The following is a 56,533-nucleotide window of genomic DNA, read 5'->3' as shown; positions in this document are numbered from 1 at the left end:
TGGTCATGCGGTGGCCTTCCTCGCCTCTCGGGGCTGCCAGGGCGCCCGGCCCTGGGCCTCGTCCAGGACCGCGCCGAGCAGGGTCCGGGTGTACGGATCCCTGGGGGCGCCGAGTACCTGGTCGGTGGTGCCCGTCTCCACGATCCGTCCCTCGCTCATCACGGCGACGCGGTCGCAGAGGTCCGCCACGACCCCGAGGTTGTGGGTCACCAGGAGCACGCCGAGGCCGCGTTCCTGCTGGAGTCTGCGCAGCAGGGCGAGTATCTCGGCCTGGACCCGGACGTCCAGCGCGGTGGTGGGCTCGTCGGCGATGAGGAGTTCCGGGTCGCAGGACATCGCTCCGGCGATCAGGACGCGCTGGGCCATACCACCGGAGATCTCGTGCGGGTACAGCCTCATCGTCCGTCCAGGATCGGGGATCTCCACCAGGCGCAGCAGGTCGAGAGCCCGGCCTGCGGCCTCCTTGCGCGAGATGCCCAGGACATGGCGCATGGGTTCCATGAGCTGGCTGCCGATGGTGAAGGCGGGGTCGAGATTGCTCATGGGTTCCTGCGGGACGTAGGCCACGGTGCCTCCCCTCAGCGCGCGACGGGCGCGCTCGGGCAGTCCCACGACCTCCTGTCCCTTGATCATGACGCTGCCCGAGGCGACCCGGCCGCCCTCGGGCAGGATCCCGAGCACCGAGAAGGCGGTCTGGGTCTTGCCGGAGCCCGACTCCCCCACGAGGCCGAGGATTTCACCGGAGCGCACATCGAGGCCGATGCCGTGCACGACCTCCTTGGCGGTGCCGTCAGGGCGGGCGTAGGCGACGGTGAGACCCCGCACCGAAAGCAGCGCCTGCGGGTCCTGCGGGGCGTCGTCGAGGTCCTGCGTGGGACGGGGCTCGACGGTGCGGGCACTCGCGCGCCGCCCGGACCGCTCGCCGCCGCGGTCCTCCAGTACGTCGCGCAGTGCTCCGGCGAGCAGCACGAGAGCGCCGTTCGTCAGGCCGAGAGCGAGTCCTGGCCACAGGATGAGCCGCGGTGCGCGCTGGATGTTCTGGAACGCCTCGTTGAGCATGGCACCCCAGGTCGCCGACGAGCCGCTGGCGACGCCGAGGAACTCCAGGCCGGCCTGGAGTCCGATGGCGATTCCCGCGACGAGGGCGATCTGGATGATCAGGGGACCCCTGACGACGATCAGGATGTGCCGGGCGACGATCCGGGTGTCGGACAGCCCGGACACCTTGGCCGCGTCGACGTACAGCTCCTTGCGTACGTTGGCGACGATGCCGCGGACCAGCCGGAAGAAGCCGGGGGCCACGAGCACCCCGAGCACGATCATCAGCACCCATACGTTGGGGCCGAGGATGGCGCGGGAGGCGAGGAGCACCACCATCGCGGGCAGCGCCATGACGAGGTTGACGGCCCAGTTGGCGACGGAGTCGAACCTGCCGCCGTAGTAACCGGCGTACAGACCGCTGGGCACGCCCAGGGCGAGCGCGATCGCCAGGGCGACCACCGCCCCGCCCAGGGTGTTGCGTCCGCCGTACAGGATGCGCGAGAGGATGTCCCGCCCCGCGGAGTCCATGCCCATGGGATGCGCACTGCCGGGTGCCGCGAACGCGTCGCCGAGCGAGGAGATGTCCGGGGCCTGTGGTGCGAGCAGGGGCGCGAGGACGACGCCTGCGACGAGCAGGAGCAGCACCCCCGCGGAGATCGTGCCGAGCGGGTTGCGCAGGAGCGCGCGCAGACTGCCGCCGGCCGGGAGTTTCCCGCTCATGCGGCCCTCGCCTTCGGGTTGAGCCAGCCGATCATGGTGTCGACCAGCAGGTTGATCAGGACGACACCGATCACGGTGAGCATGACGAGCGCCATGATCACGGGTATGTCGCCGCGGGTGGTGTAGGTGACGGTCATGCTTCCGATCCCGGGGAGGCCGAAGATCTGCTCCACGAGCACCGCGCCACCGAGCAGGCCCACGAACTGCATGCCGAGGACGGAGAGCGCCGGGGCGGAGGCGTTGCGCAGGACGTGCCGGAACACGATCCGGGAGGTGGGCAGTCCGCGGGCGCGCAGGGTGCGGACGTAGTCCTGGCGCAGTACGTCCACGACCGCGCCCCTGACCTGCTGCGAGACCCCGGCGACCGAGGCGACCGCGAGAGAGAGGACCGGCAGGGTGATGGTGGAGAGCCAGCCGCTGGGCGACTCGCCGAACGGGGTGTAGCCGATCGCCGGGAACCAGTTCAGGTTGACGGCGAAGACCAGCACGATGACCAGGGTGACGAGGAAGCCGGGCAGGGCGTACCCGACCACCCCGAGGATCTGTACGAAGCGGTCGGCCGCCCCGCGCCGGACACCCGCCCAGACGCCGAGCAGGAACGACACGACGGTGGTGACGAGGGTGACCCCCAGTGTGAGGCTCGCGGTGACCGGCAGCCGGCTCGCGACCGTGGTCCCGACGTCCTCGCTGGTGAACCAGGAGGTGCCGAGGTCGCCGCGTACGGCGTGGGCCAGCCAGTCGGCGTACTGCGCGAGGACAGGCCGGTCGAGGCCGAGCGAGGCGTTCTTCGCGTCGACGGCCGCCTGGTCGGCCCCCTGGCCGAGGAGTTGTCTGCCGACGTCCGCGTCGGAGAGGGACAGCAGCACATAGGAGAGGAGGGAGATGACGACCAGGAGCACAGCCCCCGCCGCGATCCTGCGGGCGATGAAGTTCAGCACGGCACTCGGTATCTGTCGGGCACCCGGCGGGCGGTCATGACGTGGGGGCGTAGTTGTAGATGGAGGGAACGGCCATGCCGGACTGCGGGGTGATCTTCACTGTGCCGTCCGAGACGTGCAGGTAGGTCATCCGGTAGAAGGGCACGAACCAGCCTTCATCGACGAGGTGGTCGTTGAGGTCCTTGGCCGCCTGCTCCGCCTCGGAGTCCGAGCCGGTCCTGATCCGCGGGATCAGTTTGCGCACGGTGGCGTCGGTGGTGCCGAACATGTTGAACGCGCCGGGGGTCACCAGCTCGTTGACGACGACCCAGTCGGACGAGGACTGCCCCAGGTTCATGACCATGCCGGAGTAGGCACGGTCGGTGAACACCTTCTGCACGGCCGAGCTGCTGTCGAGGTCGTCCCAGACCAGCTTGACGCCGATGGCCTTGAGGTCGGTGGTGAGGGACGCGGCCAGGGCGTCGTTGACGATCGCGGCCATCCGCGGCAGTTTCAGGGTGAAGCCCTTGGCGTAGCCGGCCGCCTTCAGCAAGCTCCTGGCCCGGTCGGGGTCGTGGGCGTAGTGGGTGTCGAGCGCCGGGTCGTAGCCCTTGGTGTCGGGGCCGAAGACCTGGTCCGTGACCGTTCCCCTCTTCTGCCGGATGGTGGTGAGCATCGCCTCGCGGTCGATCGCGAGGTTGAGGGCCTGGCGTACCCGGGCGTCCTTGAGCGCGGGGGTGAGCACACCGCCGCGGTCGAACAACAGCAGCCCCTGGAAGTCGAATTCCTGCTCCGTCGTCTTCACCCGGGGGTCGGACTCGACACTGATCTGCTGGTCGGCGTTCTGCAGGAGGGCCGCGCCGACCTGCCCTGTCCTGATGCCATTGACGATCGCCGTCTCGTTGTCGAAGAAGCTGATCGTGAGGTCCTCGTAGGGCAGTTCCTCGCCCCAGTAGTCCTTGTTGCGTTCGTAGACCCACTTGGTCCCGATGGTCGTCCTCGCCTTGACGAGACGGTAGGGGCCCGTGCCGTCCGGGGTGGTCTTGAGGCTGTCGGCCTTCGTGAACCTGGCGGGGTTCGCCATCAGTCCGGCAGCGTCGCTCAGGTAGAACAGCATGGCGGGGTCGGCCTGCTCGAGCCTGAGGGTCACATGGGCGGAGTCCACGACCTCGACCGCCTTCAGGCCGTTCAGCCATTTCGCGTCCGCGCCGCCGCCCTCCTTGAAGTGCTCCAGGTTCGCCTTGACGGCCGCCGCGTCGAAGGCGGTGCCGTCGGCGAACTCGACGTCGTCGCGCAGGGTGAGCGCGAGCTCGGTGGAGTCCTCGTTGTACGTCCACCCGGTGGCGAGCATCGGGCTGAACTCACCGTCCGGCTCACGCTTGAGGAGTGTGTCGTAGGTCGCCTGGAAGAACGGCAGCGCGCTGCCGACGGCCTGTGCCGGGTCGAGGCTCTGCGGGAAGGTCAGCGTGGCGATGTCCAGTTGCGAGCCGCCGGCGCTCTTGGTGCCCTGGCCCGCGCACCCCGCGAGGGCCAGGGAGATCGCCAGGGCGGCGGCAAGTGCCCCGCTCCGAGTGGTTCTGCTCATGAGTTTCGCTCCGTCCGGAGGACCGGGGTGGGACGTCCCGGGTGAGAGTGGCGGTGAGCCTACACACGGAATTAACCAGTTGGTAGGTTTTTACGTTGCGGGTTCTGCCGCCTGGTAAATTCCGGGGCAGTGTGACGAACCCGCAGGTCAAGGCGGACGACGGCAGGAGGCCGCCGAGTTGAGTGACCGATCCGACGACGCCCCGCCACGCCTGTCCAAGGGCGAGCGCACCCGCGCCCGCATCCTCGGCTCGGCGACGGACCTCTTCTCCCGCGCCGGCTTCAACGCGGTCTCGCTGCGCGACATCGCCGCGCACGCCGGGATCACCCACGCCGGGCTGCTCCACCACTTCCCCGGCAAGGAGGCGGTCCTCCTCGAAGTGCTGGCGCAGCGGGATCGCACGGACGCGCAGACCGTCTTCCCCGACATCGTCCGGCCGGGGACACCGGCCGAGGCGTCCGAGCGGCTGCGCGGCCTGATCGACCTGGTGGTGCGCAACAGCCGGACGCATGGCATGGTCGCGCTCTACACGAAGCTGTCCGCCGAGGCGACCGAACCCGGCCATCCCGCGCACCACTACTTCAAGGAGCGTTACCGCGTCGTCAGGGCGGAGCTGACCGGGCTCGTCCGGGCCCTGCAGGCCGAGGCCGATTCGCCCGTCGTCGTGGACCCCGGCGTCGTGGCGGTGCAGTTGCTCGCACTGATGGACGGCCTGCAGACCCAGTGGCTGCTGGAGCCCGAGGCCGTGCCGATGGAGGCACTGGTCCGCGCCTTCCTGACCCGGCTCGGACTCGCGCCCGATGGCGACGCGGGACGGGGCCCCGTCAGCGCGTGAGCGTCGCGAGTGCGGCATCGGCCGTGTTTCTGTGACCGGCCGCGTTGGGGTGGAACCCCGCCGCCTGCGCGGTGTCCTCGGGCTCGATCCAGCGCACGCCCTCCGGCTTGCACGCGTCGTGGCCCACGGAGGGGGCGTACGCGTCGACGTACACGTCCCCCCGCTCCCCCGCCTGCCGCGCGAGCATCGAGTTGAGCTGCTTCTCCTTGTCCCTGATCCAGGGGAAGTCACCGGTCGCGAGCGGCACGGTCGGGCGGCAGGCCGTGCCGTCGTCGGGGAGGATCGCGGGATATCCCACCACCAGCACCCTGGCCCGCGGTGATCTGCCGTGGATCTCCGCCAGTACCGCCGCGATCCGCGGGCCGGTGGAGGCGATGCGCGAGCCGACCTCGTCGGTGCCGAGCAGCGTGAAGCTGTCCTTGCAGGGTGCGCCGTCCGGGACCAGCCCGCCGAGGACGGCACAGCGCGTGAGGATGCCGGTCAGATCGAGGTCGTTGCCGCCGACACCGAGGGTGACCAGGGTGGTGTCGGGTCGCAGCGCGTCGAGCTGCGGGGGCGCCGCCCCCTGCGGCTGCGTCATATGGCCGGTGTCGGCCCCCGCACAGGTGACGTCGGCGTACGAGGCCGCGCCGAGCTCCGCCGCGAGCAGGGACGGGTAGTTCCTGGCCGAACGGCCGCAGGCCCCGTCGGCCGGGTCGGGCACGCCGGGCCCGGAGCTGAAGGAGTCGCCGAGCGCGACGTATCTGACGGCCTCGTCGCCGCGCGCGTCCGGACGCTCCCGGGGGCCGGCGTGGGCGGCGCCGGCGGAGGCGGCCAGCGCTGCCATGACGGCTGCGGCGGCGAGCGGGACGCGCACGGCCCGGCGGGTGCGGCCGGAGCGTCCGGCCCGCGGAGAGGGCTGGCTGGCAGGGGACATGACCGTTCCTCGATTCATGCAGGGAAAGGAGGCGCGGCCTCAGGACGCGGTGCACTGCATCGTCCCGGAGCGGCGCGGCTCGAGCGCGAAAACCGTACGTTGAACGGTTTCTACCCGTCAAGGGGTATCGCACAGGGGTCTCGCGAGGCGGGTCACCACCCCTGCGCCGTACGGCTGCCACATACGCGTGGCCCCTTGACGTCTAAAACCGATCAATTTACGGTTTTCAGAAAAACCTCACCCACCCCGACCCGTTAGGTGCCGTATGACCCAGCAGACCCCGCCTCCGCCGGCCGCGGAACCGGCAGCTCCGCGGCTCTCCCTCACCGAGAAAGCCTCGCTGACCAGTGGCGCAGGTGACTTCGTCACGGCCTCCGCGCCCGAGGCGGGCATCCCCGCGGTCACCATGTCCGACGGCCCGCACGGACTGCGGCTGCCCAAGGAGAGCGGTGACGGGGGCCAGGTGGATCTGCACAGCGCGGCCCCGGCCACCTGCTATCCGCCCGCCGTGGCGCTCGGCAGCAGCTGGGACCCCGAGCTCGCCCGGCGCGTGGGAAGTGCGCTCGCCGACGAGGCGGCCTCGCACGGGATCCGGGTGCTGCTCGGCCCCGGCATCAACATCAAGCGGTCCCCGCTGTGCGGGCGGAATTTCGAGTACTTCTCCGAGGACCCGCTGCTCACGGCCGAGCTGGGCGGCGCCATGGTCCGGGGGCTCCAGGGGTCGGGCGTCGGCGCGGCGCTCAAGCACTACGCGGCGAACAACCAGGAGACCGACCGCATGCGCGTCAGCGCCGACATCGACGAGCGCCCGTTGCGCGAGATCTATCTGCGGGCCTTCGAACGCATCGTCCGCCGCGACCGCCCCTGGTCCGTCATGTGCTCGTACAACGCGGTCAACGGCACCCTCGCCTCCGAGAACGCCAGGCTGCTCACGGGCATCCTGCGCACCGAATGGGGCTTCGACGGCATCGTGATGTCCGACTGGGGCGCCGTACGCGATCGGGTCGCCGCACTCCGCGCCGGACTCGACCTCCAGATGCCGGGCACGCAGGGGCGCACCGACGCCGAGGTCGTCGCCGCGGTGACGGCGGGGGAGCTCGACGAGTCGGTGCTCGACACCTCCGTCGAGCGGCTGGCCCGCTTCGCCCGCCGCACGGACGAGGGCGGCGCGCGGCCCGGCCCCCGGATGACGGCCGACGAGCACCACCGTCTCGCCGGGGAGGCCGCCGACCGGTGCGTCGTACTCCTGAAGAACCAGCAGGACATCCTGCCGCTCGACCCGTCGAGCGGCAGCGTCGCCGTCATCGGCGAGCTCGCCCGCACCCCGCGCTACCAGGGCGCGGGCAGCTCCCAGGTCACCCCGACCCGACTCGACACCCCCCTGGAGCAACTGCGCGAACTGACTGACGGCGCCCGGGTGGACTTCGCCCCCGGCTACCCGGCCCCCGAGGGCACGGCGGCGGAGACGGCCGAGGCGCTGGGCGACGATGCCGTACGGCTGGCGGCTGCGAGCGACACCGTGGTCGTCTTCCTCGGCCTGTCGGCCGCCGACGAGTCCGAAGGCTTCGACCGCACCCACATCGACCTGCCGGACGACCAACTGCGGCTGTTGGAACGCCTGGTGGCTGCCAACCCGCGCGTCGCCGTCGTACTGTCCAACGGCGGTGTGGTACGCACCGCCCCCTGGCACGACACCGTGCCCGCCCTGGTCGAGGGCTGGCTGCTCGGCCAGGCGGGCGGCGGCGCGCTGGCCCGGGTCCTCCTCGGCGCCGTCAACCCGTCGGGCAAGCTGGCCGAGACCGTGCCGCTGCGCCTCGATGACTCACCGAGCCATCTCTCCTTCCCCGGCGAGGAAGGACATGTCCGTTACGGCGAGGGGGTCTTCGTCGGGTACCGGGGCTACGACGCCGTCGCCCGCGAGGTCGCGTTCCCCTTCGGCCACGGCCTGTCCTACACGTCCTTCGCCTACTCCGGCCTGCGTGCCGTACAGGACGGTGACGCCCTCTCGGTGACCGTCACCGTCACCAACACGGGTCGTCACGCCGGACGGGAGGTCGTCCAGATCTACAGCACCGGACCGGCCGGCTCAGCGGTCGCCCGCCCCCCGAGGGAGCTGCGCGGCTTCGCGTCCGTGACCCTCGCCCCCGGCGAGAGCCGCGAGGTGACCGTGGAGACGGCGCGCGCCGAACTCGCCTACTACAGCGCACGCGAGAGCACCTGGCGGGTCGAGGGCGGTGACTACGGAATCGAGGCCGGCTCGTCCTCCCGTGACATCCGGCAGTCGGCCGTGATCAGCGTCGCGGGCGACCTCTCGGGCGTCCCGCTGAGCGGCCGCAGCACGATCGCGGAGTGGCTGAGCCACCCGGTCGGCGGCCCGCTGCTGATGGAGAGGTTCACGGCCGCTCGGGCGGGGGCGGGGGCGGCGGCCGGTGCCATGGAGAATCCGACGATGGCGCGGTTCCTCTCCGGGACGCCGCTGGATGTGATCGCCGAGTTCCCGCAGAGCCCCGTGGGCCCCGAAGGGGTGGCGGAACTGACGGCGCTGGCCGCCGGGGGCGTACCTCCCGCGGACGCGTGAGCTGACGGGCCGGCCTTGGGCGGTGCGGCGCAGCTGCACGTGGGGTGCGGGTTCCGGCGGCGACCGCCGGAACCCGCACCCCCCTTCTCAGGCCTCCGCGTCGAGGGCGAGCAGCCGCATGACGTCGTCGATCGGCTGCTCCATGTCCGTCGTACGGTCGATGAGCCACTGGAGCTGGATGCCGTCGGCCACCGCGAGCAGCAGCACCGCGAGCCGCTCGGCGGGGATCTCCGTGGTCATCCGCCCCTCGTCCATCCGCGCCTGGACGAAGCCGGCGACGCGCTCCCGCAGCACCGGATAGCGCTGCGCGAAGTGCGCGTGCGCCGGGTGCTCCGGGTCGCCGGCCGCCGCCGCCATCGAGACGAACAGCTCTACGAGCCCGGGGGTGTTCACGCCCTCGCGGATGATCTCGCGATAGCTCTCGGGGCTGCTGCGCTCGTCCTGCCGTGCCTGGGCGGTCTCGTCACGCATCCTCAGGACCTGGGTGAGCAGATCCTCCTTGGAGCTGAAGTAGTGCATCAGACCGGGCAGGCTGAGACTGCACCTGGCGGCCACCTTGCGCAGTGACGTGCCGCGGTACCCCTCGGTGGCGAAGATCTCCAGCGCCGCCTGAAGGATCTCGGTACGCTTCGCCTCGCCCTTTTCGTACGGGCCACGTTTCGCCATGCTCAGCAGCCTAACCGGCGCTGCCGACACCGGCGGATCCGGCCGCGGGGTGTCCACCGGGCCCGCCGCCCCCTTCGGGTATGCGGCCTGACCTGGCGAGCGAGCCCAGCCATACGGCGGACGGCTTGGGCGTACGGGCGAAGGTCCGCGCGTCGACCGCGATCAGCCCGAACGTCGGCCGGTAGGAGCCCCACTCGTAGTTGTCCAGTGCGCTCCAGTGCAGATAGCCACGGACGTCGATCCCGTCCCGCATCGCCGAGGCGAGGCCCGCCAGCGCCGCCGTGGTGTAGGCGATGCGCTGCTCGTCGTCGGACGTGGCGATGCCGTTCTCCGTGACCAGGACCGGGACGTGCGGGCCGACGACGTCAGCGGTGTGCCGTACGGCCTCCCCCAGCGCATCGGGGTAGATCTCCCAGCCGGTCAGCGTGGTGGGGACGCCCTGCGGGACGGGCACCGGTCCTTCGTCACCGATCCGGTGGCGGGTGTAGGCCTGGACGCCGATCCAGTCGTCCTCGCGGGCGGCCTCCAGATAGATGTCCTCACGGGGCCTGGCGTACGCCTCCGTGGCCACGTCCGCGCCGGGTTCGGCCTGGTAGACCTGGTTGGCGACCGTCCATCCCACCTGGAGTGCGGGGTCGGCGGCCTTCAGGACCGCGGTGGCGGCCCGGTGGGCACGGATCAGCGCCTGCGCGACGGTGGCGTCGGGCTCCACGGAACCGGGGTCGAGTGCGACACCTGTACGCTCGTCGCTCGTCGGCCGCCCGGCGCCGTCGCCCGCCGCGGGGCCGGCCCCCCGGATCAGGGCGTGCATCAGCGCGATCATGTTCGGTTCGTTGATGGTGGCCACATGACGGACGCCCGGCAGCAGGATCTCCGTGGCGACGCGCGCGTACGCGGCGAACAGCTCCGCCGAGTCGGGTGAGGCCCAGCCGCCGAGCTCGCTGAACCAACGCGGCGAGGTGAAGTGATGCAGCGTCACCACCGGCGCGAGACCACGCTCAAGGGCTCCGCCCACCATGGCGCGGTAGTGCGCGACGGCAGCACGTGACACCCGCCCGCGCTCGGGTTCGATCCGGGCCCACTCGATGCTGAACCGGTAGGCGTTGAAGCCGAGTTCACTGAGCAGGTCCATGTCCTCGGGCCAGCGGTGGAAGCTGTCGGCCGCGTCCGCGCTGCGCTCGGCCACGAACGTCCCCGGCCGGTTCTCGATGGCCCACCAGTCGCTGGAGACGTTGTTCCCCTCGACCTGGTGGGCGGAGGTGGAGGCGCCCAGCAGGAAGCCTTCCGGGAGTGTGAGACCTGGCCCGGTCGGGGGCGTCATAGGGGAGCTCCTTCCGCATCGGAACGGGGCCGGCGGAGGCCGATGCCACCACTCCATGAAAAGCGTTCATTGATCGGTTTTCGTGTTAGCGTACAGGCGCACCTGGCCCGCAGGAAGGGGCAACCGCCCCAGCGCCCCACCGAAGGCGCCCGGTTCACACATCAGCAGGGAGCAGCCCATGGAGGAGCAGTTGAACGCCGTCATCCCCCAGACGGGGCACCGGGACACGGCCGCTCCAGGTCCGGGCCCGCACACCTCGGGACTCTGGCGGATCCACACCGCTGACGACCGGCTGACCGCGGTGGCCCGGACCGTCGAGACCCTGCTCGAACCCCATGCGGGCACCGGCTCGGACGCCTCGGGTTCGCCCGCGACCCTCACGCTCGGCCTCGACGAGACGCTCCGGCCGCACGGCGGGACCGTGGGCGTCGCGCCCTGCGGCGCCGCGGGACCGGTCGACGAGTCCTACCGCCTCGACGTCACCGGGTCCGGCATCGACTGCCGGGCGGCCACCCCCGCCGGGGTGTTCCGGGCGGCGACCACGGCGCTCCAGTTGATCGCCACCTCCTCCGGCCCCATCCCCCGCCAGGAGCTGCACGACGCCCCCCGGTACGCCTGGCGCGGCCTCCTGGTCGACCCGGCCCGCCACCATCTCGCGCCCGGCGAGGTGCGCCGCCTCATCGATCTGGCTGCGCTCTACAAGCTCAACGTGCTGCACCTGCACCTGACGGACAACGAGGGCTGGCGCATCGAGGTCCCCGGCATCCCCGGGCTCACCGCCGCAGGGCCCGACGACGCCCCGCGCGGCTTCTACACCACCGAGGAGTACCGCGCCCTCCAGCGGTACGCCGCCGAACGCTTCGTGACGGTCGTCCCCGAGATCGACCTGCCGGGGCACTGCGCCACCCTGCGCGAGGCGCTGCCCGGACTCCCGGACGCGCCGGCGCCCGAGGGTCTGAAGGGCCGCTTCCCGTTCGTCCCGCCACTCGACCTCGCGGACCCCGACACCCGGGCGGCCGTGGCCTCGGTCATCGCCGATGTGTGCCGGGTGACCGAGGGACCGTTCGTCCACATCGGCGGCGACGAGGCCGTCGGGACGACCCCGGCCGCCTTCGCGCACGCTATCCGCGAACTGCGCTCACTCGTACGGGAGTCGGGGAAGCGTCCGCTGGGCTGGCAGGAGTCCTCCCGCGCCGGGGCCGGCGAGGACGACATCGCCCAGTTCTGGGTGGACGTGCCGATGATGGACCTGCCGGACACCCCGGAGGAGCTCGCGGACCGCCCCGAACTGCTCGCGGCCGGCCACACCCCCGAGCTGATCGCTGCGCTCAAGAACTTCTTCGCCCCCAGCGACGACGACCTCGCCCGCATCCTCGAAGGCGGCGCCCGCGTACTCCTGTCCCCGCAGTCCCACCTCTACCTGGACCGGGCGTACACCCCCGAGGTCGTCCCGCCCGCCCAGGCCGCGGACGCCGGGCGCCTCGGGTTCCCCTCCTACCGGCCACTCGGCGTGCGGCACACCGCCGCCTGGGACCCGGCCTCCCACGCGGTCCCCGACGACCGCGTCGCCGGCGTCGAGGCGACGGTCTTCGCCGAGTCGGTCGAGGGACTCGACGACGTGACGTTCCTGCTCCTGCCCCGCCTGCCGTCCGTCGCGGAGGCCGCGTGGACCGGCCGCCCGCCGCACTGGGACGGCCACCGCCACCGCCTCGCCCTCCACGCGCGCCTCTGGCAGCAGCGCGGACTCAGCCATTTCGCCTCGACGGAGATCCCCTGGGACAGCCGTGATGCCAGGGAATGAGAGTTCTGTCAGCTAAAGGTATCGTTTATGGCGTTTGGTCGTTGTATCGACCTCTTCGGCAGTAGCGATCCGCCCCTGTGAGGACGGTGAATTCCCGCACGTCTCACCGCGTAAGCGATTCAAGCGGAAGGATCGACCATGGGCACGGTCACGACGATCGACGGCACGGACATCTACTACAAGGACTGGGGCCCGCGCGACGCCCAGCCGATCGTGTTCCACCACGGCTGGCCGCTCAGCGCGGACGACTGGGACAGCCAGATGCTCTTCTTCCTCGCCCAGGGCTACCGAGTGATCGCCCACGACCGACGGGGGCACGGGCGCTCCTCCCAGAGCACCGACGGGCACGACATGGACACCTACGCCTCCGACGTACGGACGCTGGCCGAAGCGCTGGGCCTGCGCGGCGCGGTCCACATCGGGCACTCCACCGGCGGCGGCGAAGTCGCCCGCTACGTCGCCCGGTCCGAGCCCGGGCGGGTGGCGAAGGCCGTGCTCGTCAGTGCGGTGCCACCGGTCATGCTGAAGTCCGCGTCGAATCCGGGCGGCCTGCCGATCGAGGTCTTCGACGGGTTCCGCGCCGCCCTGGCCGCCAATCGCGCACAGTTCTACGTCGAGGTGCCGTCGGGTCCGTTCTACGGATTCAACCGTCCCGGTGCCGAGGTGTCGCAGGGGCTGATCGACAACTGGTGGAGGCAGGGCATGCGGGGCGCGGCCAACGCCCATTACGAGTGCATCAAGGCCTTCTCGGAGACCGACTTCACCGAGGACCTCAAGAAGATCGAGGTGCCGGTCCTGGTCGCCCACGGCACCGACGACCAGATCGTGCCCTACGAGGACGCCGGGCCCCTGTCGGCGAAGCTGCTTCCGAACGGCAGGCTGAAGAGCTACGAGGGCTACCCCCACGGGATGCTCTCGACGCATCCGGACGTCATCAACCCCGACCTCCTGGCGTTCGTGAAGGAGTAGGGAATCCGTCAGCGATCGCCGGTGCGGGCTCCTCTTCCGACGCCCGTCCCGGTCATTCCGTCGGCAGGGTCGAGGCCCACTCGGTCAGCAGCTTCACGTAGAGCGCCGGGTCGAATCGGTGCATCATGTGGTGCGCTTCCGGATGCGACGCATAGTCGACCCTGACGCCTGCGGACGACATGATGTCCTGAGCCTTCTGCGCCTGCTCGTCGGACAACGCCCCGACGAGACCGCCCGTCCGCGGGTCGACGGCCCGGTTGTGGTGGGTGATGAGCACGGGTGTCCTGACCTGCGCCAGCATCCGGTCGTGGGGGGCATTCAGGCTGGCGGTTCCCTCGAAGAACGCCCGCGCCCACTCCGGGTCGTACTCCTTGAGGTTCTGGGGCGGCTCCGCGCCTGCCGGGAGGAATTGCGCGAGCTTGGACGACGAAGCTCGCGCAGCTGCGCAGAAGGCGGCCCAGTCGCCGATGGACCACTGGTCGCCGAGGTGTTTGCTGAGCAGCTCGAAGAACGGTCCCGCCCCCTGGCGGATGTTCTGCCCGAACGCGGGGACGAGCTCGGAGGCGAAGAACGGCGCGTCCTCGCAGAGCGCGCCACGGATCTGGCCGGGGAGCGAATACGCCGACAGCCAGGCGGCCAGGACCCCACCGGACGAGTTCCCCGACACGATGACCGGACGCCGGATCACCAGCGAGATGAAGCGCACCAGGTCGTTCCCGAAGTTGTCGAGGCTGTACCGCTTCGGCGTCCAGGTGCTCCGTCCCTGCCCACGCAGGTCGACGGCGAACACGTGGAAGTCCTCGGCCAGGAGCTCGATCGCCGGCTCGTAGCTCCACCAGGAGCCCGTCTGCTCGGGAACGAGCAGGAGTGCGGGCCTGTCCGGTGACCCCGCCTCCGCGTAGTTCATCGTGATCTCGCCGAGGTTCACCTGTTTCTCGGGGTAAGCGTGAGCAACGAAGACGTCGCGATGCGCGGGCTTCGGAGTGGTGGCCACCTTGTCGTTCATACATGCCTCCTGATGTCGGGTGACGGCGTCTTCTTGTCCCGTCCACGATCGACGCGTCCAGCGACGGTCCCTGCCTTCGGCCGCCGGGCTGCTCGATATATCTTGTATATCTAGTAGTCGAAGTAGACTGCAACGAGATCAGGTATCGCCGAGGAGACCGAAGTGAAGCCAGCAGAGCTCGATGACGACGGCCGCCGCCTGCTCAACCAGCTGTTCGGCAAGTGGTCCATGCTGGTGTTGGACGCGTTGTGCGAGCGTCCCCGGCGCTTCAACGAACTTCGGCAACAACTGCCGGCCGTCACACCGAAGTCCCTGACTGCGTGCCTGCGGCGGCTGGAGCGCGACGGCATGGTCGAGCGGGTGGTCGTGTCCACGGAGCCGGTGGCGGTCGAGTACGGCGTCACGCCCCTGGGCCGGACGCTGAGGCTCCCTCTGCAAGCCATGATGGAATGGTTCGTCGACCATCTCGACGACGTCGAAGCCGCCCGCTCCGGGTACGACGAGCAGCGCTCGCCCAGCTGACACGCCCGGCGGACCGCTCAGAGGTACTGGGACAAGCCCCTGGGCACGTACGCCCCATGCCCCGCACGCCCGACGTAGCCGCCCTTCTCGATGACCGGGACACCGCGCGACAGGACCGTCTCGACCCGCCCCGTGATCCGCTTGCCCTCGTACGCCGAGTAGTCGACGTTCATGTGGTGCGTCGCGGCGGAGATGGTCTGCTCGGCGGCCGGGTCGTACACGACGACGTCCGCGTCCGAACCCGGCGCGATCGTCCCCTTCCTCGGATAGAGGCCGAACATCCGGGCCGGCGCCGCACACGCGATCTCGATCCAGCGGCGGCGCGAGATGTGTCCGTCCACCACGGCCTGGTGCAGCAGATCCATCCGGTTCTCCACGCCCGGCATGCCGTTGGGGATCTTCGAGAAGTCGCCCCTGCCCAGCTCCTTCTGGCCCGAGAAGCAGAACGGGCAGTGGTCGGTGGAGACGACCTGGAGCTCGTCGTTCCGCAGACCGCGCCAGAGTGCCTCCTGGTGCTCCCGGGGGCGCAGCGGCGTCGAGCAGACGTACTTGGCGCCGTCGAAGCCGGGTTCGGCGAGGTTGTCGGTGGAGAGGAAGAGGTACTGCGGACAGGTCTCGCCGAAGACCGGGAGCCCCTTGTGCCGGGCGGCGGCGATCTCGTCGAGCGCCTCGTCGGCCGAGACATGGACGACGTACAGCGGCGACCCCGCCACCCGGGCGAGCTGGACCGCGCGGTGGGTGGCCTCGGCCTCCAGGGCGACCTTGCGTACGTCGCCGTGGTGGCGCGGATCGGTGCGGCCCTCCGCGAGCGCCTGCTCGACGAGTACGTCGATGGCGATGCCGTTCTCCGCGTGCATCATGATCAGCCCGCCGTTGCCCGCCGCGCGTTGCATGGCACGCAGGATCTGCCCGTCGTCGGAGTAGAAGACCCCGGGATACGCCATGAACAGCTTGAACGAGGTGATGCCTTCCGCCACCAGGCGGTCCATCTCCTTGAGCGTGGACTCGTTGACGTCCGAGAGGATCATGTGGAAGGCGTAGTCGATCGCGCAGTTGCCTTCGGCCTTCCGGTGCCAGGTGTTCAGCCCCTCCTGCAGCGAGCGGCCCATGGTCTGGATGGCGAAGTCCACGATCGTGGTGGTGCCGCCCCAGGCGGCGGCCCGGGTGCCGGTCTCGAAGGTGTCGCTGGCGAAGGTCCCGCCGAACGGCATCTCCATGTGCGTGTGCGCGTCGACGCCGCCGGGGATGACGTACTTCCCGGTGGCGTCGATCCTGCGGTCGGCGCTCCAGCCCGCCGCCGCTTCGGTGCCGTGGGCGGCGAGGGCGGCGACGTGTCCGCCCTCGATGAGTACATCGGCGTGGATCTCGTCCGACGCGGTGATGACGAGACCCCCGTGGATGACGGTGCGGCTCATGACCCCTCCTCGCGGTGGCGGAACCGGCCTACGGACGTAGACGCGGTGCGTGATGACGTACGGGAGAGCGGCCCGCCCCCTGCGGCGGGGGCGGGCCGCGGGGCTCCGGCGCTCAGGTCGCCGCGTGCAGTGCCTCGCCCAGGATCTCCGCGCCCTGCTCGGCCTCGGCGACGGTCAGCGACAGGGGTGGCGCGATCCGCAGGACGCTGGTGTCGTGGCCGCCGCCCTTCCCGATGAGCAGCCCGCCCTCGCGGGCCGCTTCGAGTACGGCCGCCGCGGCCTCCGGGGCGGCCTCGCCGGTGCCGGGTCTCACCAGCTCGATGCCGATCATGAGGCCTCGGCCGCGCACCTCCCGTACGGCCGGGGAGCCCGCCGTGACGGCCCGGAGCCGCTCGATGAGCAGCCCGCCGACCCGCCGGGCGTTGCCCTGGAGGTCGTGCTCAAGCAGATACGAGAGGTTGGCGAGCCCGGCGGCCATGGTGACCGGGGACCCGCCGAACGTCGAGATGGAGTTGGCGTCCAGGCTGTTCATGACGTCGGCCCTGGCGACGACACCGCCGATGGCCATGCCGTTGCCGATGCCCTTGGCGAAGGTGAGGATGTCCGGCGGGCCGTTCGACGCGTGCGCCTGCCAGCCCCAGAAGTGGTCGCCTGTGCGCCCCCAGCCGGTCTGCACCTCGTCGGAGATCCACAGGATGCCGTGCCGGTCGAGGACCTCGCGGAAGGCCGCGTACAGCCCGTCGGGCGGTGCGGTGAACCCGCCGACGCCCTGGACGGGTTCGGCGATCAGTGCCGCAGGCCCCCGGGTGTGGCCGAGCAGGTCCTCCAGATCCGCCACACAGGCCTCGATGAACCGTTCGTCGCTCAGCTCCGCGTACGGTCCCCTGCCGCGGACCCCGCCGTGGACGTACAGCGTCTGGAGCGGCGAGAGGCTGGTGGGCGACCAGGACCTGTTGCCCGTGATCGACACGGTCGAGAACGATCTGCCGTGGTAGCTGTTGCGCATCGCCAGGATCTGGTTCGACCCGCGGTGGGCGGTGGCGAGGAGCAGGGCCGCGTCGTTGGCCTCGGTGCCGGATGTGGTGAAGAAGACCCGGGCGTCGGGGATGCCGGACAGCGCAGCGACGCGTTCGGCGAGTTCGACCATCGGGCGGTTGAGGTAGAGGGTCGAGGAGTGGATGATCCGGCCGGCCTGCTCGGAGACGGCCTTGGTCACCTCGGGCAGGGCGTGCGCGGTCATCGTGGTGAGGATGCCGCCGAAGAAGTCGAGGTAGCGGTTGCCGTCCGCGTCCCAGACATGGCGGCCCTCGCCGTGGGTGAGCTCCAGGGGGTTCCGGTAGTAGAGCGTCAGCCAGTCGGGGCTGACGGCGAGGTGCCGTTCATGGAGTCCGCTCACGGTTCCATCAGCCCCTCGTACGCGTCCGGCCTGCGGTCCCGGTAGAACGCCCACTGCTGGCGGACCTGGTCGATCAGCCCGAAGTCCAGGTCGCGTACGACGAGTTCCTCCTCCTTGTCGCTCGCCACGTCACCGACGAACTGACCGCGCGGGTCGACGAAGTAGCTCGTGCCGTAGAAGTCGTTGTCGCCGTACTCCTCCTGGCCGACCCGGTTGATCGCGGCGATGAAGTACTCGTTGGCGACGGCGGACGCGGGCTGTTCCAGCTGCCACAGATAGCCGGAGAGGCCGCGCGAGGTGGCGGACGGGTTGTACACCAACTGGGCTCCGTTGAGTCCGAGTTGCCGCCATCCCTCGGGGAAGTGCCGGTCGTAGCAGATGTAGACGCCGATCTTGCCGACGGCGGTGTCGAAGACCGGCCAGCCGGCGTTGCCCGGCTTGAAGTAGTACTTCTCCCAGAATCCCTTGACCTGCGGGATGTGGTGCTTGCGGTACTTGCCGAGGTACGAGCCGTCGGCGTCGATCACCGCCGCGGTGTTGTAGTAGAAGCCGGACTGTTCGACCTCGAAGACCGGCACGACGATCACCATGCCCGTCTCCCGGGCGAGGTCGCGCATCCGGCGGACCGTCGGCCCGTCGGGGACAGGCTCGGCCCAGCGATAGTGCTCGGGCTCCTGGACCTGGCAGAAGTAGGGGGCGTTGAACACCTCCTGGAATCCGATGATCTTCGCACCCTGCCGGGCAGCCGCCCGCGCGTGTTCCTCGTGCTTGGCGATCATGGATTCGGTGTCGCCGGTCCAGGTCGCCTGGACGAGTGCGGCGCGTACGACATGGGACATGAGCTGCTCCTTCGACGCGGCGTCAGAGAGCCTCTTCGTTCTCTACGCCCGTAGACACGGTGCATAGGAGGAGAACGTAAGCCCCGTCACACAACGGGGCAAGACCATCGCCGTGAACCGGCGGAGTCGATCATGTTTCACACCCGAGCGGTCCACACCGTCCCGAAGGGCCGCTCGTCCAGTGCCCGAAGGGCCCCGTACGCGGACTGGACGAAGGGTGCGAGCGGGGTGGGAGCCGCGCTCGTGAGGGCCACGAGTCCGGTGCCCGAGCCGGGAAGGAAGCCCGCGAAGGCGGTGAAGCCCCGGGTGCCCCCTGAGTGGTGGAGCAGCGCACCGCCGGGGCGCGGGCGGAGGTTCCAGATGAGGCACAGCCGGGAGCCGGTGCGGGGCACGCTCAGCCGGGGCCGCTGCACCTCGGTCAGCGCGGTGCGCAGTACGGCGTCAGGGGCGGTGTCCGGGTCGAGGAGCGCGGCCAGGACGCGCAGCAGGTCCCGGGCGCTGGAGCGTACGGCTCCCGCCGCGGTCAGCCCGGGCATCAGCAGGGCTGGACGCGGGCGGCCGTGCCAATGCCCGGTGGCCTGGGGGCGGTTGGGGTCGCAGTCGGTGTCGGTGAGGCCGAGCGGGCCGGTCACGCGCTCGGCCAGCAGGGCGGGGTAGTCGTCCCCGGTGCCACCCGCGGCTCTGGCGAGTACGTGGCCCAGCAGGCCCCCGCCGAAGTTGGAGTACAGGACCCGGCTGCCCGGCCGGCTCCGCAGCCGGGTCCGGCGCAGCGAGGCGAGCAGGTCGTCCTCGTGGAAGGCGGCGTACGGATTGCTGAGCCAGCCGCTGCGTACCGCGCGGCCCAGCAGCCCCGGGGGCAGCCGGGGCAGTCCCGAGGTGTGGGTGGCCAGGTGGAGGAGGGTGAGCGGGGGCCCGGGGAGCCGGAAGGGCAGATAGCGGTCGGCGCGGTCGCCGTAGCCGACCTCGCCCCTGGCGGCCAGTTCGGCGAGCAGCAGGGCGGTGAAGGTCTTCGTCAGCGAGCCCGTCTCGAACCGGGTGCTCTCCCCCACCGGGCCGCGGCTGAGCACCGCACGCTCGGCGCCCCGCACCGCCGCGACCGCCGCCGCCGGCCCCTCGGCGGCTGCCAGGAGGGGCTGGAGGCGGTCGGTCAGCGGCGTACGGGTCACACGCTCACCGCTGCTCCGCGGACCGGGCGAGCGCGATGGATCCGGCGACGGCCGCGACGACGACCGTGTGCTGGTGGTCCGTGAAGCGCCGCTGCGGGTCGTCGTCCACCGGGTCGCTGTCCCGGGGCACGAGTCCGTCCTCGTGCTGGAGCGCGGCGACGGCCTCCCAGTCCTCCGCCCGGCAGTAGGGCTCCTCGATCGAGGCGCCCACCACGAGCAGTTCGGTGACCAGGTCCCACTGCCCCACCTCGCGCCAGATGTCGATCCAGACGGGGAGCCAGGTGTGTACGTAGTCGGAGAGTTCGGGCGGCAGTCCGCCCGGGTTGCCGCCCCAGTCGGTGAGGTGGAAGACGGTGTGGGTCATCGCGTAGGCGGTGATCCAGTTGATGGCCCACGGTTCGGGCCGCGCGCCGAGCCAGGTGGCTCCGGCCAGCGCCTTCAGGTCCTCGGTGTGGTCCAGGCCCACGACCCGGGCGGCGTTGGCGACGGCGAGCCGCCGGTTCGGCAGGACCTCCACGCTGCTCACCGACCGCACACGGGAGCGGTGGACGAGCAGACGGTCCAGCGCCTCGTGGCGGTAGCCGCAGCGCACGAAGGGGGCGTACATCTCCAGCGGGTCCGTCATCAGGGTGTGGCGGAGCTGGCGTTCGTAGATCATGTCGCCGCGCCTGAACTGTTCCCAGGTGAAGTCCATCAGGCTCTGGGCCGCGGCCAGGCGCCCGGGTCCCGCGACACCGTCGCGCAGGATCAGGGAGGCCGCGAGGGTGGTCTCCCCCAGCGGCTTGTAGACGCTGTCGGGGTCGGCCATGGTCTCGGTCGTGCCCGGCGGCAGGCCGCCGAGGTCCCGGTTGGCGTGCAGCCATGACAGCGCCCGGTCGGCCATGCCGCGAGCGGCCCGGGTGACCGGCTCGGAGATCGTCGTCGTCATCGGTGTGCCGCCTTCCTGCGGGCCGTGCCGGGCCGCTGTTCGAGGAAGTGCCGGGCGATCGCCAGGTCCAGGGCCACACGCGGGCCGCCCCCGCCCACCAGCCATACGTGCTCGGCCGCGACCTCCGGGTCCAGGGGCAGGTCCACGCCCTCGTACCGCAGCCAGGCCAGCCAGCGGACGAGCCGCACGGCGGTGGGGAAGTCTCGGCGCAGGATCGAGCGGCTCATCCCGCGGCCCAGCGAGAGGGCCTCACGGCGGGCCGCCTCGTGGACCGGGCTGTCGAGGCCGAGCGTGGCGAGCGGGGCGAGTTGGGCCATCCGGACGGACCAGCCGCTCCAGTCACCCGCGGGTCCTGGCATGGTGTCGTCCGCCGGCGCGGGCGCGAGTGCGCGCAGCGTGTCGTCACCGGAGAGCCGGGCGAGCAGGACCGCGGTGGCGTGGTCGCGGCGGGCGACAGTCGCGTCGTCCGGGGGGCCGGACGCGGGGAAGGCGTCGAAGGCCTTGGCCACGACGGCTGCGTCCTGCGCCGGAAGGGAGTGGCCCGCCAGAAGGTGGGGGCTGAAGACATCGGCTCCCAGCACCCGTACGGCTGCCAGCGCCGCGAGGGTGTCGGGGGCGTCGTCGGCGTACCGCGCCAGCTGCACAGCGTCCCCGGTGCCGTCGAGGGCACCGAGGACACTGCCTGCCAGGGCGTCGGCCGCCTCGGCGAATGCGGAGTGGGAACTCACTTGCCCCGGGGCTCCTTCGGCTCCTTGGGAGACAGGAGGAGGAGCGCGAGCAGGAAGCCCGCGGCCTCGGGGGTGTAGAGCGGGGCGTCGCTGACGGCTGCCTCGGGCTCCGCCATCAGGGCGCTCAGCGTGGTGGTCTGGGCCGGTGTCGCGGTGAGGGTGATCTGCTGAGTAAGCATGATGCCTCCACATCATCGGGGGGACATGGACCACTTGTGTGGCTATGCCTTGACCGACGATAAAGGGTGAAATGGGATTTATCTCCCCAAGCCCAGCGGGACTGGCATGTGCATGGGCCACGAGGCCGGAACGGGCGCTTGCGTTCGAGTGCGCTTGAGCTCGTAGCCTCCGGGGCGGCTTCCGACCGAAGGGAATCTTGTGCAGTACACACTGTTCGGCAGGACGGGATTGCGTGTCAGCGAACTGGCCCTGGGTGCCATGACGCTCGGCAGCCATGAATCCGGGCGGGAGGGCGTCGTCAGGACGACCGGGCAGATCCTCGACGCCTACCTGGAGGCGGGCGGCAATTTCGTCGACACCGCCGACATCTACGCCGGTGGCGCCTCGGAATCGGTACTGGGAGAACTGCTCGGCGCCCGCCGCGAGGGCCTCGTACTGGCCAGCAAGTACTCCTGCGCGACCGTCTCCGACGATGTGAACGCGGCGGGCAACCACCGGAAGAACCTCGTGCGGGCGGTGGAGGCGAGCCTGGAGCGACTGCGTACCGACCGCCTGGACGTCCTGTGGGTGCACGCACGGGACCACTTCACCCCGGTCGATGAGGTCATGCGCGCGCTCGACGACCTCGTACGCTCCGGCAAGGTGCTCTACGTCGGGGTGTCGGACTGGCCCGCCTGGGAGATCGCCCAGGCCAACACCCTCGCCGAGCTGCGCGGCTGGACCGCCTTCACCGGCTCGCAGCTGCGCTACAGCCTGCTGGAGCGGACGCCGGAGCGTGAACTGCTGCCCCAGGCCCACGGTTTCGACCAGGCGGTCTTCGCCTGGAGCCCGCTCGCCCGCGGCCTGCTCACGGGAAGGCACTTCGATGCCGATGCCGCGGGCAGGCCGGACGGGACGGCCGACGAGACACAGCGCCGTGAGCACGAGACGGTCGGCGCGGTGGTGGAGATCGCGGCCCTGGGCGGCTGGACGCCTGCGCAGGTCGCGCTCGCCTGGCTACGCGGGCGGCCGGGCAACATCGTCCCGATCATCGGCGCATCGACACAGAGCCAGCTGGCGGACAACCTGGGCTGCCTGGAGGTGGAGCTCGACGCCGGGGCGGTCGAGCGGCTGGACCGGGTGAGCGCGGTGCCGCTCGGCTTCCCGCACGACTTCCTGCGCGAGCCGACGGTCACGGAGACGGTGTACGGAGCACGCTGGGCCGACATCAGGGACCGCCGCACCGGCCACCGCCGCACGACGCACGGGATGCCCGGGTAGGCGCCGACCTTGCGTCTCCCGGCATCGCGAGGTCGGCGGGGGGGCGTGGCCGGTGGCCCGGCGGGGGCGCGGGCCCGGAAGGGCGCAGGCCCGGCCGCCCTATGGCGCCGCGATGCCCGCTACCCGTAGCGCGTGGACCACGTCCCATTCCCGGGCCTCCGACACCTCGCGTGCCGCCGCAAGCAGGCGGGGGACGAGATGGCGGGGCCGGCTCTCGGCGACGCGGGCCGCGTCCTGCGGGGTCCTTACGCGGACGAACGCGCCCAGCAGCGCCCGCGCCTCCGGCTCCAGGCCCGCCAGGTCGAGGGCGACCACGGCGTCGGCGATCTCGTCGGCGGGCCTGGCCACCCCCTGCCGGAGCAGCTGCCCGCAGTCGTCGGCGCGGCCCGCGGCGGCCAGCGCGGCCGCCGAGGCGGCGAGTTCGGCCGGCGGCAGGGAGGACGCCTCCCACAGCAGGGTCGCCCAGTCGGCGTCCAGGCCCGCCCCGTGCAGGGCGACGGCGAGCACCGGCAGGTGTCCGGCGGGCCACGCCGCGGCCTCGCAGAGCACGACGTGCGCCTCACCGCTGCGACCCTCGGCGCGCAACCGTACGAGCAGTGCGACGGCGTCCTCGGCGGCCCGGCGCGCCGCGGGGGCGGGTTCCGCCGCCCGCTGCGCGGCCGGACCTGCGCCGTCCTCGGCCTGGGAGCCCCTGAAGCGGGCCCCGCGCGGCACGGCGTCGGTCTGCCCCGCGACCGGCAGTGCGGGCACCTCCGAGGGGTCGGGACCGGCCTCGGCGCCGTCCTCGATCTCCAGACCCGCGAAGCGCGCCCCGCTCGGCTTCCTGCGCCTCTTCGCGGGCGCGGGACCAGGACCGGGACCAGGTGCGGATACGGGCTCGGGGCCGGGGCCGGGAGCCGTTGGCGTACGCCCGGCAGGGTCGTCAGGCGCGCTCGCGTCACCCTGGCCCCGGAACCAGCTGTCCGGCACCGTCCTCTCCACCGCCGCGAGCCGGCCGCGGAGCTCGGTGCAGCGTGCCGTGGCGCGGGTGTGGTCGTCCCGCGCCCAGGCCAGGACCTCGGTGTCCCCGTCCCGCGCGGGCGCCCCGTCCTCACCGGCCGCCCGCATCCGCCGGGCCGCGTACGTCTGCTCCTGGAGCATCACGCCCAGCCGGTCGACGAGGGCCTGCCGCCCGCCGGGGCGCCTGTCGTACGCCGCGGACGCGGCGGCACACAGCTGCGCCGCCTGTACGGACTCCTGCGCGGCGAACTCGGTGCCGCGCACCGCGGCGAGGTCCTGGAGCAATGACTCGACCACGTCCCAGGGCGGGACCTCCGAGCCGTCGAAACAGGCGCGCATGCCGTCGGGATCGCGTGCGCAGAAGACGCCGTACCAGCCCTGTCCGGGATCGAGCCGGGCGCCCAGGTCGCGTAGGTACTGCGCGAACGCCCTTACTTCCCACGGATCCTGATGCACTGTCACCATCGCCCTCACCGGTCGCCCGGGACTGGGACATTCCAGTCCGCCGGGCATTCGACCGCAGGCGTGTTACGGACGGACTACGCGCGCTTTTCCGGCACGGTGCGTCCGCATCACGGCCAGGCCGGGCCGGCCACACCGGCCAGACCGGTCACAGCGGCCCTCTCCGTCAGAACGTGACGGCGATCCCCGTGTGGCGACGCTTGCCGCGCCACAGGATCTGGGCGGGCCAGTCCAGGAACCTGAACTTCCAGGTGTACTTGCGGGCCAGTACCTTGCGCACCAGCACGAGCCCGTCACCCTCGACCAGTCGCGCCGTCCCCTCGGCACTCGGCGCGCCCTCGGCGACGCGGCCACGGACATCACAGACGGTGACGCGTACCCGGCTGTCGTTGCGCAGCCGCTTGATCTTCCAGGAGTCGGTCCGGGTCCAGACGTAGAGCACATCGCCCTCTGCCGCGGCCCAGACGGGCGTGGCGACGGGGGTGCCGTCCTTCCGGTACGTGGTGAGGCTGATGTACTCGCTACGGGCGAAGTCCTGGAGAGTCACAGGCGCGACCCTACGCGGTGAGCGGCAGCACGCCCGCCTCCGGCAGCGAATCCTCGGCGGAGGCGGGTTTCGGCACGCAGAGCGTGAGCAGCTCGTCCATCGACAGCCCGAGAGCCCCCGCGAGGGCCGCGACCGTGAAGAAGGCGGGGGTGGGTGCCCGGCCCGTCTCGATCTTACGGAGCGTCTCGGCCGAGATTCCCGCGCTCGCGGCGACCGCGACCATGCTGCGGGCGCCGCGCGCCTCGCGCAGCACCTCGCCGAGCCGCTCGCCGCGACGGCGCTCTTCCGGGGTGAGAGGGTTCCGTACCATGCCGTCATTCTAATACCGATCGGGTCGGTACCGGAATGACGGCCCGGAGCCCTTCAGCGTCCGGCAGCCGGGCGGCGTCCAGCGGCTTGCCGTCCGGCGTCCGGGACAGCCCTCCCCGTCTTCGTGCCCTTTCACCGGATGCGAGGGGCCCCCGCCGGGCCCCTCCTGACCAGCGCTACCACCGACCGGTCATGGACGCCCGCTCGGCCGCACCACCATGGCCGAGCCACCGCCGCGTCGCACCTTTTCCGCGGCTGCGAGCCAGCGCCCGTCGGGGAGTCGCTGGACGCCGGTGGCGGCTCCGATCTCCGGGTTCTCCTTGAACGCGTGCCCGAGTGCCTCGAGCTCCCCGCGCACCGGGCTGTCCCACAGTCCCGGCTCGATCTCGGTGGTGGCCGCGTTGCGCTGGCTGGCGCGCGGTTCGGCGATGGCGTCGACCAGGGGCAGCCCCCGGTCCAGGTGTCCGACCAGCGACTGGAGGACGGTGGTGATGATCGTGGCACCGCCCGGCGAGCCAAGGGCCAGTACCGGCTTACCGTGCTCCAGCACGATGGTCGGCGAGATCGACGAGCGCGGGCGCTTGGCCGGTCCCGGCAGATTCGGGTCGTGGACCGCCGGGTCCGCCGGTGCGAACGAGAAGTCGGTCAGCTCGTTGTTGAGCAGGAAGCCCCGCCCCGGCACGGTGATCGCACTGCCGCCGGTCTGCTCGATGGTGAGGGTGTAGGAGACGACGTTGCCCCACTTGTCGGCGGTCGTGAGGTGGGTCGTGTTCTCACCCTCGTACGTCGTCGGGGCGGCCTTGCCCCCGGTGGCGCAGCGGGTGGGGTTCCGCGGGTCGCCCGGTGCGAGCGGGCTGGTGAGGACCGCGTCGTCCTTGATGAGGCACGCCCGCGAGTCGGCGAAGCGCTGGCTGGTCAGCTCCCGCGTCGGGACGTCCTCGAACGCGGGGTCACCGACCCAGCGGCCCCGGTCGGCGAACGCGATCCTGCTGGCCTCGATGAGGTGGTGCAGATACTGCGTCTCGCTCGCCTTCGAGAGGTCCGTCGACTCCAGGATGTTGAGGGCCTCACCCACGCTCGTACCCCCGGACGAGGACGGCGCGATGCCGTACACGTCGAGGCCACGGTAGGCGGTCCTCGTCGGGGCCTGACGCAGCACGCGGTACGTCTTCAGGTCCTTGGCCGTCAGGTCTCCCGGACGCACCTCGCGCGTCGTCTCCGGGTCCACGGGAGGCTTCCGCACCGTCGACACGATGTCCCGGGCCAGATCACCCCGGTACAGCTCGTCGACGCCCTTGCGGCCCAGCGTCCGGTACGTACGGGCGAGGTCCGGGTTCTTGAACACCGATCCGGTCTCCGGCGGCTTTCCGCCGGGCAGGAACAGCTTGGCGGTCGCGGGGAAGTCGGCGAACCGCTCCTGGTTGTCGGCGGTCTGGGAGCGGAAGGTCTCGTCCACGACGAACCCGTCTCTCGCCAGCCGCTCGGCCGGTTCGAGCACCCGCCCCAGCGACTTGGAGCCCCAGGTGTCGAGCGCCTTCTGCCAGGTGGCGGCCGTGCCGGGGGTACCGACCCCGAGTCCGCTGGTGACGGCCTCGTCGAAGGGGATCGGCTCTCCGTCCTCCTGGAGGAGGGAGGAGTCGGCGCTGCGGGGTGCCGTCTCGCGCCCGTCGATGGTGCCCACCCGGCCCGACCTGGCGTCGTAGTGCACGAAGTACCCACCGCCTCCGACGCCCGCCGAATAGGGCTCGGTGACACCCAGCGCGGCGGCGGTGGCGACGGCCGCGTCAACGGCGTTGCCGCCCTTGCGGAGCACCTCGATGCCGGCCGCCGAGGCATCCGCGTCGACGCTGGACACGGCTCCCCCGTAGCCCACCGCCACCGGCGACTTCGGCGGTGGTACGGGTGGTGCGGACGCCGCCGGGGCGGCGGCGGCGAGCGAACCGATGACCGCGAGCACGATGGGGAACGACACATTCCGGCCGACGGAATGACGCATCCGTACCTCCTGTGAAGAATCGTCCGCGCAGGGTAACGCCACATCACCTCCGCCGTCAGGACCGCCTCGGCCACTGGCTTTCGCCGGCATGGAAGGCGCAAAGACCACGAGGTCAGGAGTGTGCGGCTGCAACACCTGGCTGGACCACGGCCGCGCCAGTTCTCGAGGTGGGCGAAGCCGTGCTCGACCGGCGCCCGAACCACGGCCAGCGCCTTGTTGGACAACTTCTGACCTCGGGTCAGCGGCCGGTTGCGGGCGGCTTGTAGCCGGTGATCACCGCCGGGTGGGGTCGAAACGGGCCAGAACCCGCGAAGACCTCCCTGCCCGACGATCTGTACGGCAGACTGCCGCGCGCTACCAGCACAAGCACCCGGGCACGGAATCACACCAGGCCCGCGACCTGCCACTTCACGATGCATACCACTCTTTGAGAAGCGCCTATGACTCTCAGACAGAGAATTTGATATGCCAGCTATCCGACCGGTCTCAGCGCCCGCGCGAGCGCGTCGACGGTCACACCGACGATCGCCCGGAGTTGCTCCGGGCTCGCCCCGGCCCTACCCATCACCGCGAGAGACTGGTTCACGGCCGCTATGTGTACGGCGAAGTCCTCGGCGTTCTCGTCGGACATTCCGCCGGCCTTCAGTGCGGTGCGCAGGCGCGGGCGCTGTAGGCCGAACAACTCTTTGACACGCTCCGCGACTCTCGGGCTCAGCGCCGGACTCCCCATGACCGACTGGGCCATCAGGCATCCGTCGGGCACGGCGGGGTCGGCGATGCGCCCCAGCGTGACATCGAAGAACGCACGGACGGCGCCGACGGGGTCCTCGGCCGCGCACGAGAGGGCGGCGCCGGACTTGCCGCCGTAGCGCGTGGCGTAGCGATCCAGGCAGCGAAGGAAGAGCGCGTCCTTGTCGCCGAGCGAGGAGTAGATCGAGCTGCGGTTCAGGCCGGTCGCCCGGGACAGGTCGTCGAGCGAGGTGTCGGCGTAGCCGGAGCGCCAGAACTGAATCATCGCGGCGTCGAGCACCGTGTCCATGTCGAACTGCTTCTTGCCTGCCATGCGGCCCATCCTCCCATCTTGGACTGATCAGTTCAAGACGTGCTAGCGTCGAATCACGATCCAGCCGCCTCGATGGAGGATTCCCATGACCAACCCCGTCCCCGCCCTGCCCCTGCATGACCTGGCCGGATTCACGCACCGCTGGGTCGACGCCGACGGCGTCCGCCTGCACGCCGTCGAAGGCGGTCGGCCGGACGGACCGGCCGTCGTCCTGCTCACCGGGTTCCCGCAGACGTGGTGGGCCTGGCGAAAGGTCATGCCTGCTCTCGCCGATCGGTTCCGGGTTATAGCGATCGACCGGCCGGGCCAAGGTAATTCCGAGCATCCGGAGCTCAGCTACGACACGCACACGGTCGCCGCGCACATCCAGGCCGCCGTGAACGCTCTCGGCGTGCGGGACTACTGGCTCGCCGGGCACGACATCGGCGCCTGGGTCGCCTTCTCCCTCGCCCTGAACCACGAGAGCCGAGTGCACGGGGTCGCGCTGCTCGACGCCGGAATTCCCGGTATCACCATGCCGGAGGCGATCCCTCTCGACCCGACTCTGGCGCTCAAGACCTGGCACTTCGCGTTCCACGTGGTGCCCGATCTTCCCGAGACGCTGATAGCCGGCCGTGAGCGGGAGTACATCAGCTGGTTCCTGAAGACCAAGTCCCTCGCACCCGACGCGTTCGAGGAAGCAGAGCTCGACCACTACGGCGCGGCCCTCGCCGTCGATGGCGGCCTGCGCGCCAGCCTCGCCTACTACCGCGACGCCGACGAGTCCGCGCGCAAGAACCGCGCGGCACTCGAGCAACGGCGACTGACCGCGCCCGTCCTCGGAATCTCCAGCAGCCACGGCTCGATCCCGGATATGGCGGCCTCCATCAGCCCGTGGGCCGAGAATGTGACCGGCGTCATCGTGCCCGACGCCGGTCACTACATCCCCGAGGAGCAGCCCGAGGCCGTCGCCGCCGCCCTCACCGACTTCTTCAGCCGCCGTTAGTGCTCCAGCAGGAGGGCGATCCCCATTTGCCGTCGGCGGGCCCGCGTCAGTTACGGGCCCGCCCCGCACGCCTTCGGACGTGCCGTGAACCGCCCGCCGCCCCGCTTGTGCAGCCAGCCCCGGGTGGCGGGCTTGGTCACCTTCGTCCGCAACGGTTCCAGCTTGCCGTGTACCGAGGCGTCCAACCCCAACAGCTCGCCGACCGCCCTGATCTGCACCGGGCCGTCCGCCTCCCGCACGATCTCCAGATCTTGCGGGAGGCGCCGGGCAGCCCGCCCTCGCCGGCCGCGTCGCCGCGGTGCGGGATGAGCAGGACTGCCCGCCCGGCCACCTTCGCCGATGCCGGAGCGACAGCCCGGCATTGGCCCGGGCCTGCCCGGCCAGGCGGTTCAACACTCCGCTCCGCGATCGCCAGTTCGTGCCGCTCGGCCCGCCTTCTGGAGTTGCTTGCCCAACTCTTGGGCAGGGAGGCCCAGTTCGCTCCGGCGGGCAGTGATCCGCTGCCGCTCCTGCATCCCCCGCGCCCACCGCGTTCTCACGGTGTTCCGACCTGCTGAGGGGTCGTGGGCGGGGGCCGGTCGTGGGCGCAGCCGAACCCGGCATACCGTCAGAACCGGACCTGCCCGATGATCTACACCATGGTCATCGGCCGCCGACCGCCACGAGTACCCAACTCGCCATTCACACCAGACCCGTGGCCTGCGACTTTACGATGCACACCGCTCATTGAGGCGACACATCCAAAGACCCCTACGGCCCCCGATGGTCCCGAGAATCAGATGGAGTGCCTGCGGGCGGCTCCTCAGGCGTCGGGGTCGCGCAGGCCGACGCAGTCAAACGACCAAAAAACCTCCGAGTAGACGAAGGTGCCCGTCATCCACGGCTCGTGTGCGGACAAGCGGGCGACCTGGAACGCGGCCTCAGGGATACGCAGCGACGGCGAACGGAAGCCTGCTGCGCCGGCGCTCTCGAAGCCGCGCGTGCCGTAGTAGCGCGGCGAACCCTCCAGGAACACCAACGGCACGCCTTGGCTGTCGGCTGACGCGAGGGCATGCGCAATGAGCCGAGTACCGATGCCCTGACGCTGGAGCTCCGGGACCACGCCCAACGGTGATAGGGAAAGGACGTCCACGATCCGGCGCGGAGCGTCCAACCTCGTCGCGCTCAGCAGGACATGCCCGACGACCCGGTCATCAACGGTGGCGACGAAGGACATCGGTGCCAACGCTGCCTCCGCAACGCGAAGTTCCTCCACCAGCCCGGGAATCCGCTCGCTGTCACCGAAGGCGCGTGTATGAACCTCACGCACGTCTCGGTGATCGCCTGCGGCCTCTTTCCGGATCACCAACCCAGCACCACCGGGAGCCATTCGGGAGCCTTCAGAGGCATCGCTCGGTGGGGCGGCTCGTGCACGAGGCAATTGCACACCAGGGCGTAGGAGCTCGCAGAAAATCGACATGCTGACTTGATCCTGTGTCATTCGACGGCTCATACCTGTCGGTGATCGCCGCCGAGAAGGTACGGGTGATCGACACGGCCATCACGGTGACCTGCGCGGACGGCACCGTTTTCACAGGCTCCTACCGACTGGTCACCACCATGACCGACGCCCTCCGCCGAGCGGCGGGCGCGTTGGTGGGCCTCTACCACCAGCGGTGGGATCGGCAGCTCTCCAAGGCCTCATCCACAAACTCGGCCCCAGCCCCTGGGCCCAACTTCATGAACTGCCTTATACACGTTGTTGACACCCCTCGTTGTCGCTCAGAGACTCACCTCAGGGGGAAGCGATTTCGAGGATGTGGATGCAGCCGTTACACACCAACGATCCCGGCTCGATCGGCGGCTACCGTCTGGAGGGGCGGCTAGGGGTCGGTGGGATGGGGCAGGTCTTCGTCGGGCGGTCCCCCGGGGGCCGCAAGGTCGCGGTCAAGGTCATCCGCCCCGAGTACGCCAGGAACCCGCAGTTCCGGGCGCGATTCACCCGGGAGGTCAAGGCTGCGCGTCGAGTCGGCGGGTTCCACACGGCGCAGGTCATCGCGGCCGACACGAGCGCTGAATCACCGTGGCTGGTCACGGAATTCATCGCGGGCCCCACGCTGCACGAGATGGTGCGTGAGGGCGCCCCCCTCGCCCCGGAGGACGTACGTCTGTTGGGCGCGGGACTCGCTGAGGGGCTCGCAGCGATCCACGGTTGCGAGCTGGTCCACAGAGATCTCAAGCCCGGCAACGTCATCATGGCGGGCGACGGGCCTCGGATCATCGACTTCGGCATCGCCCGTTCAGCGGACGCTACCGCCCTCACATCTCTCGGCGTGGTCGTCGGGACGTTCGCGTTCATGGCACCCGAGCAGGTACGGGCGGAGCAAGCCGTACCGGCGAGCGACGTGTTCTCGATGGGGTGCGTGCTGGGCTTCGCCGCCACCGGCCTCAGTCCGTTCGACGCTGACTCCATCCCCGGCATCGTGCACAGGATCATCAGCCAACCGCCCGAGCTCGGGCACCTTGACGGCGACTTGCGCGAGGTGGTCGCCGCGTGCCTCGCGAAGAACCCCGCGCAACGGCCGTCCGTGGCCGAGGTCCTTGTGCGGCTGACCGCGCAGGTCCACGATGCGGGGCCCCGTGTGGGCCGACCAGCTGTGGACCACGAGGGTACGGCCTCCGCGCCCACGGTCGCGCTGACACAGACAGCCCCAGAACCCACGGAGAGTCCCGATCGCGTGGGGAACCCGGAGCCCATGGAGGAAGGCCCGGAGGCAGTCCCCCAGGCGGCCGGCCTCCAACGCCGCACCCTGCTCATGGCCGTGCTCGGCGGGGCCGGCGTGGTCGGCGCGAGCGCCGCTACGGTGCTGTGGCAGAGATCCGACAGGAAGGGCGCCGGAGGCAGCCCAGGCGCCGGCGCCGCGTCGGTCACGCCGACTCATACCCACACGACCCTCAAAGGCGTCGGCGCGTGGTCGCTGAACTTCAGTCACGACGGCAGAACTCTGGCCGGTATCGGGCACGACGACGGCTCTCCTTCGAAGACCTTCATCCGGTTGTCGGACGCGGCCGGCGGCCGCACGGTCGCGACCTTGGCCGAAGGCGATCCTGACTACACGTCGCTGGCTCTCGGCGAGGACGACAGGACCCTTGCTGTCTCGGGGAGCAACGGAGAGGTCCAGCTGTGGGATGTGGCCACGCGTCAGGTCACCGCGACTTTCGACGGCTATGACACGCACTGCACGGTGGCCTTCAGCCCCGATGGCAAAACCCTGGCCATCAGCGGACAGGAGGACCGCAAGGAGCACTTCCGCGCCTTCGTTCAACTCCGGGATGTTGCCACACGCCGCGTCATCGGCGCCTTCGATATCGGTGCGGTCGGCGACCAGGCCACAGCGATGGCCTTCAGTCCCGACGGTAAGTACCTGGCCACAGGCGACAGTGCGGGAGGGAAGGTGTCCCTGTGGAGTCTGGCCGAAGGCCGGGAGATCCTCACCACGATCCTGCCCAAGGCCGGCGGGACGGACGGGATCGCCTTCAGTCCCGACGGCAGGAACGTCGCCGTGGGCAGCGCGTTCATCGCACCCACCCTGTGGAACACCAGCACCGGCGACACCTCCCGTACAGCAGCTCTCCACGCCGTCTCAGCGGTGGCCTTCAGCCCGGACGGCAAAACCCTGGCTCTGGGAGGAAGTGAAGAAGGTGGCACCGACACCGTATGGCTGTGGGACGTCAGGCATCGCCGAGTGACTGCCACTCTGAGGGGTGACGCGGAGGAGAGTGGCGCGGTGTCCCTGTCATTCAGCCCGGACGGCAAGGCTCTGGCCTTCGGGGTCCAGCTCTACTCACCGAGCGGCGAAAGATCCGGATCCGCCGTACGTCTGTGGAAGCTTGCCTGACAGTCACGAAGTCCAGCGCCCAGTCGCTTGCCCGGGCTGACCGACTCCTACCGCGCAGCGAGTTGAGACCCTCCAGGGGGCTTCACGGTCGGCCACTCACGAACCGCCACCGGATCAACCGCAGCGGTGACCGGCAGCGCAACCGCGCTCTGCACACCAGCACGCCCATCCGCAAGCGGCTCGACCCGGCCAGGCGTCGATTGCCGGGGGCCGCCGCACCCGCACCGGTTCCACACCATTTCCTCACGACCATGCCCCTGGCAGGTGCCCCTAGGCGCGATCAAGGGGGATGATTCGCCCGAAAAAGAGGCAACGCCCCGGGCCCACGACGTATCCCGGCGACCCGCAACACTCACCAAATACCGCAAATCAGCAACGTCGCTGAATAGCCGTCAGGTGACCGAAAAGGAACAGATCGACCCACGATCCGATCCCCCCGTGGTGATACGATCATCAAGCTTGCCAAGCGGCGATGAACCCGCTATGGCATCACTGGAAAGTCAGCGCATCGGCCCAGAATCCGCCACCCCCCGGGGGAGACCTATGCCATCAGCCAAGCCCCTCAAGACTGTCCGGCCAGGCGAGCATGCGCGACCGACCCCACATATCTGTGGGTGCGGGACATCTGTGACCGGGGACGTACTCGACCGCACCCGCCAGACATTCAGTATCCGGTGGCCAAGTCGCCCGAAGAGAGCCTTATGACGCAATACCTCCAGGATCCAGTTCTTTGGGTTCTGATCGCTGGAATTCTTGTCGCAGCCATCGCGATATCCCGCGGCCAGAAGAGGATATCCGAGCTACGCAGAGAGAAAGAGGAGCTGAACACTCACTACGCGAATCTCGAAAACCACTACACAGAAGCCGTCGAAGAGGCCAAGGACCGGGCCGAGGAAGCGACGAAGACTGCGCTGAAGTCGGCCATGCGTACGCTTCAGGGCCTCGCCGGCGAGCAGCAGTTGGCGATCACGAAGCTGCAGGAGAAGTACGGGGAACTCCAGATTCTCCAGGACCTCCTCGACATCGACCACATGAACTCGCAGTTCGCCCGGCGCGCGCAGTCCATCGCCGTGCTCTGCGACGGCTGGCTCGGCAGGCAGCGCGCCGCCGCATCGCTCTACGACGTGGTAAGGAGCGCGAAGGGGCGCATCCGCTACTTCACCCGTGTGGAGATCCGGGCCCAGACGAACTTCGCGATCGCCAGCCGCGCCGTCGAACCGGTCGCGCTGACCCTGGCCGAGCTGCTGGACAACGCAACCAGTTACTCCGCGCCGGAAACGGTGATCGAGATCAACATCCGCCCCGTGCCCAAGGGCGTCTGCATCATCGTCGACGACGCCGGCGTCGGCATGAACGAGGAGGAGAAGGAGCGGGCCGCCAAGCTCCTTTCGAGCGAACGCTCCCCCGGTGTCTCGGGGCTGGGGAACCCGCCGCAGTTCGGGTTCACCGTGATCGGCGTCCTCGCCGCCAGGTACGGCTTCACCGTCTCCGTGGACTCGACCTCCCCCTACGGCGGTGTGCGAGCGGTCGTGCTGCTCCCGGACGATCTCCTCACGACCATCCAGGCGCCCGAGCCCGAGCCCGCGCCCTCGCCCGAGCCCGCGCCCGAGCCCAAGGAGTTCCCCACGGTGGCCGTACCCCCCTCGATGCCGCCCGAGGAGAGCCCGGTGGCCCCCTCGACCACCACCGGAGGTCTGCCCAAACGCCGGCGCAGAGGCGCGATATCCATCGTGCCGGCCGTCGACTCGACGGACGTACCGGCTCGTTCCAGCGAACAGGCCGCTTCCGTCATGGGCGCGTTCCAGCGCGGAACACAGTCCGGCCGCCGTTCCACCAACGCAAGCAGCGAAGGGCCTGAGACTCAGTGAATTACGACCTGTCATGGATGCTTGACAGTGCCCTGGAAGTGCCCGAGGCGCAGCACGCCCTTCTCGTGTCCGCCGACGGTCTTCTCATGGCGCGCTCCAAGGACGTCGGTAAGGACCAGGCCGACACCGTCGCCGCCGCCATGAGCGGAATCCAGTCGCTGAGCCGGACGGTGGTCGACTTCTGCGGCACACCGAGAAGCCCGCACCGTCAATGGCGCCAGACCCTGGTGGAGTTCGACCACGGCTGGGTCTTCCTCATCTCCGCCGGTGAGGGCGCCTACCTCGCCGTTTCCGCGACGCCCGACGTCGACATGGCCGAGATCACGTTCCGCATGCAGCAGCTCGTCGGCCAGCTCGGCAAAGCCCTGTCCACGCCCCCTCGCGAGATTGCCGACACCAAGGCATGACGACACCGGACGAGTCCGAACAGGAACAGCCCGCCACCCCCTTAGTCCCGGCCTATGTCATCACCAACGGCCGCAGTCTGCTGGACGGCGACACCTTCTCGCTGATCACGCTGGTGACGACCGCCCAGGACTCACCGGTCGTACAGAATCTCGACCCCGAGAAACGGCGTCTTCTGGAGCTGTGCTCCGGGGGGCACCTGTCAGTGGCCGAGATCGCCGGGCACACCCAGTTCCCGGTCGGCGTCGTCAAGATTCTGCTGTCCGATCTCACCCAGGGCGGGTACCTCGTCACGCGGGCCCCCATCCCCGCCGCGAAGCTTGTCGACCGGAACATACTGGAGCAGGTGCTGCATGGCCTTCAAGCCCGATTTGGATAACGGTGTCTATCTCCGGGAATCGGTACAGACCGCGGCGAAGATCCTGGTGGTCGGGCACTTCGCCGTGGGCAAGACCACGTTCATCGGAACGATGTCCGAGATTCCGCCACTGCGTACCGAAGAGGTCATGACGCGGGCGGGCGAGGGGATCGACGACCTCAAGGGCACGACCGGCAAGACCACGACCACGGTCGCGATGGACTTCGGCCGGCTCACGCTCAGCGAGGAGCTGGTGCTCTACCTCTTCGGGACACCGGGGCAGCAGCGGTTCGTGCAGGTCTGGGAGGACATGTCACGCGGTGCGCTCGGGGCACTGGTGCTGGTGGACCCGGAGCGCCTCGACGAGTCCTTCCCCGTGATGGACCTGGTCGAGCACTACGGGATTCCGTACACCATCGCCGTGAACCGCTTCGGCGACCGCCCCGATCACGCGGACGAGGAGATCCGGGAGGCACTCGACCTGCTGCCCGAGACACCTCTCGTCAACTGCGACGCCCGCGATCAGCGTTCCTCCGCGAACGCGCTGATCACGCTCGTCCGTTATCTCCAGTCTCGCCTCAACTAGGAGCTCGACCCCCATGCAATCCCCCTCGGACTTCCCCGCACCGCCACCAGGATGCCCCGCACACGGCGCCGGCGTTCCCCTGTACGGCCCCGAGTTCGCCGCCGATCCGCACGGCTTCTACGAGTACCTACGGACGTTCGGCCCCGCCGCACCCGTCGAGCTGTCGCCAGGTGTGCACGCCTCGCTGGTCACGGACTACGCGGCGGCGCTGCACGTCCTGCAGAATCCGGAGACCTTCGTCCGGGACGCGCGGCGCTGGCGCGCGCTCAACGCGGGCGAGGTCCCCCTGGACAGCGCGATCGTCCCCATGATGTTGTACCGGCCGAACTCGCTCTACTCCGACGGCGCCGCGCACATGAGGCACCGCCAGGTCGTGACCGAGACGTTCGCGCGGATCGACACGCACCGGCTGAGCCGGCATGTCGACCGGGTCGCCGACTACCTCATCAGCGAGTTCAACGGCCGGGGCCGGGTCGATCTGGTCGCCGACTACGCCCAGTTGGTGCCGTTGCTGGTCTTCAACGAGCTCTTCGGCTGCCCCGCGGAGCTGGGCGACCAGCTGGTCTTCAGCATCTCCAGCCTGATGGACGGCATCGAGGCGGACAAAGCCATCGCGCTGCTGACCGAGACGCTGATGGAGCTGATCGCCCTGAAGCGCGCTCAGCCCGGTGACGACATCACCTCCTGGCTGATGGAGCACCCGGGCCGCCTGACGGACGAGGAACTGATCTCCGAGATCATGACGCTGATCGGAGGCGGCGCGGAGCCCACCCAGAACCTCATCGGCAACGCGCTGCGTCTCCTGCTGTCCGACGACAAGTACGCGGGCGACCAGTACGGCGCGAGCCTGCTGGTCGAGGACGCCATCAACGACGTGCTCTGGAACAACCCGCCCATAGCCAACTGGGCCGGCCACTATCCGGTGCACGACGTCGACCTCTCCGGGACGAGGCTGAACGCCGGGGACCCCGTCCTGATCAGCTTCGCGGCCGCCAACAGCGACCCGAGTCTCTCGACGAGCCGTCAGACACTCAGCAAGCGCGCCCACCTGGCCTGGGGCGCGGGCCCGCACGCGTGCCCCGCCAAGGACCCGGCTCTGCTCATCTCGATCCTGACGATCGAGAAGCTCCTCAACAAGCTGCCTGACATCGAGCTGAGCGTCCCGGTCGAATCGCTGACGTGGCGGCCGGGTCCGCTGCACCGCGCGCTGACCTCGCTGCCCGCCCGGTTCACCCCGGTACGCGGGGAGAGTTCGGCCGCCTCACGCTTTTCGGCCGATGTCCGTTCCGCACCGGCAAATCCGGCGGGCGAACAAAAACAGGGACAGGCCCGAAAGGGGACTTTCTGGAGCAGCTTTCTCTCCTGGTGGAAAGAGTGACATGCACCACATCACATAGGTGATCGCAGTCGCATGGGCGTTCCACCCGAGGGGTAGTCAGGGCTGGAAACCTTACGTGATCCTTTGAGAGAAAGATTCTCGTGGAACCCACCCTGCCGACCGCAACCGTCGACCGCCGCACGGTGGCCTCTCTTTTCTCCCGGCTGCGCACCGGGAAGGGCCAGTCGAATCCCCGGCCCCTCTACGCAGAACTGAGGGGGCTCGGGGATATCTTCCCCTCCCCCTGGGGCGGACATCTCGTCACCTCGTACGCGCTCTGCGACGAGGTCATACGGAGCAGAACGTGGAAAGTACCCGATGCCCAGTGGAGGGCCGGTCAGGCCAACGCCGCGCGCTGGAACACGCCGGCCTCACTGCAAACGGCGAAATCGCTTCCCATGCTCAATCCGCCCCAGCATACGAGAGTGCGGCGTTCGGCGGGCAACATGTTCGACCGGACAAAGCTGGCGGAAATAGAGATTTCGATAGCGAAGAATGTCGAGAAGGTGCTCGACGCCTTCGACGAAGAGCTGCTCAAGGGCCCTGCGGACTTAATTTCCCTGGTGGCCGAAGAGCTGCCCGTCCGGTCGATCGGGGAATGGCTGAATCTTCCGTCAGCCGATTATCCGTGGCTCAGGTCCCTGACCAATGACCAGACTCTCAGCCAGGAATTCTTCCCCTCCCCCAGCCAACTCACGCGGGCAGACGCGGCGGCCCGCGGGCTCCAGGAGTACGTCACCGCGCTGGTTCGGGAGCGTCGCGCGAGGCCGGGGGACGACCCGGTCTCCTCGTGGATAGCGACCTGGGACACGCTGGAACCGGACCGGGAGAAGGCCGACGCCGAGGCACACTCCATGACGGTCTTCGTGATCGTCGCCGCCCTGGAGACCACGGAGCACCTGCTGTCCAGCATGATCCGGCTGCTGCTGGAACACCCCGGCCAGTTGGAGCGGCTGCGCACCCACCCCGAGTACATCCCGCACGTGGTCGACGAGACCCTGCGCTACGACCCGGCGATCCACGCGATCAGCAGGACGGCTCCGCACGACATCACGCTGGGCGGCACCCTGGTCCACGAGGGCGAGATGGTGCAGTTGATGGTGGGAGCGGCCCAGCACGATCCGCGGCAGTACGAGGATCCCGAGGAGTTCGACGTCCGCCGTAAGCCGCCCCACTTCGGTTTCGGCAGCGGGATCCACTACTGCCTCGGTGCCCCACTGGCGCGGCTGGAAGGCAGCCTGCTGCTGACCTCGATGCTCAGGCGGCTGCCCCGGCTGCGGATCAGCGAACCGCCTGCCTGGGAGCCCCGGGTTTCGTTCCGCCGGCTCAACCGCCTCATGGTGACACCGGCCTGAACCGGGCCGCACCGAAGAGAGGAACCGTTTCATCGTGCCCAGTCCTCACAATCCGTCTGTCAGGAATCAAGAAGCATGATCGATGATCTCAAGACCCTGCACGTCGAGCACGACAACGCGGTGGTGAGAGTCCGGTTGAATAGCCCGGAGACCGGAAACGCGATATCCGGACTGCTCCTGGACGAACTCCTCGCCGTTCTCGGTGCACTGGACGACCATCCCACCACCCGCGTCCTGGTCCTCTCCGGCGCGGGCACCGACTTCTGCCTCGGCGGAGACCGCACCGAATTCCCCTCCCTGCTCTCCCCGGAGACCGGCAACGCGAGCATGCGCGCGCTCGCCAACAAGGCGCGCCGGATGTGCGACCTGCTGGCGAACACCGGGGTCGTCACCATCGCGCGGCTGCACGGCGGCGTCGTGGGGGCGGGACTCGGGCTCGCGGTCTTCTGCGATCTGCGCGTCGGAGCGGACACCAGTCACTACCGGATACCGGAGCTGGGTCTCGGCGTGCCACCGGCCTGGGGCGGGATCACCGCCCGGATGCTGTACGAGACGGGTGCCGCCCGGATCCGGGAGTTGCTGCTCACCGCCGAAAGGTTCGACGCCGACCGGGCCGCCGAACTGGCCATCCTGCACAAGGTCGTTCCGGAGGACCAGCTCGACGCCACCGTCGACCGCTGGACCAAGCCGCTGCTGCGTCGCTCCCCCACGGCCCTGCGCAGCACGAAGGCCATGCTGAACTCCTACGCCGGCGCCAACCGCCTCGGCGATGCCACGCTGTTCGACGCCGAGCTGCTGACCGCAGCGGTCACCGCGGCCGAGGCCGCCAGGCGCCGCTGACCCTCTCCTCCCGGCCCGGGCTCCGGGCTGATCGGGCACGGCACGGCGACGGACACCCCGGGTCACACCGAAACCCGGTGGCCGGCGCACCCCGGTTCCCCGGCCGGGCGGCGGTCACCAGGTCCGAGCGCGTGCCGTGCCCCGCGCCCACCGTCTCGCACCCGCATGCGATCGTGTGGGTGAAGACGCGTGGTCCTGTACGGCGGAACACCCGAGGAGGGCGCTTCATGAGCCCGTCGTCATCGATGTGCCGAACACTGTCGTGACCGCCGGCCGGGGTTCGGACTCCTGGGGCGGGGCACCCCAGCAGGAACCCGTGGCGATCGTCGGTATCGGGTGCCGATTCCACGGTGGCATCGCCGACCCGCAGAGCTTCTGGGACCTGCTCGTGACGAAGACCGACGCGATCGTCGATGTGCCGCAGAATCATGGGCCTGTACGATCCGGCGCGGCTCGTCGAGGCGGAAACGTCCGGCGCCGGTGCCTTGCTCCCGTCACACCCCGGTGTCGGCCCTGACGAGACCCGCGCGTCCGGTGACCGTGCCGGGCTTGGGGCACGACAACGAGCACGCCGGTGAGGACTGGCCCGAACTGTGGCCACGTATCGCAGAGTTCCTGGCGGAACAGCCCTGACGGCGCGCGCTGCAAGGGAGTTGGACTCCTGTCGGGCTGGTGCGGATGCCGCTGCTGAGGAAGCATGGTCATGCGCGGGACCGGGGCCGTCCCACGCAGCCGATATGCGACGCGAAGAGGGCCGATGACTGACGAGCAGGGCATGCGAATGGCGGCGGTGGATGAAATCGACACGGGCACGCCGCATTCGGCGAGGGTGTGGAACTACTGGCTCGGCGGCAAGGACAACTACGAGGTGGACCGCCGGCTCGGGGCGACGATGGAGGAGCTGTACCCGCAGATCATCGAGATAGCGCGTGCCTCCCGGGCGTTCCAGGCGCGAGCGGTGCGTTTTCTGGCCGGTGAGGCGGGGGTGCGGCAGTTCCTGGACCTCGGAACCGGGCTACCGACGGCGAACGCGACGCACGAGGTCGCTCAGGGGGTCGATCCGGCGGCACGCGTCGTGTACGTGGACAACGACCCGATCGTCCTGGCGCACGCGCGTGCCTTGCTGACGAGCCGGCCCGAAGGGGCCACGGACTACGTGCACGCGGACCTGACGGACGCGACGACGGTGTTGCGTGAGGCCGCTCGGACGCTGGATCTCGACCAGCCGGTGGCTGTGATGGTGCTCTCGACACTGGGACACGTCGCTGACCCCGGCGAGGCCGCGGCGCTGCTCCGCACTTACCTGGACGCGCTGCCCGAGGGGAGCTACCTGATGCTGTGCGACACCATCGAGACTCCGGAAACGCAGGCGGGATCCGACGAGTACGCCAGTGGCGGTGCCGTGGCGTACATCTCGCGTCCCAGGGAGATCATGGCGACGTTCGCGGACGGTCTGGAACTGGTCGAGCCCGGCTTCGGCTCGATCAGCCTGTGGCGCCCCGACGAGCCGGCCGTCGGCGAGCCGGTCGACCAGTGGGGGTTCGTGGCCGTCAAGCGGTAACCGTCCCTGTTCCCCTACGAGTAGTCGGCGAAGGGCCCGGGCCGGAACCACTCCCCCGGATCGGACTGCCGAGCGCTGCGAGAGGGACGATCTTCCGGTCCGCCGTCAGGGCCGCCTCGGCCATACGTCCGAACGAACCGCTAACATGCCCGCCCATGAACGACGACGTACGCAACATCGTGCTCGGTCTGATAGCCGCCGGGATCAGTGCCGCCCTCGGCTGGCTGGCCCGCACCTACCTGTGGCGGCGCAGACTCCGCCGTAAGCAGGCCTTTTTCGGGCTGCCGGGCAACTCCGAATGCCTGCTGGTCGTCAACCGCGACGCCGGCGGCGACGGCGCGGTCCACCGTTACGACGTCTTCGCCCTGCTCGAACTCTCCGCCCTGATCAAGGACTGCGCCGCACACGCGCAGATCGTGTCCCACGACACAGCCCACCAGGGCTTCGGCGAGCGCACGGAGTTCTGCGTCGGCGGCCCGGGGTCGAATCGCCGCATGGCCGCGCACCTGCAGTCCCTGCTGCCCGGCGTGAAGATCAACACCGGCCCGGAGCCCGGCCCCGACCGCGCGGCCTTCCAGATCGGCTCGGAGCGCTACCGGCTGGAGCCCGGAGTCTCCGAACACGTCCTGCTCGCACGCCTGACAGGCGGCCAGGACGCCCGCCCCGTCTTCCTGTTCTGCGGCCAGCGCGCCATCACCAACCAGGCAGCGTCCCGCTACCTGATGCGCAACTACGAGAAGCTCCAGCGCAAGCACCGCGGCGGATCCTTCGTCCTGCTCCTGAAGGTGGTCAACTCCCAGGCCTACGGACCCGATGTCGTGGAACTGGTCGGCGACGTCACACGCACGGCCCAGGCCCCGCTCCCCGCCGCCCCACGCACCTCCCACCGCGCGGCGAGCTGAGCAGCGCCGGGGCGGTGGTACGTGTCGTCGCATTGAACAGGACCTCCGGTTCGGCTCGGGCCGTCCCGTACGCCGGTTCTCCGATGCGCCGATGCGCCGGGCGCAGGACGTCACACGCGCGGTCCGGACCCCACTATCCGCCGCACCAGCTCCGGGACCCACTCGACGTACTCGGCCTCCGAACCGTCGGCGTGGCGGGCGTAGAGGAACCGCCCCGTGGGGCCGCTCGCCATGGGAGTGGTGATGGTGGCGTCGGCGGCCTTCAGGGTCGCTTCGAGGGCGTCCAGGTCCTCGACGACCACGGTGGCCGAGGCGTGCGCGTACTTCGCACGCTCGTCGGCCGGTCCCGCGATCACGAGGAAGTCGCCGATGGCGGCCAGTTCCACGGACTCGAAGGCCAGCCGCAGTTCCGGTTGCGTGCCGGTGAGTTCCACGAGGAGCGGCAGCGCCTGGTCGAGGTCGTCGGTCCACAGGCGGGCGTACGTCTTCAGGATGCTCATGAGCTGCTCCAGGCCTCAGGTGTCGGTCTCTTCCGGTTACCGAGGCACCGTAAGTGCGTAGGCTCTGAGGTGGAAGAACGCACTTTGCGGTGAGAGGGGAACCTGATGGTTACCGAGCAGGTCAAGCGCACGCTCGATGACGCGGACGTGACGCGGGCCGACTCGCCGGCCCGCGAGATCTTCTCCGGCGTGGCCAACAAGTGGGCGCTGCTGATCATCAATGTGCTGGCGGACCGGACCCTCCGGTTCACCGAACTGCTGAGCGGGGTGGAAGGCATCAGCCACAAGATGCTCACCCAGACACTGCGCGGGCTCGAACGGGACGGGTTGGTACGCAGGACGGTGTACGCCGAGGTGCCGCCGCGCGTCGACTACCGCCTCACCGAGCCCGGCGCCGCCCTGCGCGACACGGTCAACGGCATGTGCGGATGGACCCGCCGGTACCTCGACGAGATCGAAGAGGCTCGACGGCGCTTCGACACCTTGCACGCGTAGCCGAGGCGCTCCCAGGGGCTGCACCCGCCGGGATGACAGCGGCGGAGGCCGGGGGCCGTCTCGCACGAGAGGCGGCCCCCGCACCGCGGACCGGTGCCCGGGGCGCCGGGCCTGCGGCTGAGGCCCGGACGCCCCGGGCCCGGTGCGGGCCGGGACCGGCGGCATGTCGCAGTGCGGCTCCCGCGCGCGTAAGGGCGTTCGCCGTTTCCGCGCGGGGAGTCTGACGATCTCCCTCCCGGGGGTGTGACCGCCCCCTCGCCTTGCCTGGGACCCGGCGCCGGGACGGCCGTTCCCCCGTGGGCGTGGAGCCGCACTCCACGCCCACGGGTCAGGGCCGGTCACATGTCGCCCGGTGACCTCGCCGGTCCTCGTCGCATCGGCCGCGACCCGACCGGCACACAGCTGACCTTCTCCCCGACCGGGCTTGTCCGCGGTGCGGGGAGTGATCACCGGCTGCTGCCGGACGGGCACGCCGATGGCTACTTGGGGCGGCCCGGCAGCACCGTCCCCGGCTCGGCGGCGGCGACGCCCGTGCCCTCCGTTTTCGGGTTGCGCCGCTGCCGTCTGGCCATCCAGGTCGCGAACCACGAGAGCAGCATGCACATCCCGATGTAGATGGGCGAGATCACCATGACCACCGGAATGAACGGCAGGTCGTAGTCGAGGTTCGACGCGATCAGCTTGCCCGCGTGGAGGAACTCCTCGTAGGTGATCAGAAAGCCGAGCGAGGTGTCCTTCAGCGCCACCACGAGCTGGCTGATGATGGTGGGCATCATCGCGCGGACGGCCTGCGGGGCCAGGACATGGGTGGTGACCTGCGTCTTGCGCAGGCCCAGCGCGTACGCCGCCTCCCGCTGCCCGCGCTCCACGGACTTGATCCCCGTGCGGAACACCTCCGCGAGCACGGATCCGTTGTAGAGGGTCAGCCCGGCCACCAGGGCCGGCAGCGGCTGGACCTTGAGCGCGACGAAGATGAAGAAGATCATCACCAGCACGGGCATGGCACGGAAGAACTCGACCAGCACCGTCGCGATCCAGCGCACCGGTCTGTGGTCGGAGAGCCGTCCGACGGCGAGCACCGCGCCGAGCGCGAGGGAGAGGACCGCCGCGAAGGCGAAGGCCTTGAGCGTGTTGCCGAGCCCGCGCAACAGCAGCTCCTGGATGCCCTTGTAGGTGAAGGGCGTCCATTTCGCGCTGGTGAACTGGTCCGTGTCGAAGAGCAGATAGAGGAGCCAGGCGAACAGCCCGAGGATCACGGCCGTCGACAGGACCCCGTAGAGGAAGTGCCGCTTGCGGGTGGCGGGCCCGGGGATGTCGTACAGCGCGCTGGCGGTGGAGTGGGTCATCGGGCGACTCCCCAGCGCTTCTCCAACACGTTGAAGATCGCACTGATCGCGAGGGTGATGATCAGGTATCCGACGGCGATCCAGACGAAGGACCAGATGATGCTGTAGCCGAGTTCGTTGAGGGTCTTGTAGGTGCCCAGCAGCTCGGTGACGCTGAAGGCTCCGGCGATCGCGGAGTTCTTCGCGAGGGCGATGAGCGTCGAGCCGACCGGCGGGATCACCGACCGGAAGGCCTGCGGCAGCACCACGTTGTTCAGGGTCTGTCCGAAGGACATCCCGAGGCTCCGGGCCGCTTCGCCCTGTCCCGTGGGCACGGTGTTGATGCCGGCACGCAGGGCCTCGCAGATGAAGGCGGAGGTGTAGCAGCCGAGCGCCAGGACCGCGAAGAGCTGGAAGGGCAGGATGAGCCCGAAGCGCGGCAGGCCCAGCAGTACCGCGAAGAACAGCAGGGTCAGCGGGGTGTTGCGGAGGACCGCGACCCAGACGGTGCCGATCGCCCGGAGCGAGCCGACGGGCGCGACCCGGAAGGACGCCATGACGAAGCCGAGCGCCAGCGCCAGGAGCGAGGCGTACACGGTGAGCTCGACGGTGCCGAGGAAACCCTTGCCGTAGAGCGAGAAGTTGTCTGTCAGTACATCCATGGTGGTGGCCGGCCCCTCAGTTCGCCGGGTAGCGGTCGATGGGCGGCGGCTTCGGCGCGGGCGCCCCGGAGAGGCCCAGCGTCGCTTCGTACGCCTTCTTCCAGTTGCCGTTCTTCTCGTTGGCCTCCAGCGCGTCGTTGAGCGCGGCGCGCAGCGCGTTGTCGCTGCGCGGGACCCCGATGCCGTACGGCTCCTCGGAGAACGGCTTGCCGACCACCTTCATCTCGTCCGGCGCCTTGGCCGCGAAGCCCAGCAGGATGGCGTCGTCCGTGGTGACCGCGTCGACCTGGAAGGTCAGCAGGTTGTCGACGCAGATCGAGTAGGTGTCGTACGCGACGAGGTCCGCCTTGGGGTAGTCGGCGGCGATGCGCTGGTACGGCGTGGACCCGGCGGCCGAGCAGACGGTCTTGCCCGCCAGGTCCTGGGGGCCGTGGATGTCGTTCTCGTCCGTACGCACCAGCAGTCCCTGGCCTGCCATGTAGTACGGCCCGGCGAATCCGACGAGCTTCTTGCGCATGTCGTTGATCGTGTAGGTGCCGACGTAGTAGTCGATCTGCCCGTTCTGCAGTGCCGTCTCGCGGTTGGCGGAGGCGATCGTGCGGAAGCGGACCTTGCCCGGCTCGAAGCCGATCGAGGCGGCCAGCATGCGGGCGATCTCCATGTCGAAGCCGTAGTAGACCCCGGTGGCCGGGTCCTTCTCGCCCAGGTAGGGCTGGTCCTCCTTGGCGCCCACGACGAGATAGCCGCGCTTCTTCGCCTTCGTCCACGTCTTCGACTGCGGCAGCCGGAATCCGGTGTCGACCTTGTACTTGGGCAGCGCCCCTGCCTTGGGCCCCTTGACCGGCGGGCTGCCCTCCCTGCCGCAGCCCGCACAGAGCACGGCGATCAGGAGGCAGACCAGCGCGGCCGCGGTGTTCCTGGTACGCAACACGGTGCCTCCTGTCAGTGCTTGAGGATCTTGGACAGGAAGTCCTTGGCGCGGTCGCTCTCCGGGGAGGTGAAGAAGTCCTCCGGAGTGCGGTCCTCGATGATGCATCCGTCGGACATGAAGACCACGCGGTTGGCGGCGGACCGGGCGAAGCCCATCTCATGCGTGACGACGACCATGGTCATGCCCTCACGGGCGAGTTGCCGCATGACCTCCAGGACCTCGTTGATCATCTCCGGGTCCAGTGCGGAGGTCGGCTCGTCGAAGAGCAGCGCCTTGGGGTCCATGGCGAGGGCGCGGGCGATGGCGACGCGCTGCTGCTGGCCGCCGGAGAGCTGGGCGGGCAGCTTGTCCGCCTGCGAGGCGAGCCCGACCCGCTCCAGGAGTTCCCGGGAGCGCCGGTCGGCCTCGTCCTTCTTGCGCTTGCGGACCTTGAGCTGGGCGAGCGAGACGTTCGCCAGCACGGTCTTGTGTGCGAACAGGTTGAACGACTGGAAGACCATGCCCACTTCGGCCCGGAGTTCCGCGAGCCCCTTCCCCTCCTCGGGGAGCGGCTTACCGTCGATCGCGATGTGACCGGACTCGATCGTCTCAAGTCGGTTGATGGTCCGGCAGAGTGTTGATTTGCCCGATCCGGAGGGGCCGATGACCACCACCACCTCCCCGCGGCCGACGGTGAGATTGATGTTCTGCAGGACATGCAACTTCCCGAAGTACTTGTTGACGTCCCGCAGCTCGATCAACGGATCGACGGCCATACGCTGCCCTACCCACTTATCGCTTGTGTCGAGGTCAGCGCAAACTATCCGGGGTGGACACGCGCTTCGGAGCCGACACGCACCGACGGCACATAAGGCTGTTTATCGCGTTTTGGCCTCGGGGCCGCTCTCCGCCGACTCCGCGTACATCTCGGAGAGCTCGGGGCTGCCCGACATCGCCCAGTCCAGGCCGGCGGCGACCACATCGATCTCACGTCCGGATCCCAGCCGCACCACGGGCTTTCCGCTCGCCAGGATGTCCCAGACGGCAGCGGGCACGGTCCGCACCAGTACGGTGCCGAGGTAGAGGCCGGCGTCGTTGCCCACCCAGGGCAGCTCCTCAGGGTCGTCACGCCAGATGGGCGGCAGTTGGTCGAGCGCGGACAACGAGGCTGGGGTGTCGTCGAGTTCGAGGCCGCACTGCGCCGCGCGGGCTCGCAGCAACTCACATTCCGCGAACAGCTCGGCCACGCCGTCCGGGTCGGTCCTGACGGCGGCTGCGAGAGCCGCCCCCCGGGTACCGCCTTGACGTTTACGCCAGTTGTCCAGGATGCGAATCTTCATACCCCCAGGATCCCATCCCGGAGGGCATCCGCATCGCAGGGCGCGCGACCGTACCGGTTCCGGGACCCGCCCCGCACCTGAACCGGCGACTTCTCTAGGGTACGGAGATGACGCCGCAGAACTATCTCTCCGAACTCTTCTCACTGGAAGGCCGGGTCGCCGTGGTGACCGGCGGCAGCTCCGGGATCGGCCGGGCCATCACCGGGGCGCTCGCGCACGCCGGCGCGAGCGTGGTGGTCGTGGCACGCAGGGAGTCGGAACTGGTGCGGACCGTCGGTGAACTCGACGCCGACGGCTGCCGGTCGGCGTGGGTGAGCGCCGATCTGGGGGCGGCCGAGGGCGTGCGCAGGGCGGGCGACGAAGCGGCGGCGGCCTTCGGCGAGCCCGACATCCTCGTCAACTGCGCGGGCGTCAACCTGCGTCCGCCGATGAGCGAGCTCGACGAGGACGTCTGGGACACCACGATGACGGTGAACCTCAAGGCCCCCTATCTGCTGGGCCGACGCTTCGGCCCCGGCATGGCCGAGCGGGGCTTCGGCCGGATCATCCACATCACGTCCCAGCAGGCGCACCGGGCGTTCGTGCAGAGCGGTGCGTACGGGGTCTCCAAGGGTGCTCTCGAGTCACTGGCCCGCTCGCAGGCCGAGGCCTGGTCACCGTCCGGAGTCACCTGTAACACGCTGGTGCCCGGCTTCGTGATGACGCCGCTCAACGAGCGGCTGTCGTCCGACCCCGAGCGGGTCGCGGCGCTGGCCGCGCGCACGATGGTCGGACGCAACGGCCTGGCCCAGGACTTCGCCGGTGCGGCGGTGTTCCTGGCGAGCGCCGCGTCCTCCTACGTCACCGGGCAGTCGCTGTTCGTCGACGGCGGGTTCTCGGTGCACTGAGGCGGGTCGGGAGCGTCCAGCCCGGCGGCCGGGCGCGTTTCGAAGCGCCCGGTGGCCGCCGTCTCAGCCCTCCGCGCCGGGCTCCGGCTCGCCGGACGCGGCGGGATCCGGATCGTCGGACCCGGCTGCGACCTCGGCGGCCACCGCGGCTGCGACATCGGAGGACGCCACATCCTTGTCGACCCCCAGCCCCGAGAGCACACCCGCGCCCCCTTCGAACTCCAGCAGGGCCAGCACGATGTGCCCGGCCCCGACGTGATCGTGGCCGAGGCGCAGCGCCTCCCGGAAGGTGAGCTCCAGGACCTTGCGGGCCCCGGCGTCGTAGGGGATCAGCTCGGGGACCTCGTCCGCCGCGGCGGGCAGCGCGAGGACCGCCGCCTCCCTGACCGCCTCGGGCGAGATGCCCTGCCCGGAGATGACCTGGGCGCCGAGGGAGTCCGGCTCGGCCAGCAGGCCCAGGATCAGGTGGCCCGCTCCGATCTCGTCGTTGCGCGCGGCGTGCGCCTCGTTGTTCGCGGCCATGACGACGTTCCTGGCCTTCGCGTCGAACCGGCCGAAGCCCTGGCTCGGGTCCAGGTCCGAGGCCTCGCCTGGCATCTTGGGCACGAACCTCTTCTGGGCGGCCTGCCGGGTGACCCCCATGCTCCGGCCGATGTCCGTCCATGAAGCGCCCGAGCGGCGCGCCTGGTCCACGAAGTGGCCGATGAGGTGGTCGGAGATCTCACCCAGGTGGTCCGCGGCGACCACGGCTCCGGTGAGCTGCTCCAGCGCGTCGGGGTGGGCCTTCTTGATCGCGTCGATGAGGTCGTCGAGGCGGATGGGCGGATCGGCGTGCAGCGGCTTCGTCATGAGGCAACCCTAGGTTGACACCCAGAGGGCGTCAACCTTGGGTTGACATCGCGCGTACCGGGTCTTGGGCGTCCGCGCGTGCGGGGGCTCAGACGTCGAGGTCCACGACCACCGGGGCGTGATCGGAGGCACCCTTGCCCTTGCGCTCCTCGCGGTCGACGTAACTGTCCTTCACGGCCGCCGCGAAGGGGGCGTTGCCGTAGACGAGGTCGATGCGCATGCCCTTGTTCTTCGGGAAGCTGAGCTGGCGGTAGTCCCAGTAGGTGTACGGGTGGTCGTACTTGAGGGGGCGCGGCACCACGTCCGAAAGGCCCTCCTCGCGCAGTGTGGCGAGCGCGGCCCGCTCCGCGGGGGTGACATGTGTGGCGCCCTCGAAGAGCGAGGGGTCCCAGACGTCCTCGTCCGCCGGCGCGATGTTGAAGTCACCGAGGACCGCGAACGGCAGCGCCCCCGCGGCGTCGGATGCGACGGCCTTCTGGAGGGCTTGGAGCCAGCGCAGCTTGTAGGCGTAGTGGTCGTGGGCGACCTCACGGCCGTTGGGCACGTAGACCGACCAGACGCGGGCGGGGCCGCAGGTCGCCGAGACCGCTCTCGGCTCCTGCACACCCTCGTACTCCGGGCCGTCCGGCAGGCCCGTCACGACGTCCGTGAGGCCCACACGGGAGAGCAGCGCGACGCCGTTCCACCGGCCCGTGGCGTTGACCGCGGATTCGTAGCCCGCCTCGCGCAGCGCTTCGGCGGGGAACTGCTCCAGCGTGCACTTGGTCTCCTGGAGACAGAGCACGTCGGTGCCGCTGCTCTCCAGCCAGGCCAGCAGCCTCGGGAGCCGGGCGGTGATCGAATTGACGTTCCACGTGGCGATGCGCATGCAGCAAACCTAACCGCTGCCACTGACAACCGGGTCAGAGAAGGGTCGCGTCGCCCGGGGTCAGCCGACCGTGGTCCGCCCCTCCCAGGGCGCCGATCTGCATGTCGTAGATCGGTCGGGCGAGGTCGGTGAGCAGGGCGTCGTGGATGTCGATCGCCCGGCGCGGCTTCACCTCGCGCACGTAGTCGATGACCTCCGAGATCTTGCTCCAGGGAGCCATGACCGGCAGCATCAGCGTGTCCACCGGGTGATCGGGCACCGTGAAGGCGTCACCGGGGTGGAAAACCGAACCGCCCACGAGGAAACCGATGTTGGTGATCCGCGGGATGTCCGGGTGGATCACCGCGTGCAGCTCTCCGTGCACCTGCACGTCGAGCCCCGCCGCGGTGAACGTGTCGCCGTGCCCGACCGTGTGCACGCGCCCCGGGAACGCTGCGGACACCTGCTCCGCCACACTGCGCAGGGTCCACACCTGCGCGGCGGGGTTGGTCTCCAACGCCGCGCGCAGCCGCTCCTCGTTGAAGTGGTCCGGGTGTTCGTGGGTCACCAGGATCGCGTCGGCACCCGCGGCCGCGTCGTCCTCGGCGAACCCGCCGGGGTCGATGACGAGGGTCCGGCCGTTCCGCTCCAGGCGGACGCAGGAGTGGATCTTCTTGGTGAGGGTGAGAGACGAATCGTTCATGCCCCCATCCTGCTACGCGGGCGGGGTGGTTTCCTCCTGGATCACGGATTGCGCGATCTCGAACGCCGCGCCTGCCGCCGGGATGCCGCAGTAGACGGCCGTCTGGAGCAGCACCTCCTTGATCTCGACGGGGGTGAGCCCGTTGCGCAGGGCCGCCCTGACGTGCTGGGCGAGGCCGCCGAGGTGCCCGGAGGCGACGACAGCGGTGAGGGAGACACAGCTGCGGGATCTGCGGTCGAGGCCCTCCCGGCTCCAGATCTCACCCCAGGCATAGCGGGTGAGGAGCTCCTGGAAGTCCTCGGTGAAGCCGTCGGACGCGGTCCCGGCGGCATCCACATGGGCGTCGCCCAGCACCTCGCGCCTGACCTTCATGCCCCGGTCGTACCGGTCGTCGCTCCCGGTGACGGAGGCGTCGGGCAGAGCGACCGCGGCGGTGATCTCCGCGACGGGGACGACAGGGGCGAACGGAGCGGCGAAGCCAGGCGACGGCGGCACGGGGATCGACGCCAGGGTGTCCTGCCAGGCGGTCGAGAAGTGCATCAGCAGCAGGTCGGTGACGGCGGCAGGCTGCTCGACCGGGGCCAGGTGGGAGGCGCCGGGCACGAGGGCGAGCCGGGCGTCGGGAATGCCCGCGACCAGGGTCCGGGCCTCGGCGGGGCCGGTGACCTTGTCCTCGGCCCCGACCAGCACGAGGGTCGGCACCCCGATACGGGAGAGTTCCGTACGGATGTCGAAGGCGGCCAGGGCCTCGCAGGCGGCGATGTAGCAGCCCGGGTCGGTGGTGCGGACCATCTGGACGGCCCACTCGACGATGGCGGGCTGGGCGGCGGCGAACCCGGGCGTGAACCAGCGCTCGGGGGAGGTCCGGGCGATCGGCTCCAGGCCGTTGCTGCGGACGATCACCCCGCGCTGCCGGAACTCGTCCGCGGTGCCGAAGCGGGGCGACGCCGCGACGAGCGCCAGCGCGGCGACCCGCTGCGGATGGCGCAGCGCGATGTCGGCGCCGACGGCGCCGCCGATGGAACAGCCCACGTATCCGAAACTCTGGACGCCGACGCTGTCCAGGGTGGCCAGGAGCCGGTCGGCGAGGTCGGTGACCGCGGCGGCGGGGTGCGCGGGGGCTCCGCCGTGGCCCGGCAGGTCGTACCGGAAGATCCGCCAGTGCTGGGACAGCTCGGGTATCTGGCGGTCCCACATGTGCCAGGTGGTACCGAGCGAGGGCCCCAGCACCAGCACGGGTGCGTCCTCTGGCCCGTCTACCTGGAACTTCATCGTCTTGTTGTCTGTCTCGCTCACGCTCACACGCTCCCACGTCTCACAGCCATCTCACACACCGCCCTCCTGAGCGCTGTGAAGACCTCCCCATGTCGTAGCGGCTCCACGAAGGTCCTCTACGTCCGGCTTCGCGTACCAGCGCTTGGTGGTCTTCACGTTGGTGTGCCCCGCCCATCGTGCCAGTAGGTGATCCGGCACCCCATTGTTGGCCAGGTAGGTAAGCACGGTGCACGCGCGTCGTAGAGACGCACCTGGCGGAGTCCGATGTCCTCTCCGGCTCCACCGCCAAGCACGGCCAGGAGGGAACACCGTCAATCCTCTCTACGATCCCCGGTTTCGGTAACCGGGGATCGTGGCCTATATTCCGTCCCGCGTTCTGGAGGGCTACGAGGTGAGTCGGGAAGACCTGAGCGCGGGGTAGGCATCGTCTTCGACCAGGACCACCAGCCCGCTGTCGGCGAGTCGTCTGAGGTTGCGAGTCACCACACGCTCGGGGCACCGAGAACTCGGGCGACAGCACCAGGATGGGCTGTGCCATGCGAGCGTGATCAGGGGCTTGGCGATCTTCGCGATGCACCAAGTCCTTACCGAAAAGCCCGGCCGCGCAGAGGCGCAAGACCAGGGAAAGAGCGACGTAATCGGCTTCCGACCGGGCGGTACATACGTTCCTGGCGACAAGCGCCAGATGGATCTGGGCATTGAAGCGGACAAAACGAACTGTGGGCTGCGGCAGGCAAGCTCCATCGTAGGGACCGTGGCACGAGAAGAAGGGGTACGGTGAGCAACATCGGAACGGCTGGCATCCTCACTGCTTACATGTCTCTGACCTGGTGTTTTCCGGGAGTTTGTACGTTGACATGGCCTCCCGGTGTGGTTCCAGTCCCGGGGGCTCTTTCTCGTCTGCCGTGAGCGAATCCCTCCTCGGCCTGGAGTGGTGAGAGACCCTGCACCGCTACGAGGCCAGCCGGACCTCAAGAAACTGTGGCCCTGATCTGACCGGATGCCTGGCTCCGCGACCAGGCCCCCCCGGAGCCGGAGGTCGGGTAGACGCGCGCGGGACGGCCAGCCCCCTGGCGGATCGGAAGGCGGCCGTGAAATCGAGGCTGGGTGGGTCAGGCGTCGTCAACGACGTTGATGGCGGCTGCGGGGCAGACCGCGGCAGCTGCACGGGTCGCGGTCCGCTGATCCTGCGGCGGCATGCCGTCCAGCAGGATGACGATGCCGTCGTCGTCGCGTTGGTCGAATACCTCTGGGACGATCAGGACGCACTGGCCTGCACCGCAACACTTCTCTTCGCCACGGTGACCTTCATGCGGGTTCTCCCTTCGTCCGGACAGTGGGGGCGGCTGAACGGACAGCTCGGCGCTCGCGCCGGGGGTTCGGTGAGGAGTCACCAGAGCGCGGGAACCGTGCGCAGACCACCGACCAGGAGCCCTTCCACCCGTTGCAGGTCGTCTACGGGCACAGCAAGTTCGAGGGCAGGCAGCTTGCGCAGCAGGACCTCCAGCACGACCTGGAGTTCGGTACGGGCCAGGGACTGGCCGAGGCAGGAGTGAGGTCCGGCGCCGAAGACGAGGTGAGGGTTGGGGCTCCGACCGAGGTCCATCTCCGCGGCGTTGTCGAAGACGTCCTCGTCACGGTTGGCGGCGGGCATGCCGCAGATCGCCGTGGTGCCGCCCGGCACGGTCCGGCCGCCGATCTCGGTGTCTTCGGTGAGCAGTCCGGGCGTCCAGCCCCTCGCCGAAGTCAGCGGCCAGGCGTCGTGCCTGCCACGTCGTGCGCGGGGCGAGCGCCCACCGTACGAGCGGGAAGCGGACGCGGTTGGCGCCGACTGTCGTCCGCCCGCCCCGCCGGGGCGGTATCCGCCGCCGCACGGACCGCGTGGCTCCCATGGATAACGGCCACCGCGCGGCCACAGGTTCCTAACATTATTCTGACATCAGCTAGCGACTCTCTTCTTCCGGCTCCAGGCCGGATCCCGCCTTGCCTTCAAGGAGAGAGTCACGCATGGAGATCTTCAGCCGCATGCGGCGCACGGCAGCGGTACTCGGTCTGTGTGCGGCACTGATCGCCGTCCCCGCCGCGGCGTCGGCCGAACCCGTCGTGCCAAAGACGCCGCGGATACCCGTCGTCTCCACGGAGCAGGTCATGCCGTACCTGCGGGCGCTGCAGTCGGTCGCGGACCGCACCGGAGGCAACCGCGCCCACGGCACCAAAGGCTTCCAGCAGTCACTGGCGTACGTGAAGGGCGTGCTGGACAAGGCGGGCTTCCGCACCGGCCTGCGGCCCTTCACGCACAACGGCGTCCTTGGACACAACCTCATCGCGGACTGGCCGGGAGGCGACCCGGGCCACGTCGTGCTCGTCGGCGCCCACCTCGACAGCGTCGAGGCCGGGCCCGGTGTGAACGACAACGGCTCTGGCTCGGCTGCCGTGCTCGCCACCGCCGTCGCCGTGTCGCGGGCGGGTGCCGCGCCGAAGCGGCATCTGCGGTTCGCATGGTGGGGAGCGGAGGAGCAGGGCCTGATCGGCTCCAAGGACTACGTGCGCAAGCTCTCGGCCGCCGGGCGCGAGAAGATCGACGTCTACCTCAACTTCGACATGACCGGCACCAGGAACGTGCAGCAGTGGCTCGTCGTCCACGACGAGCCCAGGGCTACGGAGGCGTTCGAGGCGTACTTCGCAGCCAAGGGCCTGCCCACCTTCGACATCGGCATCGGCGGCTCGGACCACGAGTCCTTCGGCGGCGCAGGAATCCCGGTCTCCGGCTTCAACACCGGCGTCGGCGAGTGCCTCCACGAGGCATGCGACCGCATCGACAACGTGGACCCCGAGACCGAGACCGTCAGCACCAACGCCGTTCTCAGCGTGACCTGGCAGCTCGCCTCTCGCTGATCACCGACCACGGCCCCTGAGGACAGGAGCAGGACATATGCGCAGTACGACCAGACGGCACCGATACCCCGCGGTGGTGGTCATCCTGGCAGGCAGCGTGCTGCTGACCGCCGTGCCTTCCACGGCCACCACCGGCGGCGGGTCCGGTGTGGGGGACCCGTACTTCCCCGACGACGGCAACCCCGGATACGACGTCTCCCACTACGACGTCCGCGTGGCCTACGACCCGGCCCGCCCCGACCACCTCGACGGCGACACCACCGTCACCGCCATGGCCACCGGCAGACTCGACAGCTTCCACCTGGACCTGGAGGGCTTCCAGGTGGGCTCGGTCACCGTCGACGACGTCCCAGTCAGGAGCTTCACCCGCAGTGGGGCACACGAACTGGTCATCACCCCGGCCGACCGGATCGCCAAGGGCGCGAAATTCGCCGTCCGCGTCCGCTACTCCGGCAAGCCCGTCGGCGAGAGCTGGCACCGGCTCACCGACGGCGGGGCGAGCGTCACCGGCGAGCCGCACTCCGCCACCGCCTGGTACCCGGCCAACGACCACCCGTCCGACAAGGCGACCTTCCGGCTCACCGCGACGGTCCCCGACACCTGGACCGTGATCGGCAACGGCCGCCCCGGCCCCACCACTTCCCCGGCCAAGGGCAGAAAGACCTTCCGTTGGTATGAGGACAAGCCGGTCGCCACCTACCTCAGCACCCTGGCCATCGACAAGTTCACGGTTCACACCTCGAAACTGGCCGACGGCACCCCGGTCATCAACGCCTACAGTCCCGGTGCCGTGATCGACCCGGAGTCCGAGGCGCTGCTCCCGGAGATCATCGGCTTCCTGGCCTCGAAGTTCGGCCCGTACCCCTTCTCCTCGGCCGGCGGCATCGTCATCAACGGCGAAGCCGAGGGGGGCGGCAACGGCCCCCTCGCACTGGAGACGCAGAGCCGTCCGACGTACGCCGGAGTGATGTTCGACGCCTCGATGGTGCACGAGTATGCCCATCAGTGGTTCGGCGACAGCGTCTCGTTCTCGGACTGGCGTGACGGCTGCATTGCCGAGTGCGTCGCCCAGTACACCAACCAGCTGTGGGAAGAGAAGAGCGGCGCGGACCTCGACACCGGCTTTTACGCCAGCATGGTGGAGGAGAGCGAACAGGACCCCGACTTCTGGAACGTGAAGCTCTACGACCCGGGCCCGGGTAGGGAGCTGGACCCGGCGCTGTACGACAAGGGGTCGATGATGATGCACGCCCTGCGGCGGACCATCGGGGACGCCGCCTTCTTCGGGACCCTCCAGCAGTGGCAGAAGGAGCACCGCTACTCCAACGCCACTTGGCTACAGTTCGAAGCACTCGCGAAGAAGGTCTCCGGCCGGTCGGACCTCGCCGGATTCTTCGATGCCTGGGTACACGGCGCCACCGTCCCGGAACGGAAGTATTTGTACCCCGGGACCCTCGGCCGCCTTCAGTGACCTGCGAGAGGGTACCGGTCGGCGCAGGGTGATCGAGGCAACCGTCGGCCACACCCGTACGCTGCCCGCCACTGGCAGCGTACGGGTGTGGCC

The 56,533-nt window shown here is 69.8% G+C and carries 55 protein-coding genes and 1 pseudogene (1 of these 56 cut by a window edge); 22 read left to right on the top strand and 34 right to left on the bottom strand.

What is annotated here, in order from left to right:
* The 4 genes in view from AB0C75_RS28995 to AB0C75_RS28980 are tightly spaced (at most 34 nt apart) and all read right to left on the bottom strand, a layout consistent with a single transcriptional unit that may run on beyond the window.
* A protein-coding gene (locus AB0C75_RS28995) for an ATP-binding cassette domain-containing protein (protein WP_362894691.1) crosses the window boundary here: on the bottom strand, positions 1–7 show its beginning. Its footprint begins 878 nt before the window's first position; the window shows 7 of its 885 coding nt (coding positions 1–7); it begins with the start codon at positions 5–7; its stop codon lies beyond the left edge, outside the window.
* The gene (locus tag AB0C75_RS28990; RefSeq protein ID WP_362894690.1) at positions 4–1,761 is read right to left on the bottom strand and encodes a dipeptide/oligopeptide/nickel ABC transporter permease/ATP-binding protein; all 1,758 of its coding nucleotides are present in this window, start codon (positions 1,759–1,761) and stop codon (positions 4–6) included. Before AB0C75_RS28990 ends, AB0C75_RS28995 begins: the two co-directional genes overlap by 4 nt.
* Positions 1,758–2,699 (bottom strand): ABC transporter permease, encoded by a 942-nt coding sequence (locus AB0C75_RS28985; protein ID WP_362894689.1) that lies wholly within the window; start codon positions 2,697–2,699, stop codon positions 1,758–1,760. The genes AB0C75_RS28990 and AB0C75_RS28985 overlap by 4 nt, the downstream gene beginning before the upstream one ends.
* Positions 2,700–2,733: 34 nt before the next feature.
* Positions 2,734–4,263 carry an ABC transporter substrate-binding protein gene (locus tag AB0C75_RS28980; RefSeq protein ID WP_362894688.1) on the bottom strand — a complete coding sequence of 510 codons (1,530 nt, stop codon included), beginning with the start codon at positions 4,261–4,263 and terminating at the stop codon, positions 2,734–2,736.
* Between the two features lie 178 nt (positions 4,264–4,441).
* On the opposite strand from AB0C75_RS28980, the gene AB0C75_RS28975 reads away from it, so the two are divergent.
* Positions 4,442–5,098 carry a TetR/AcrR family transcriptional regulator gene (locus AB0C75_RS28975; protein WP_362894687.1) on the top strand — a complete coding sequence of 219 codons (657 nt, stop codon included), beginning with the start codon at positions 4,442–4,444 and terminating at the stop codon, positions 5,096–5,098.
* Here AB0C75_RS28975 and AB0C75_RS28970 read toward each other — a convergent pair.
* Positions 5,088–6,014: an SGNH/GDSL hydrolase family protein gene (locus AB0C75_RS28970; RefSeq protein ID WP_362894686.1), complete on the bottom strand. Its 927-nt coding sequence runs from the start codon at positions 6,012–6,014 to the stop codon at positions 5,088–5,090. The two genes, AB0C75_RS28975 and AB0C75_RS28970, sit on opposite strands and share 11 nt — an antisense overlap.
* A 265-nt stretch (positions 6,015–6,279) precedes the next feature.
* Between AB0C75_RS28970 and AB0C75_RS28965 the strand changes: the two genes are divergently transcribed.
* The gene (locus AB0C75_RS28965) at positions 6,280–8,592 is read left to right on the top strand and encodes a glycoside hydrolase family 3 C-terminal domain-containing protein (protein ID WP_362894685.1); all 2,313 of its coding nucleotides are present in this window, start codon (positions 6,280–6,282) and stop codon (positions 8,590–8,592) included.
* Between the two features lie 87 nt (positions 8,593–8,679).
* On the opposite strand, the gene AB0C75_RS28960 is transcribed toward AB0C75_RS28965, so the two are convergent.
* Positions 8,680–9,258: a helix-turn-helix domain-containing protein gene (locus tag AB0C75_RS28960; RefSeq protein WP_362894684.1), complete on the bottom strand. Its 579-nt coding sequence runs from the start codon at positions 9,256–9,258 to the stop codon at positions 8,680–8,682.
* Between the two features lie 10 nt (positions 9,259–9,268).
* Positions 9,269–10,579, bottom strand: coding sequence for a family 1 glycosylhydrolase (locus AB0C75_RS28955; RefSeq protein WP_362894683.1), 1,311 nt, complete (start codon positions 10,577–10,579; stop codon positions 9,269–9,271).
* A gap of 178 nt (positions 10,580–10,757) precedes the next feature.
* Here AB0C75_RS28955 and AB0C75_RS28950 point away from each other — a divergent pair, with 178 nt between their 5' ends.
* Positions 10,758–12,380: a family 20 glycosylhydrolase gene (locus tag AB0C75_RS28950; protein WP_362894682.1), complete on the top strand. Its 1,623-nt coding sequence runs from the start codon at positions 10,758–10,760 to the stop codon at positions 12,378–12,380.
* Positions 12,381–12,518: 138 nt separating this feature from the next.
* Positions 12,519–13,349 carry an alpha/beta hydrolase gene (locus AB0C75_RS28945; protein ID WP_362894681.1) on the top strand — a complete coding sequence of 277 codons (831 nt, stop codon included), beginning with the start codon at positions 12,519–12,521 and terminating at the stop codon, positions 13,347–13,349.
* Between the two features lie 52 nt (positions 13,350–13,401).
* Here the strand turns inward: AB0C75_RS28945 and AB0C75_RS28940 are convergent, their stop codons facing one another.
* Complete coding sequence (locus AB0C75_RS28940; RefSeq protein ID WP_362894680.1) at positions 13,402–14,355, bottom strand: alpha/beta hydrolase; 954 nt, start codon at positions 14,353–14,355, stop codon at positions 13,402–13,404.
* A gap of 162 nt (positions 14,356–14,517) precedes the next feature.
* On the opposite strand from AB0C75_RS28940, the gene AB0C75_RS28935 reads away from it, so the two are divergent.
* Positions 14,518–14,877, top strand: coding sequence for a helix-turn-helix domain-containing protein (locus AB0C75_RS28935; RefSeq protein WP_362894679.1), 360 nt, complete (start codon positions 14,518–14,520; stop codon positions 14,875–14,877).
* Between the two features lie 17 nt (positions 14,878–14,894).
* Here the strand turns inward: AB0C75_RS28935 and hydA are convergent, their stop codons facing one another.
* The 7 genes from hydA to AB0C75_RS28900 all read right to left on the bottom strand — a co-directional run bounded on the left by hydA (position 14,895) and on the right by AB0C75_RS28900 (position 21,528).
* On the bottom strand, positions 14,895–16,292 hold the full coding sequence (gene hydA, locus AB0C75_RS28930; protein WP_362894678.1) for a dihydropyrimidinase: 1,398 nt from the start codon (positions 16,290–16,292) through the stop codon (positions 14,895–14,897).
* 112 nt (positions 16,293–16,404) lie between these two features.
* Complete coding sequence (locus AB0C75_RS28925) at positions 16,405–17,688, bottom strand: aspartate aminotransferase family protein (protein WP_362894677.1); 1,284 nt, start codon at positions 17,686–17,688, stop codon at positions 16,405–16,407.
* Positions 17,685–18,527 (bottom strand): nitrilase-related carbon-nitrogen hydrolase, encoded by an 843-nt coding sequence (locus AB0C75_RS28920; protein ID WP_362894676.1) that lies wholly within the window; start codon positions 18,525–18,527, stop codon positions 17,685–17,687. The genes AB0C75_RS28925 and AB0C75_RS28920 overlap by 4 nt, the downstream gene beginning before the upstream one ends.
* A 137-nt stretch (positions 18,528–18,664) precedes the next feature.
* Positions 18,665–19,693 carry a serine hydrolase domain-containing protein gene (locus AB0C75_RS28915; protein WP_362894675.1) on the bottom strand — a complete coding sequence of 343 codons (1,029 nt, stop codon included), beginning with the start codon at positions 19,691–19,693 and terminating at the stop codon, positions 18,665–18,667.
* Between the two features lie 4 nt (positions 19,694–19,697).
* Entirely contained in the window at positions 19,698–20,621 is a 924-nt protein-coding gene (locus AB0C75_RS28910) for a hypothetical protein (RefSeq protein WP_362894674.1), read from the bottom strand.
* Positions 20,618–21,349 (bottom strand): hypothetical protein, encoded by a 732-nt coding sequence (locus tag AB0C75_RS28905; RefSeq protein WP_362894673.1) that lies wholly within the window; start codon positions 21,347–21,349, stop codon positions 20,618–20,620. The genes AB0C75_RS28910 and AB0C75_RS28905 overlap by 4 nt, the downstream gene beginning before the upstream one ends.
* A complete protein-coding gene (locus AB0C75_RS28900; RefSeq protein ID WP_362894672.1) occupies positions 21,346–21,528 on the bottom strand; it encodes a hypothetical protein in 183 nt (60 codons plus the stop codon). Before AB0C75_RS28900 ends, AB0C75_RS28905 begins: the two co-directional genes overlap by 4 nt.
* Before the next feature lie 199 nt (positions 21,529–21,727).
* Here AB0C75_RS28900 and AB0C75_RS28895 point away from each other — a divergent pair, with 199 nt between their 5' ends.
* A complete protein-coding gene (locus tag AB0C75_RS28895; RefSeq protein WP_362894671.1) occupies positions 21,728–22,789 on the top strand; it encodes an aldo/keto reductase in 1,062 nt (353 codons plus the stop codon).
* 99 nt (positions 22,790–22,888) lie between these two features.
* Here AB0C75_RS28895 and AB0C75_RS28890 read toward each other — a convergent pair whose 3' ends face one another.
* The 5 genes from AB0C75_RS28890 to AB0C75_RS28870 form a co-directional block, all read right to left on the bottom strand.
* Entirely contained in the window at positions 22,889–24,250 is a 1,362-nt protein-coding gene (locus tag AB0C75_RS28890; protein WP_362894743.1) for a hypothetical protein, read from the bottom strand.
* Positions 24,251–24,416: 166 nt separating this feature from the next.
* Entirely contained in the window at positions 24,417–24,797 is a 381-nt protein-coding gene (locus AB0C75_RS28885) for a PPOX class F420-dependent oxidoreductase (protein WP_362894670.1), read from the bottom strand.
* A 10-nt stretch (positions 24,798–24,807) separates the two neighbouring features.
* Positions 24,808–25,107, bottom strand: a complete 300-nt coding sequence (locus AB0C75_RS28880) for a helix-turn-helix transcriptional regulator (RefSeq protein WP_362894669.1) — start codon at positions 25,105–25,107, stop codon at positions 24,808–24,810.
* A gap of 189 nt (positions 25,108–25,296) precedes the next feature.
* Positions 25,297–27,102, bottom strand: a complete 1,806-nt coding sequence (gene ggt / locus AB0C75_RS28875) for a gamma-glutamyltransferase (RefSeq protein ID WP_362894668.1) — start codon at positions 27,100–27,102, stop codon at positions 25,297–25,299.
* A gap of 472 nt (positions 27,103–27,574) precedes the next feature.
* Complete coding sequence (locus AB0C75_RS28870) at positions 27,575–28,165, bottom strand: TetR/AcrR family transcriptional regulator (RefSeq protein WP_362894667.1); 591 nt, start codon at positions 28,163–28,165, stop codon at positions 27,575–27,577.
* A gap of 85 nt (positions 28,166–28,250) precedes the next feature.
* On the opposite strand from AB0C75_RS28870, the gene AB0C75_RS28865 reads away from it, so the two are divergent.
* Entirely contained in the window at positions 28,251–29,150 is a 900-nt protein-coding gene (locus AB0C75_RS28865; protein WP_362894666.1) for an alpha/beta hydrolase, read from the top strand.
* Positions 29,151–29,200: 50 nt separating this feature from the next.
* Here the strand turns inward: AB0C75_RS28865 and AB0C75_RS28860 are convergent, their stop codons facing one another.
* The gene (locus AB0C75_RS28860; RefSeq protein ID WP_362894665.1) at positions 29,201–29,389 is read right to left on the bottom strand and encodes a hypothetical protein; all 189 of its coding nucleotides are present in this window, start codon (positions 29,387–29,389) and stop codon (positions 29,201–29,203) included.
* A 563-nt stretch (positions 29,390–29,952) separates the two neighbouring features.
* Entirely contained in the window at positions 29,953–30,495 is a 543-nt protein-coding gene (locus AB0C75_RS28855; RefSeq protein WP_362894664.1) for an N-acetyltransferase, read from the bottom strand.
* Between the two features lie 457 nt (positions 30,496–30,952).
* On the opposite strand from AB0C75_RS28855, the gene AB0C75_RS28850 reads away from it, so the two are divergent.
* The 11 genes from AB0C75_RS28850 (at position 30,953) to AB0C75_RS28800 (ending at position 42,281) form a co-directional block, all read left to right on the top strand.
* Positions 30,953–33,028 (top strand): serine/threonine-protein kinase, encoded by a 2,076-nt coding sequence (locus AB0C75_RS28850; RefSeq protein WP_362894663.1) that lies wholly within the window; start codon positions 30,953–30,955, stop codon positions 33,026–33,028.
* Positions 33,029–33,729: 701 nt separating this feature from the next.
* Positions 33,730–34,896 carry an ATP-binding protein gene (locus tag AB0C75_RS28845; protein ID WP_362894662.1) on the top strand — a complete coding sequence of 389 codons (1,167 nt, stop codon included), beginning with the start codon at positions 33,730–33,732 and terminating at the stop codon, positions 34,894–34,896.
* Entirely contained in the window at positions 34,893–35,303 is a 411-nt protein-coding gene (locus AB0C75_RS28840; protein ID WP_362894661.1) for a roadblock/LC7 domain-containing protein, read from the top strand. The genes AB0C75_RS28845 and AB0C75_RS28840 overlap by 4 nt, the downstream gene beginning before the upstream one ends.
* Positions 35,300–35,680, top strand: coding sequence for a DUF742 domain-containing protein (locus tag AB0C75_RS28835; protein WP_362894660.1), 381 nt, complete (start codon positions 35,300–35,302; stop codon positions 35,678–35,680). The genes AB0C75_RS28840 and AB0C75_RS28835 overlap by 4 nt, the downstream gene beginning before the upstream one ends.
* Entirely contained in the window at positions 35,655–36,245 is a 591-nt protein-coding gene (locus AB0C75_RS28830; RefSeq protein ID WP_362894659.1) for an ATP/GTP-binding protein, read from the top strand. The genes AB0C75_RS28835 and AB0C75_RS28830 overlap by 26 nt, the downstream gene beginning before the upstream one ends.
* A 13-nt stretch (positions 36,246–36,258) precedes the next feature.
* The gene (locus AB0C75_RS28825) at positions 36,259–37,623 is read left to right on the top strand and encodes a cytochrome P450 (protein WP_362894658.1); all 1,365 of its coding nucleotides are present in this window, start codon (positions 36,259–36,261) and stop codon (positions 37,621–37,623) included.
* Positions 37,624–37,724: 101 nt separating this feature from the next.
* Complete coding sequence (locus AB0C75_RS28820) at positions 37,725–38,978, top strand: cytochrome P450 (RefSeq protein ID WP_362894657.1); 1,254 nt, start codon at positions 37,725–37,727, stop codon at positions 38,976–38,978.
* Positions 38,979–39,053: 75 nt separating this feature from the next.
* Positions 39,054–39,818, top strand: a complete 765-nt coding sequence (locus AB0C75_RS28815; protein ID WP_362894656.1) for an enoyl-CoA hydratase/isomerase family protein — start codon at positions 39,054–39,056, stop codon at positions 39,816–39,818.
* Between the two features lie 136 nt (positions 39,819–39,954).
* Positions 39,955–40,335, top strand: coding sequence for a beta-ketoacyl synthase N-terminal-like domain-containing protein (locus AB0C75_RS28810; protein WP_362894655.1), 381 nt, complete (start codon positions 39,955–39,957; stop codon positions 40,333–40,335).
* A gap of 240 nt (positions 40,336–40,575) precedes the next feature.
* A complete protein-coding gene (locus AB0C75_RS28805; protein WP_362894654.1) occupies positions 40,576–41,379 on the top strand; it encodes an SAM-dependent methyltransferase in 804 nt (267 codons plus the stop codon).
* Positions 41,380–41,534: 155 nt separating this feature from the next.
* Positions 41,535–42,281: a hypothetical protein gene (locus AB0C75_RS28800; RefSeq protein ID WP_362894653.1), complete on the top strand. Its 747-nt coding sequence runs from the start codon at positions 41,535–41,537 to the stop codon at positions 42,279–42,281.
* A 110-nt stretch (positions 42,282–42,391) separates the two neighbouring features.
* Here the strand turns inward: AB0C75_RS28800 and AB0C75_RS28795 are convergent, their stop codons facing one another.
* Positions 42,392–42,781: a VOC family protein gene (locus tag AB0C75_RS28795; protein WP_362894652.1), complete on the bottom strand. Its 390-nt coding sequence runs from the start codon at positions 42,779–42,781 to the stop codon at positions 42,392–42,394.
* A gap of 105 nt (positions 42,782–42,886) precedes the next feature.
* On the opposite strand from AB0C75_RS28795, the gene AB0C75_RS28790 reads away from it, so the two are divergent.
* Positions 42,887–43,276: a helix-turn-helix domain-containing protein gene (locus AB0C75_RS28790; RefSeq protein ID WP_362894651.1), complete on the top strand. Its 390-nt coding sequence runs from the start codon at positions 42,887–42,889 to the stop codon at positions 43,274–43,276.
* Between the two features lie 479 nt (positions 43,277–43,755).
* Here AB0C75_RS28790 and AB0C75_RS28785 read toward each other — a convergent pair whose 3' ends face one another.
* The 5 genes from AB0C75_RS28785 to AB0C75_RS28765 form a co-directional block, all read right to left on the bottom strand.
* Positions 43,756–44,622, bottom strand: coding sequence for an amino acid ABC transporter permease (locus AB0C75_RS28785; protein ID WP_362894650.1), 867 nt, complete (start codon positions 44,620–44,622; stop codon positions 43,756–43,758).
* The gene (locus AB0C75_RS28780; RefSeq protein WP_362894649.1) at positions 44,619–45,263 is read right to left on the bottom strand and encodes an amino acid ABC transporter permease; all 645 of its coding nucleotides are present in this window, start codon (positions 45,261–45,263) and stop codon (positions 44,619–44,621) included. Before AB0C75_RS28780 ends, AB0C75_RS28785 begins: the two co-directional genes overlap by 4 nt.
* A 16-nt stretch (positions 45,264–45,279) precedes the next feature.
* Entirely contained in the window at positions 45,280–46,194 is a 915-nt protein-coding gene (locus AB0C75_RS28775) for a glutamate ABC transporter substrate-binding protein (RefSeq protein ID WP_362894648.1), read from the bottom strand.
* Positions 46,195–46,205: 11 nt separating this feature from the next.
* Positions 46,206–46,949, bottom strand: a complete 744-nt coding sequence (locus AB0C75_RS28770) for an amino acid ABC transporter ATP-binding protein (RefSeq protein WP_362894647.1) — start codon at positions 46,947–46,949, stop codon at positions 46,206–46,208.
* Between the two features lie 102 nt (positions 46,950–47,051).
* Complete coding sequence (locus AB0C75_RS28765) at positions 47,052–47,513, bottom strand: DUF6278 family protein (protein ID WP_362894646.1); 462 nt, start codon at positions 47,511–47,513, stop codon at positions 47,052–47,054.
* A gap of 107 nt (positions 47,514–47,620) precedes the next feature.
* Between AB0C75_RS28765 and AB0C75_RS28760 the strand changes: the two genes are divergently transcribed.
* On the top strand, positions 47,621–48,400 hold the full coding sequence (locus AB0C75_RS28760; protein ID WP_362894645.1) for an SDR family oxidoreductase: 780 nt from the start codon (positions 47,621–47,623) through the stop codon (positions 48,398–48,400).
* Positions 48,401–48,463: 63 nt separating this feature from the next.
* Here AB0C75_RS28760 and AB0C75_RS28755 read toward each other — a convergent pair whose 3' ends face one another.
* From AB0C75_RS28755 to AB0C75_RS28730, 6 genes and pseudogenes are all read right to left on the bottom strand, one after another.
* Positions 48,464–49,249 carry a Clp protease N-terminal domain-containing protein gene (locus AB0C75_RS28755; protein WP_362894644.1) on the bottom strand — a complete coding sequence of 262 codons (786 nt, stop codon included), beginning with the start codon at positions 49,247–49,249 and terminating at the stop codon, positions 48,464–48,466.
* An 88-nt stretch (positions 49,250–49,337) separates the two neighbouring features.
* The gene (locus tag AB0C75_RS28750) at positions 49,338–50,117 is read right to left on the bottom strand and encodes an exodeoxyribonuclease III (protein ID WP_362894643.1); all 780 of its coding nucleotides are present in this window, start codon (positions 50,115–50,117) and stop codon (positions 49,338–49,340) included.
* 34 nt (positions 50,118–50,151) lie between these two features.
* Positions 50,152–50,799: an MBL fold metallo-hydrolase gene (locus AB0C75_RS28745; RefSeq protein WP_362894642.1), complete on the bottom strand. Its 648-nt coding sequence runs from the start codon at positions 50,797–50,799 to the stop codon at positions 50,152–50,154.
* A 12-nt stretch (positions 50,800–50,811) separates the two neighbouring features.
* Complete coding sequence (locus tag AB0C75_RS28740) at positions 50,812–52,095, bottom strand: alpha/beta fold hydrolase (protein ID WP_362894641.1); 1,284 nt, start codon at positions 52,093–52,095, stop codon at positions 50,812–50,814.
* Between the two features lie 1,091 nt (positions 52,096–53,186).
* Entirely contained in the window at positions 53,187–53,411 is a 225-nt protein-coding gene (locus tag AB0C75_RS28735) for a ferredoxin (protein ID WP_362894742.1), read from the bottom strand.
* Between the two features lie 53 nt (positions 53,412–53,464).
* A pseudogene (locus AB0C75_RS28730) lies at positions 53,465–53,791 on the bottom strand (cytochrome P450); the annotation flags it as partial.
* A 290-nt stretch (positions 53,792–54,081) separates the two neighbouring features.
* Between AB0C75_RS28730 and AB0C75_RS28725 the strand changes: the two are divergent.
* A complete protein-coding gene (locus AB0C75_RS28725; protein WP_362894640.1) occupies positions 54,082–54,969 on the top strand; it encodes a M20/M25/M40 family metallo-hydrolase in 888 nt (295 codons plus the stop codon).
* Between the two features lie 37 nt (positions 54,970–55,006).
* Positions 55,007–56,440, top strand: coding sequence for a M1 family metallopeptidase (locus AB0C75_RS28720; protein ID WP_362894639.1), 1,434 nt, complete (start codon positions 55,007–55,009; stop codon positions 56,438–56,440).
* Positions 56,441–56,533 lie beyond the last annotated feature (93 nt).

Origin of the sequence: Streptomyces sp. NPDC048565 (assembly GCF_040650935.1) — a bacterium.
GTDB lineage: Bacteria > Actinomycetota > Actinomycetes > Streptomycetales > Streptomycetaceae > Streptomyces.
Note: the sequence above shows the minus strand (reverse complement) of the source record. Positions and strands in the feature narration are given on the sequence as shown.

Coding starts and splice junctions, on each gene's coding strand:
- AB0C75_RS28990 (WP_362894690.1), bottom strand. CDS start 1,761: ATGAGCGGGAAACTCCCGGCCGGCGGCAGTCTGCGCGCGCTCCTGCGC.
- AB0C75_RS28980 (WP_362894688.1), bottom strand. CDS start 4,263: ATGAGCAGAACCACTCGGAGCGGGGCACTTGCCGCCGCCCTGGCGATC.
- AB0C75_RS28970 (WP_362894686.1), bottom strand. CDS start 6,014: ATGTCCCCTGCCAGCCAGCCCTCTCCGCGGGCCGGACGCTCCGGCCGC.
- AB0C75_RS28965 (WP_362894685.1), top strand. CDS start 6,280: ATGACCCAGCAGACCCCGCCTCCGCCGGCCGCGGAACCGGCAGCTCCG.
- AB0C75_RS28960 (WP_362894684.1), bottom strand. CDS start 9,258: ATGGCGAAACGTGGCCCGTACGAAAAGGGCGAGGCGAAGCGTACCGAG.
- AB0C75_RS28955 (WP_362894683.1), bottom strand. CDS start 10,579: ATGACGCCCCCGACCGGGCCAGGTCTCACACTCCCGGAAGGCTTCCTG.
- AB0C75_RS28950 (WP_362894682.1), top strand. CDS start 10,758: ATGGAGGAGCAGTTGAACGCCGTCATCCCCCAGACGGGGCACCGGGAC.
- AB0C75_RS28945 (WP_362894681.1), top strand. CDS start 12,519: ATGGGCACGGTCACGACGATCGACGGCACGGACATCTACTACAAGGAC.
- AB0C75_RS28940 (WP_362894680.1), bottom strand. CDS start 14,355: ATGAACGACAAGGTGGCCACCACTCCGAAGCCCGCGCATCGCGACGTC.
- hydA (WP_362894678.1), bottom strand. CDS start 16,292: ATGAGCCGCACCGTCATCCACGGGGGTCTCGTCATCACCGCGTCGGAC.
- AB0C75_RS28920 (WP_362894676.1), bottom strand. CDS start 18,527: ATGTCCCATGTCGTACGCGCCGCACTCGTCCAGGCGACCTGGACCGGC.
- AB0C75_RS28910 (WP_362894674.1), bottom strand. CDS start 20,621: ATGACGACGACGATCTCCGAGCCGGTCACCCGGGCCGCTCGCGGCATG.
- AB0C75_RS28900 (WP_362894672.1), bottom strand. CDS start 21,528: ATGCTTACTCAGCAGATCACCCTCACCGCGACACCGGCCCAGACCACC.
- AB0C75_RS28880 (WP_362894669.1), bottom strand. CDS start 25,107: ATGGTACGGAACCCTCTCACCCCGGAAGAGCGCCGTCGCGGCGAGCGG.
- ggt (WP_362894668.1), bottom strand. CDS start 27,102: ATGCGTCATTCCGTCGGCCGGAATGTGTCGTTCCCCATCGTGCTCGCG.
- AB0C75_RS28870 (WP_362894667.1), bottom strand. CDS start 28,165: ATGGCAGGCAAGAAGCAGTTCGACATGGACACGGTGCTCGACGCCGCG.
- AB0C75_RS28865 (WP_362894666.1), top strand. CDS start 28,251: ATGACCAACCCCGTCCCCGCCCTGCCCCTGCATGACCTGGCCGGATTC.
- AB0C75_RS28850 (WP_362894663.1), top strand. CDS start 30,953: ATGCAGCCGTTACACACCAACGATCCCGGCTCGATCGGCGGCTACCGT.
- AB0C75_RS28845 (WP_362894662.1), top strand. CDS start 33,730: ATGACGCAATACCTCCAGGATCCAGTTCTTTGGGTTCTGATCGCTGGA.
- AB0C75_RS28835 (WP_362894660.1), top strand. CDS start 35,300: ATGACGACACCGGACGAGTCCGAACAGGAACAGCCCGCCACCCCCTTA.
- AB0C75_RS28830 (WP_362894659.1), top strand. CDS start 35,655: ATGGCCTTCAAGCCCGATTTGGATAACGGTGTCTATCTCCGGGAATCG.
- AB0C75_RS28825 (WP_362894658.1), top strand. CDS start 36,259: ATGCAATCCCCCTCGGACTTCCCCGCACCGCCACCAGGATGCCCCGCA.
- AB0C75_RS28815 (WP_362894656.1), top strand. CDS start 39,054: ATGATCGATGATCTCAAGACCCTGCACGTCGAGCACGACAACGCGGTG.
- AB0C75_RS28805 (WP_362894654.1), top strand. CDS start 40,576: ATGACTGACGAGCAGGGCATGCGAATGGCGGCGGTGGATGAAATCGAC.
- AB0C75_RS28800 (WP_362894653.1), top strand. CDS start 41,535: ATGAACGACGACGTACGCAACATCGTGCTCGGTCTGATAGCCGCCGGG.
- AB0C75_RS28795 (WP_362894652.1), bottom strand. CDS start 42,781: ATGAGCATCCTGAAGACGTACGCCCGCCTGTGGACCGACGACCTCGAC.
- AB0C75_RS28790 (WP_362894651.1), top strand. CDS start 42,887: ATGGTTACCGAGCAGGTCAAGCGCACGCTCGATGACGCGGACGTGACG.
- AB0C75_RS28785 (WP_362894650.1), bottom strand. CDS start 44,622: ATGACCCACTCCACCGCCAGCGCGCTGTACGACATCCCCGGGCCCGCC.
- AB0C75_RS28780 (WP_362894649.1), bottom strand. CDS start 45,263: ATGGATGTACTGACAGACAACTTCTCGCTCTACGGCAAGGGTTTCCTC.
- AB0C75_RS28770 (WP_362894647.1), bottom strand. CDS start 46,949: ATGGCCGTCGATCCGTTGATCGAGCTGCGGGACGTCAACAAGTACTTC.
- AB0C75_RS28765 (WP_362894646.1), bottom strand. CDS start 47,513: ATGAAGATTCGCATCCTGGACAACTGGCGTAAACGTCAAGGCGGTACC.
- AB0C75_RS28760 (WP_362894645.1), top strand. CDS start 47,621: ATGACGCCGCAGAACTATCTCTCCGAACTCTTCTCACTGGAAGGCCGG.
- AB0C75_RS28755 (WP_362894644.1), bottom strand. CDS start 49,249: ATGACGAAGCCGCTGCACGCCGATCCGCCCATCCGCCTCGACGACCTC.
- AB0C75_RS28750 (WP_362894643.1), bottom strand. CDS start 50,117: ATGCGCATCGCCACGTGGAACGTCAATTCGATCACCGCCCGGCTCCCG.
- AB0C75_RS28745 (WP_362894642.1), bottom strand. CDS start 50,799: ATGAACGATTCGTCTCTCACCCTCACCAAGAAGATCCACTCCTGCGTC.
- AB0C75_RS28725 (WP_362894640.1), top strand. CDS start 54,082: ATGGAGATCTTCAGCCGCATGCGGCGCACGGCAGCGGTACTCGGTCTG.
- AB0C75_RS28720 (WP_362894639.1), top strand. CDS start 55,007: ATGCGCAGTACGACCAGACGGCACCGATACCCCGCGGTGGTGGTCATC.